Source organism: Meiothermus sp. CFH 77666 (genome assembly GCF_017497985.1).
Lineage (GTDB): Bacteria > Deinococcota > Deinococci > Deinococcales > Thermaceae > Meiothermus.
Genome location: NZ_JAGDFV010000009.1, coordinates 1 through 56,431, shown reverse-complemented (window position 1 = coordinate 56,431; position 56,431 = coordinate 1). Strand labels below are relative to the sequence as shown.

52 protein-coding genes (1 of these 52 cut by a window edge) are annotated in these 56,431 nt (G+C 62.7%); 32 read left to right on the top strand and 20 right to left on the bottom strand.

What is annotated here, in order from left to right; translation table 11 throughout:
* From hemC to J3L12_RS06595, 11 genes are all read right to left on the bottom strand, one after another.
* A protein-coding gene (hemC, locus tag J3L12_RS06645) for a hydroxymethylbilane synthase (RefSeq protein WP_208014265.1) crosses the window boundary here: on the bottom strand, window positions 1-193 show its start. The gene continues 710 nt to the left of window position 1, outside the view; 193 of the gene's 903 nt are visible here — the first part of the coding sequence; it begins with the start codon at window positions 191-193; its stop codon lies beyond the left edge, outside the window.
* On the bottom strand, window positions 186-1,352 hold the full coding sequence (locus tag J3L12_RS06640) for a glutamyl-tRNA reductase (protein WP_208014264.1): 1,167 nt from the start codon (window positions 1,350-1,352) through the stop codon (window positions 186-188). The genes hemC and J3L12_RS06640 overlap by 8 nt, the downstream gene beginning before the upstream one ends.
* A 321-nt stretch (window positions 1,353-1,673) precedes the next feature.
* Window positions 1,674-2,459, bottom strand: a complete 786-nt coding sequence (locus J3L12_RS06635; RefSeq protein WP_208014263.1) for a uroporphyrinogen-III synthase — start codon at window positions 2,457-2,459, stop codon at window positions 1,674-1,676.
* 62 nt (window positions 2,460-2,521) lie between these two features.
* A complete protein-coding gene (gene nirD / locus J3L12_RS06630) occupies window positions 2,522-2,869 on the bottom strand; it encodes a nitrite reductase small subunit NirD (protein WP_208014262.1) in 348 nt (115 codons plus the stop codon).
* Window positions 2,862-5,360 carry a nitrite reductase large subunit NirB gene (nirB, locus tag J3L12_RS06625; protein ID WP_208014261.1) on the bottom strand — a complete coding sequence of 833 codons (2,499 nt, stop codon included), beginning with the start codon at window positions 5,358-5,360 and terminating at the stop codon, window positions 2,862-2,864. The genes nirD and nirB overlap by 8 nt, the downstream gene beginning before the upstream one ends.
* Before the next feature lie 12 nt (window positions 5,361-5,372).
* Window positions 5,373-6,188, bottom strand: a complete 816-nt coding sequence (locus J3L12_RS06620; protein WP_208014260.1) for an ABC transporter ATP-binding protein — start codon at window positions 6,186-6,188, stop codon at window positions 5,373-5,375.
* Window positions 6,189-6,198: 10 nt separating this feature from the next.
* Window positions 6,199-7,011, bottom strand: a complete 813-nt coding sequence (gene ntrB, locus J3L12_RS06615) for a nitrate ABC transporter permease (protein WP_208014259.1) — start codon at window positions 7,009-7,011, stop codon at window positions 6,199-6,201.
* Between the two features lie 11 nt (window positions 7,012-7,022).
* Window positions 7,023-8,183, bottom strand: coding sequence for a CmpA/NrtA family ABC transporter substrate-binding protein (locus tag J3L12_RS06610; protein WP_208014258.1), 1,161 nt, complete (start codon window positions 8,181-8,183; stop codon window positions 7,023-7,025).
* 31 nt (window positions 8,184-8,214) lie between these two features.
* Window positions 8,215-8,991, bottom strand: a complete 777-nt coding sequence (cobA, locus tag J3L12_RS06605; protein ID WP_208014257.1) for a uroporphyrinogen-III C-methyltransferase — start codon at window positions 8,989-8,991, stop codon at window positions 8,215-8,217.
* Complete coding sequence (locus tag J3L12_RS06600; RefSeq protein ID WP_208014322.1) at window positions 8,988-9,620, bottom strand: bifunctional precorrin-2 dehydrogenase/sirohydrochlorin ferrochelatase; 633 nt, start codon at window positions 9,618-9,620, stop codon at window positions 8,988-8,990. The genes cobA and J3L12_RS06600 overlap by 4 nt, the downstream gene beginning before the upstream one ends.
* 87 nt (window positions 9,621-9,707) lie before the next feature.
* Window positions 9,708-11,744 carry a molybdopterin oxidoreductase family protein gene (locus J3L12_RS06595; protein ID WP_208014256.1) on the bottom strand — a complete coding sequence of 679 codons (2,037 nt, stop codon included), beginning with the start codon at window positions 11,742-11,744 and terminating at the stop codon, window positions 9,708-9,710.
* Window positions 11,745-12,262: 518 nt separating this feature from the next.
* Between J3L12_RS06595 and hemL the strand changes: the two genes are divergently transcribed.
* The 17 genes from hemL to xdhC all read left to right on the top strand — a co-directional run bounded on the left by hemL (window position 12,263) and on the right by xdhC (window position 29,360).
* Complete coding sequence (gene hemL / locus J3L12_RS06590; protein ID WP_208014255.1) at window positions 12,263-13,567, top strand: glutamate-1-semialdehyde 2,1-aminomutase; 1,305 nt, start codon at window positions 12,263-12,265, stop codon at window positions 13,565-13,567.
* 240 nt (window positions 13,568-13,807) lie between these two features.
* Window positions 13,808-14,782, top strand: coding sequence for an ABC transporter substrate-binding protein (locus J3L12_RS06585; RefSeq protein WP_243455009.1), 975 nt, complete (start codon window positions 13,808-13,810; stop codon window positions 14,780-14,782).
* 70 nt (window positions 14,783-14,852) lie between these two features.
* Window positions 14,853-15,656: an ABC transporter ATP-binding protein gene (locus tag J3L12_RS06580; RefSeq protein WP_208014253.1), complete on the top strand. Its 804-nt coding sequence runs from the start codon at window positions 14,853-14,855 to the stop codon at window positions 15,654-15,656.
* Window positions 15,653-16,417, top strand: coding sequence for an ABC transporter permease (locus J3L12_RS06575; RefSeq protein WP_208014252.1), 765 nt, complete (start codon window positions 15,653-15,655; stop codon window positions 16,415-16,417). Before J3L12_RS06580 ends, J3L12_RS06575 begins: the two co-directional genes overlap by 4 nt.
* A 229-nt stretch (window positions 16,418-16,646) precedes the next feature.
* Complete coding sequence (gene uraD, locus J3L12_RS06570; RefSeq protein WP_208014251.1) at window positions 16,647-17,144, top strand: 2-oxo-4-hydroxy-4-carboxy-5-ureidoimidazoline decarboxylase; 498 nt, start codon at window positions 16,647-16,649, stop codon at window positions 17,142-17,144.
* An 18-nt stretch (window positions 17,145-17,162) separates the two neighbouring features.
* Window positions 17,163-18,479: a urate hydroxylase PuuD gene (locus J3L12_RS06565; protein ID WP_208014250.1), complete on the top strand. Its 1,317-nt coding sequence runs from the start codon at window positions 17,163-17,165 to the stop codon at window positions 18,477-18,479.
* Between the two features lie 9 nt (window positions 18,480-18,488).
* The gene (gene uraH / locus J3L12_RS06560; RefSeq protein ID WP_208014249.1) at window positions 18,489-18,845 is read left to right on the top strand and encodes a hydroxyisourate hydrolase; all 357 of its coding nucleotides are present in this window, start codon (window positions 18,489-18,491) and stop codon (window positions 18,843-18,845) included.
* Window positions 18,846-18,871: 26 nt separating this feature from the next.
* Window positions 18,872-20,104, top strand: coding sequence for an allantoate amidohydrolase (locus J3L12_RS06555; RefSeq protein WP_208014248.1), 1,233 nt, complete (start codon window positions 18,872-18,874; stop codon window positions 20,102-20,104).
* A gap of 48 nt (window positions 20,105-20,152) precedes the next feature.
* A complete protein-coding gene (locus J3L12_RS06550; protein ID WP_208014247.1) occupies window positions 20,153-21,496 on the top strand; it encodes an allantoinase in 1,344 nt (447 codons plus the stop codon).
* On the top strand, window positions 21,493-22,242 hold the full coding sequence (gene allE / locus J3L12_RS06545) for a (S)-ureidoglycine aminohydrolase (protein ID WP_208014246.1): 750 nt from the start codon (window positions 21,493-21,495) through the stop codon (window positions 22,240-22,242). Before J3L12_RS06550 ends, allE begins: the two co-directional genes overlap by 4 nt.
* A 110-nt stretch (window positions 22,243-22,352) precedes the next feature.
* Window positions 22,353-23,645, top strand: a complete 1,293-nt coding sequence (locus J3L12_RS06540; protein ID WP_208014245.1) for a M20 family metallo-hydrolase — start codon at window positions 22,353-22,355, stop codon at window positions 23,643-23,645.
* A 212-nt stretch (window positions 23,646-23,857) separates the two neighbouring features.
* Window positions 23,858-25,258 carry an FAD binding domain-containing protein gene (locus J3L12_RS06535; protein ID WP_208014244.1) on the top strand — a complete coding sequence of 467 codons (1,401 nt, stop codon included), beginning with the start codon at window positions 23,858-23,860 and terminating at the stop codon, window positions 25,256-25,258.
* Complete coding sequence (gene xdhB, locus J3L12_RS06530; RefSeq protein WP_208014243.1) at window positions 25,255-27,624, top strand: xanthine dehydrogenase molybdopterin binding subunit; 2,370 nt, start codon at window positions 25,255-25,257, stop codon at window positions 27,622-27,624. The genes J3L12_RS06535 and xdhB overlap by 4 nt, the downstream gene beginning before the upstream one ends.
* A 31-nt stretch (window positions 27,625-27,655) precedes the next feature.
* A complete protein-coding gene (locus J3L12_RS06525; protein ID WP_208014242.1) occupies window positions 27,656-27,880 on the top strand; it encodes a type II toxin-antitoxin system prevent-host-death family antitoxin in 225 nt (74 codons plus the stop codon).
* Window positions 27,877-28,263 (top strand): type II toxin-antitoxin system VapC family toxin, encoded by a 387-nt coding sequence (locus tag J3L12_RS06520; protein WP_243455008.1) that lies wholly within the window; start codon window positions 27,877-27,879, stop codon window positions 28,261-28,263. The genes J3L12_RS06525 and J3L12_RS06520 overlap by 4 nt, the downstream gene beginning before the upstream one ends.
* 4 nt (window positions 28,264-28,267) lie before the next feature.
* The gene (locus J3L12_RS06515) at window positions 28,268-28,492 is read left to right on the top strand and encodes a hypothetical protein (RefSeq protein WP_208014241.1); all 225 of its coding nucleotides are present in this window, start codon (window positions 28,268-28,270) and stop codon (window positions 28,490-28,492) included.
* A 10-nt stretch (window positions 28,493-28,502) separates the two neighbouring features.
* Window positions 28,503-29,360 (top strand): xanthine dehydrogenase accessory protein XdhC, encoded by an 858-nt coding sequence (gene xdhC / locus J3L12_RS06510; protein WP_208014240.1) that lies wholly within the window; start codon window positions 28,503-28,505, stop codon window positions 29,358-29,360.
* Between the two features lie 176 nt (window positions 29,361-29,536).
* Here the strand turns inward: xdhC and J3L12_RS06505 are convergent, their stop codons facing one another.
* From J3L12_RS06505 to J3L12_RS06480, 7 genes are all read right to left on the bottom strand, one after another.
* Complete coding sequence (locus J3L12_RS06505; protein ID WP_208014239.1) at window positions 29,537-30,223, bottom strand: hypothetical protein; 687 nt, start codon at window positions 30,221-30,223, stop codon at window positions 29,537-29,539.
* 128 nt (window positions 30,224-30,351) lie between these two features.
* Complete coding sequence (locus J3L12_RS06500; RefSeq protein WP_208014238.1) at window positions 30,352-30,927, bottom strand: hypothetical protein; 576 nt, start codon at window positions 30,925-30,927, stop codon at window positions 30,352-30,354.
* A 9-nt stretch (window positions 30,928-30,936) separates the two neighbouring features.
* The gene (locus J3L12_RS06495; RefSeq protein WP_208014237.1) at window positions 30,937-31,389 is read right to left on the bottom strand and encodes a hypothetical protein; all 453 of its coding nucleotides are present in this window, start codon (window positions 31,387-31,389) and stop codon (window positions 30,937-30,939) included.
* Window positions 31,390-31,402: 13 nt separating this feature from the next.
* Window positions 31,403-32,125 (bottom strand): hypothetical protein, encoded by a 723-nt coding sequence (locus J3L12_RS06490; RefSeq protein ID WP_208014236.1) that lies wholly within the window; start codon window positions 32,123-32,125, stop codon window positions 31,403-31,405.
* An 8-nt stretch (window positions 32,126-32,133) separates the two neighbouring features.
* Window positions 32,134-32,265, bottom strand: coding sequence for a hypothetical protein (locus tag J3L12_RS16920; protein ID WP_279381103.1), 132 nt, complete (start codon window positions 32,263-32,265; stop codon window positions 32,134-32,136).
* Window positions 32,266-32,288: 23 nt separating this feature from the next.
* Window positions 32,289-32,483, bottom strand: coding sequence for a hypothetical protein (locus tag J3L12_RS06485; RefSeq protein ID WP_208014235.1), 195 nt, complete (start codon window positions 32,481-32,483; stop codon window positions 32,289-32,291).
* 28 nt (window positions 32,484-32,511) lie between these two features.
* The gene (locus J3L12_RS06480; protein ID WP_208014234.1) at window positions 32,512-35,520 is read right to left on the bottom strand and encodes a BTAD domain-containing putative transcriptional regulator; all 3,009 of its coding nucleotides are present in this window, start codon (window positions 35,518-35,520) and stop codon (window positions 32,512-32,514) included.
* Window positions 35,521-35,959: 439 nt separating this feature from the next.
* On the opposite strand from J3L12_RS06480, the gene J3L12_RS06475 reads away from it, so the two are divergent.
* The 7 genes from J3L12_RS06475 to J3L12_RS06445 all read left to right on the top strand — a co-directional run bounded on the left by J3L12_RS06475 (window position 35,960) and on the right by J3L12_RS06445 (window position 44,618).
* Complete coding sequence (locus tag J3L12_RS06475) at window positions 35,960-37,459, top strand: ABC transporter ATP-binding protein (protein WP_208014233.1); 1,500 nt, start codon at window positions 35,960-35,962, stop codon at window positions 37,457-37,459.
* Window positions 37,456-38,511, top strand: coding sequence for an ABC transporter permease (locus tag J3L12_RS06470; protein WP_208014232.1), 1,056 nt, complete (start codon window positions 37,456-37,458; stop codon window positions 38,509-38,511). The genes J3L12_RS06475 and J3L12_RS06470 overlap by 4 nt, the downstream gene beginning before the upstream one ends.
* 27 nt (window positions 38,512-38,538) lie before the next feature.
* Window positions 38,539-39,402: an ABC transporter permease gene (locus J3L12_RS06465; protein ID WP_208014320.1), complete on the top strand. Its 864-nt coding sequence runs from the start codon at window positions 38,539-38,541 to the stop codon at window positions 39,400-39,402.
* 61 nt (window positions 39,403-39,463) lie between these two features.
* Window positions 39,464-40,612 (top strand): BMP family ABC transporter substrate-binding protein, encoded by a 1,149-nt coding sequence (locus J3L12_RS06460; RefSeq protein ID WP_208014231.1) that lies wholly within the window; start codon window positions 39,464-39,466, stop codon window positions 40,610-40,612.
* Window positions 40,613-40,766: 154 nt separating this feature from the next.
* A complete protein-coding gene (gene ade / locus J3L12_RS06455) occupies window positions 40,767-42,512 on the top strand; it encodes an adenine deaminase (RefSeq protein ID WP_208014230.1) in 1,746 nt (581 codons plus the stop codon).
* A 215-nt stretch (window positions 42,513-42,727) separates the two neighbouring features.
* Window positions 42,728-44,020: a guanine deaminase gene (gene guaD, locus J3L12_RS06450; RefSeq protein WP_208014229.1), complete on the top strand. Its 1,293-nt coding sequence runs from the start codon at window positions 42,728-42,730 to the stop codon at window positions 44,018-44,020.
* Between the two features lie 16 nt (window positions 44,021-44,036).
* Window positions 44,037-44,618: an NUDIX domain-containing protein gene (locus J3L12_RS06445; protein ID WP_208014228.1), complete on the top strand. Its 582-nt coding sequence runs from the start codon at window positions 44,037-44,039 to the stop codon at window positions 44,616-44,618.
* Here J3L12_RS06445 and J3L12_RS06440 read toward each other — a convergent pair.
* Window positions 44,562-45,209, bottom strand: a complete 648-nt coding sequence (locus tag J3L12_RS06440; protein WP_208014227.1) for a riboflavin synthase — start codon at window positions 45,207-45,209, stop codon at window positions 44,562-44,564. The two genes, J3L12_RS06445 and J3L12_RS06440, sit on opposite strands and share 57 nt — an antisense overlap.
* A 166-nt stretch (window positions 45,210-45,375) precedes the next feature.
* On the opposite strand from J3L12_RS06440, the gene J3L12_RS06435 reads away from it, so the two are divergent.
* The 8 genes from J3L12_RS06435 to J3L12_RS06400 all read left to right on the top strand — a co-directional run bounded on the left by J3L12_RS06435 (window position 45,376) and on the right by J3L12_RS06400 (window position 55,298).
* The gene (locus J3L12_RS06435) at window positions 45,376-47,667 is read left to right on the top strand and encodes a 3-hydroxyacyl-CoA dehydrogenase/enoyl-CoA hydratase family protein (protein ID WP_208014226.1); all 2,292 of its coding nucleotides are present in this window, start codon (window positions 45,376-45,378) and stop codon (window positions 47,665-47,667) included.
* Window positions 47,668-47,700: 33 nt separating this feature from the next.
* The gene (locus J3L12_RS06430) at window positions 47,701-48,189 is read left to right on the top strand and encodes a DUF4442 domain-containing protein (RefSeq protein ID WP_208014225.1); all 489 of its coding nucleotides are present in this window, start codon (window positions 47,701-47,703) and stop codon (window positions 48,187-48,189) included.
* On the top strand, window positions 48,189-49,361 hold the full coding sequence (locus J3L12_RS06425) for a thiolase family protein (protein ID WP_208014224.1): 1,173 nt from the start codon (window positions 48,189-48,191) through the stop codon (window positions 49,359-49,361). The genes J3L12_RS06430 and J3L12_RS06425 overlap by 1 nt, the downstream gene beginning before the upstream one ends.
* A 60-nt stretch (window positions 49,362-49,421) precedes the next feature.
* Complete coding sequence (locus J3L12_RS06420) at window positions 49,422-49,991, top strand: hypothetical protein (RefSeq protein ID WP_243455007.1); 570 nt, start codon at window positions 49,422-49,424, stop codon at window positions 49,989-49,991.
* 281 nt (window positions 49,992-50,272) lie between these two features.
* Window positions 50,273-52,018: an acyl-CoA dehydrogenase family protein gene (locus J3L12_RS06415; protein ID WP_208014223.1), complete on the top strand. Its 1,746-nt coding sequence runs from the start codon at window positions 50,273-50,275 to the stop codon at window positions 52,016-52,018.
* 72 nt (window positions 52,019-52,090) lie between these two features.
* Complete coding sequence (locus tag J3L12_RS06410) at window positions 52,091-53,284, top strand: acyl-CoA dehydrogenase family protein (RefSeq protein ID WP_208014222.1); 1,194 nt, start codon at window positions 52,091-52,093, stop codon at window positions 53,282-53,284.
* 18 nt (window positions 53,285-53,302) lie between these two features.
* Complete coding sequence (locus J3L12_RS06405) at window positions 53,303-54,349, top strand: phosphotransferase family protein (RefSeq protein ID WP_208014221.1); 1,047 nt, start codon at window positions 53,303-53,305, stop codon at window positions 54,347-54,349.
* Window positions 54,350-54,368: 19 nt separating this feature from the next.
* Entirely contained in the window at window positions 54,369-55,298 is a 930-nt protein-coding gene (locus J3L12_RS06400; RefSeq protein ID WP_208014220.1) for an arginase family protein, read from the top strand.
* Here J3L12_RS06400 and J3L12_RS06395 read toward each other — a convergent pair.
* Window positions 55,293-56,288 carry an integron integrase gene (locus tag J3L12_RS06395; RefSeq protein ID WP_208014219.1) on the bottom strand — a complete coding sequence of 332 codons (996 nt, stop codon included), beginning with the start codon at window positions 56,286-56,288 and terminating at the stop codon, window positions 55,293-55,295. The two genes, J3L12_RS06400 and J3L12_RS06395, sit on opposite strands and share 6 nt — an antisense overlap.
* Window positions 56,289-56,431 lie beyond the last annotated feature (143 nt).

Genomic DNA, 56,431 nt, shown 5'->3' with positions numbered 1-56,431 from the left:
CAGCCTCCTGCACCGCCTTGGTGAAGAAGCCCTGGCCTTGCATCTGGGCGAAGGGGCGCTGCTCGCGGTCGCCTTGGGTCTCTACCACCACCAGCTCCGCCACAGCGCCTAGAGCCTCCAGACCAGCCCTTACCCAGCCGGTTTGCTCCAGGGCCAGCCGGCTGCCGCGGGTGGCGAGCCGCACCCTAGTCACGCTCCACCTCCAGAAGCCCGGCCTCCTGCAAGAAAGCCAGGGCGGCCTCGACGCCGTGCTGCCGAAGCAGGCCGCGCAGGCCCTTGGCAGGTAGGTGGGCGAAGCGGTGGGCCAGCCGCTCTAAGAGTTCTGGCTCTACGCGTTCACCCACCAATTCCCTTAGGGTCAGGCGGTAAAGCTCCCGCATCCGGGCGATAGCCGGGCCGATGCTTCGCTCGGCCCACTCCGCCACCACCCCCTCGACCTCCTGCAACACGATCGCCTCCGCGCGGGCCAGATCGGCCTGCAGACGTGCGCGGCGTTCGTTGCCCAGCCGCTCCAGGTAGTCCAGATCAAGAAGTCTCGCCTTGCCGACCGCTTCCGGCACGACGTTTGGCGGCAGGCCCAGATCGACCACTGCTCTGAGCCTGGGCTGCTGCCGAAAGAAGGAAAAGCCGAACAGACCAGCCACCGGCGTGGCCGCGACCAGCGCGTCCAGCGAGGGGGGGCGTTCTAAAAAGACCTCCAACCCCATGGCCCTCGCCCCCAGGGCTTCCGCCAGCGCTTGGGCTTTCCCCAGGCTTCGGTTGACCAGCCAGAGCTCTACGCCCTCCAAAGCGGCCAGGCTTCGGGCCGCCAGGGTACCCATCTTCCCCACGCCCACCACCGCTACCCGGGCAGGCCGGGGCAGGAGGTCTTCCAGAACCGGGCGAGCCAGGCTGAAGAGCGAGGTTCGCGCCGGGGCCAGGGCCACCTCCCGGCGTACCCTTTTGCCGATCCTCAGGGCTTGCTGAAAGGCAAAGGCGGTGATGGGGCCTACCGTGCCGGCTTCCCGGGCGGCCTCGAAGGCCTGCCGCACCTGCTGCATGATCTGGCCCTCGCCGGGGTTGACCGAGTCCAGCGAGGCCGCCACCCGGGCGAGGTGTTCTAAGGCGGCCTCGCCGGCGAAGGCGTAGCCGCGGGGCAGGTGAGGGGGGATCAGGCGGGCCCGAAGGGGCTCGAGGCTTGCCCCCTCGGCCAGCGCCAGGATCAGCTCGCTGCGGTTGCAGGTCAGCAGCGTCACACGTTCCTCCACCTCGGGAGGAAGGTGAGGATGGCTTTGCAGCCAGGCGTTCCAAGCCCGCAAGGCGGCGCTGCCCCCCCGTCGTTGCGAGACCCCGATGAGCGTCAATCGCTCCATATGCAAATGATTATCAACTGCACAAGACTTATAAAAGTGTCACAAAACTGTCACTCGAATAGATGGTTCCGTGAAATACCCTTGAACCCTAGCGCTTCCGGAGTACAAACCCTGTAAAACTTCGGCGCTGCCCAAGCACCTTGTCGTGGGCCTCAAAAGAGCGCCTGACTTGTTGCTTTAGGCAGACTTCCTCAGTTCAGGCGAATCTCAGAAATGGGCCTGAGGGGTTTGCAGTTTGATGCAAGGGAGAAGAGGGTGACAAACTGCGTCCCAGATAATGTTTCTGCCAACTTCACCCGAAGGTTATTTGCTGAAATATGCCTACTTTTGCTGCGCTATAAACTGGGCAAACTCTGTGACCAAAGCCCCCATGCGCTCAACGCGGGGATAGAAGCAACGAATGCCCGCTTTTTGCAGGGGAATTGCGGTGATGTGCCCGATGGCGAGGGCCCAGACCCGCTCAAAGGCGGCTTTTACCCGGCAGAGCTGACCGCTCTTTTGCGCATGATCCAGCAGGTACTCTACCTGGGGCTGGCTGGTGAACACCAGGGCGTCGAGCGCCCCTTCCAGAATCTCGCGGATGAGGGTGTCCAGGGCAGCCTCACTGGCCGGGATGTGCCGATAGGGCATTAATTCCTCCACCCAGGCGCCTTGTTCCCTCAAAAAGCGCACCAGCCGAGGGGCTGGCTGGCCGTAGAGCTGCACGAAGACCCTCGAGCCGGCTAGCGGATGCCCCTTGAGGGCTTCTATGAGTCCTTCTACGGTGCCGTCTTCGTCCCAGGCCACAGCCTGTAAGCCCTGCTGAAGCAAGGCTCGGCTGGACTTGTAGCCGCGTTGAGCCAGCTTGCTTTGCCTGAGCTGAGCGTAGACGCTTTCCCATAGCCCCAGGGCTTCGGCCTGGCGATGAAGTTCTTCGACTCCTGCTCCGGTGGTGAAGATGACCCAGTCGGCCCCCCCACAAGCGAATTTTTCGAGCTGAGCCCGCAGGGTCTCGGGCGAAGCCAGTACGGTTTCTACGGTGGGCCGGTGGAGGGCATGGGCCCCCTGCTTTTCCAGGATCAGGGCCAAGTCGGCCGCCCGGCGTGGGCCGCACAAGGCAACGCGCATCCCTTCCAAGGGTCTGGCGCTGGCTTTCGGATTGGACGCTGTGGATTCTACCGCGAACCGGTTCATCTTTCTCTACCCAGCAAGCCCACCCACACTTCTCCCCGTTCGCATCGAACGGCATAGGTGGGGATGCATACCTGCGCATCGTCTAGGCATTCCCCGGTTTCTAAATCGAAGCGGTGTTTGAGCAGAGGAGAAGCCACGTACCGCCGCTCGCCCCGGTTGCCCAGGATACCCCGGCTGAGGACGTTGGCCCTGGTAAAGGGATCGTAGTTGGATAGGGCGTAAAGTTTCCCCTCCAGACGAAAGACGGCCACCTGCCTGCCCTCTACTTTGGCGCACACGCCGGTGCCCTCGAGGATCTCCTCCAGGCGACAGATGTGCCTCCAGCAGCGGTTGGCCTTAGTCATGGGCACCCCCCTGGTTCATGGGCAAGGCCGTTAGTCGCTCAAAGTCGTAGGCCGGGCGGTACTGGCCCCTCACCTCCACCCGTACGATGTTTTCGTCGGGCTCCTCAGAGTTGACGAAGTGGCGGAATCGCTTGAGCTTTTCCGGGTCTTGCAGGGTGGTGGCCCACTCGTCTTGGTAGCTGGCTATGATCTGTGCCATCTGGGCCTCGAGTTCACCGCCGATGCCCAACTTGTCCTCCACGATGACCTGTCTTAGGTACTCGATTCCTCCCTCCAGCTTTTCCAGCCAGACGCTGGTGCGCTGCAGTCGGTCGGCGGTACGGATGTAGAACATGAGGAAGCGATCGATGTAACGCACAAGGGTTTCCTCATCCAGATCCGCAGCTAGAAGATCAGCATGGCGGGGTTTCATCCCGCCGTTGCCGCAGACATACAGGTTCCAGCCCCGCTCGGTGGCAATGATGCCAAAGTCCTTGGACTGCGCCTCGGCGCACTCGCGAACGCAGCCCGAGACCGCGGCTTTGATTTTGTGAGGGGCCCGCAAACCCTTGTAGCGGTTCTCCAACCGGATGGCCAGGCCCACCGAGTCCTGAACGCCGTAGCGGCACCAGGTGTCGCCCACGCAGCTTTTGACGGTGCGCAGGGCCTTACCGTAAGCATGCCCCGACTCAAAACCTGCGGCCACCAGCTCGGCCCAGATTTGCGGAAGCTGGTGCAGATGAGCGCCGAAGAGGTCGATGCGCTGTCCACCGGTGATCTTGGTGTACAGGCCGTACTTTTTGGCTACCGAGGCGATGGCCATAAGCTTGTCCGGGGTAATCTCCCCACCGGGAATACGGGGCACCACTGAGTAGGTTCCGTCGCGCTGGAGGTTGGCCAGAAAGCGGTCGTTGGTGTCCTGTAGGGGCAGGAGCTCGTCCTTGAGAATGTATTCGTTGTGGAGCGAGGCCAGGATCGAGGCCACCGCCGGCTTGCAGACCTCGCACCCCAGTCCCCGGCCGTGCCCCTGTAAAAGCTCTTCGAAGGTGCGGTAGCCCATCACCCGCACAATGTCGAAGAGTTCGGCCCGGCTATAGGGAAAGTGTTCGCAAATGTGGTGGCATACGGCCTCGCCCAGAGCTTTTAGCTCCTGCTGCAGGATCTCGGTGAGCAGCGGTACACAACCACCACAGCCGGTTCCGGCCTGGGTGGCTTGCTTGAGAGCCGCGAGGTCGCGTGCACCCGCCCGAACCGCCTCACAGATCTGCTGCCGGGCTACCCCGGTGCAGTTACACACCTGGGCTTTGGCGGGCAGCGGGGCGGAGCCCGCGCTAGAGGGAAGCAAAAGGCTTTCGGGCTGCTCGAGGCGCTCCCCCAGGAGGCCATGCAGGGTGGGGTAGGCTGCGGTATCGCCCACCAGGATACCTCCCAGAAGCCGCCCCTCCTCAGAGAACACCAACTTTTTATAAAGACCTCGAGCGAAGTCGGTGTAAAGCACTTCGGTTGCGCCAGGGCTTTCAGCTTGGGCATCGCCGAAGCTGGCTACCTCTGCGCCCAAGAGCTTTAACCGGGTAGAGGTATCGGCCCCGCTAAAGCGGCTTTCTTTACCTAGAAGTCTCTCGGCCAGCACGCGGGCCATCTGGTAGCCTGGCCCCACCAGGCCGTAGGTGCGGCCCCGGTGTGCGGCGCATTCCCCGATAGCGTAGATATAAGGGTCGGAAGTGCGGCAATAATCGTCAATAACCACCCCGCCCCGCTCCCCTATGCTCAGGCCTGCTTGACGGGCCAGCTCGTCGCGGGGCCGGACGCCCGCTGCAAAAACCACCAGGTCGGTCTCGAGTACGCCACCATCGGCAAATTCCAGGGCCACCACCCGCCCCTTCTGCCCCTGGATTCTCTTTGAGGTCTTGCCCAGGTGTATCTCAATGCCCAGAGCTTTCACATAACGAAACAGGTGTTTGCCCCCCAGTTCGTCCACCTGCTGCGGCAGGAGCCGGGGGGCCAGCTCCACCACGTGGGTTTTGAGCCCGAGGGCCTGTAAGGCTCCGGCGGCCTCGAGGCCCAGGAGGCCCCCGCCCAGCACCACCCCTGTGCGGGCCTTACCGGCGTAAGCCTCAAGGCGGGCCAGGTCGTCTAAAGTACGGTAGACAAAGCAACCTTCCAGCTCCCGACCCTCGATGGGGGGCACAAAGGGATAAGACCCCGTAGCTAGCACCAGCAGGTCGTATTCGACCTCGCAGCCCGAAGCAACCACCACCCGCCTTGTGCGGTCAATGGCCTGGGCTCGAGCGTGGATCACCCTTACCCCCCAGGCTCGGTAGGTTTCGGGGTCGGCCAGGCCCAGATTCGGACGCGGGCTCTGGAAGTATCGGCTCAGATGTACCCGGTCGTAGGCTAGGTGCGGCTCCTCGCAAAAGGTTGTGATTGTGAAGTCATGGGGCTGGCTGCATAGGGTCTCAATGAACTTGTGCCCTACCATGCCGTTGCCAATTATCACCAGGCGCTTCGTCATGGCTTACCTCCGCTAGGCAGCCTCTCTGTGGCCGTATTTCTCGGTCAGAAGGTAAAGCAGGTGCTCCTTTACTTCCACGTAGCGTGGGTCTTCCAGCACCCTTTTACGCTCGCGGGGTCTGGGTAAGGGCACCGCCACCACCTCTCCCACCGTGGCTCGAGGGCCGTTGGTCATAACCACCACCCGGTCGGAAAGGTAAATGGCCTCGTCAATGTCGTGGGTGACCAGCAGGATGGTCTTGGGCTCCTCGCCCCACAGCGCCCGCAGCAGCTCGTCCTCCGAAGTGGCGTTCCAGATAGACAGGAGCTGATCCTGCAAAGCGGCTCGGGTTAGGGCATCCAGAGCGCCAAAGGGCTCGTCTAAGAGCAGTATCTTAGGATTGATAGCCAAGGCGCGGGCAATGGCGGTGCGCTGCTTCATTCCTCCTGAAATCTGACCGGGGCGTTTGTGGCGGTGTTCCCACAGCCTGACCATCCGCAAAAACTTCTCGCACAGGCGCGCTTTTTCTTCTGGGGTCAAGTCAAGGTGCACTGCATCGATAGCCTGGTAGACGTTTTGATAGACCGAAAGCCAGGGCAGAAGGGAGTAGTTCTGGAAAACCACCCCCCGGTCGGGGCCGGGGCCCTCGATGAGGCGGCCTTCCAGCACAATCTGGCCCGAGCTGGGAGGGATTAGCCCGGCCACCAAAGAGAGCACGGTGGACTTGCCGCAGCCTGAGTGTCCAATCAGCGAGACCACCTCACCCTGGGCCACCCGCAGGTTAAAGTCTTCCACGGCTACGTAGTTTCCGAAGCGTTTCCCGATCTCCGTTAGTTGCAGGTAACCCATACCTTCTCCTCTACGCCTGTGCTTTGCGGTGAAGATAGCTTAGGGCTCCGTCGATGGCCCAGCCCACCAGGCCGATGAGCAGAATGGCCGCCATCACCCGCTCCAGATCCAGGGCGTTGTAGCTATCCCAGATGAAGAAGCCCACGCCCGTGCCTCCCGAGAGCATCTCCGCAGCCACAATCACCATCCAGGCGATGCCCAGCCCAAGGCGAAAGCCGGTGAGGATGTAAGGCAGAGCGTACGGCCAGAGCACCCGGGTCAGGTACTTCCAGGGCGAGAAGCGAAAGACACGGGCTACGTTCTTGTAGTCCTCCGGTACTGAGGCCACGCCTACGGCGGTGTTGATCAGGGTGGGCCAGAGGGAGCAGATGGCGATGACGAAGACGGCGGCTTTGTCTGAGGCCGCCAGGGCTGCCAACCCCACCGGAAACCAGGCTAGGGGTGAGACCGGACGCAAAAGCTGTACCACCGGGTTGATCGCTTTATACAGGGCCTCAGACGCTCCGATCAAAAATCCAATCGGCAGGGCGATGGCTATCCCAATCAGGAAACCGAGCCCCACCCGGTACAGCGAGGTGGCCAGTTGGATGGCGATGCCCTTGTCGTTGGGGCCGTTGTCGTAAAAGGGGTCGCGCACCATTTCCCAAAGGGTGTTCAGGGTGGTCAGGGCATCGGGTACCTTGGGGGCTACGGTATGGCTTAGGACGTGCCACAGAAGGCCAAAGGCCAGGAAGCCTAGCGTCGTGCTGAGCAGGCTCGTAGCCCAGTGCGGCAGCCGGTAACCCCGATCCGCCGAGGGTTTGGCAACAGTAATCCGTTCCATTCAAGCCTCCCTTAGAGTTCGCGCATCCTGTACCGAGCCAGGCTGGCCTCCGGGTTTTTGGGATCGAAGGTCACCCCATCAATAAACCCGGTTAGGGGTGTCATGTCGTCGTTGGGAACAGAAATCTTGAGGTCTCGAGCTACCTCGAGGTAGAAGTCTTGCTGCACCAAAGCCTCGGCTATCTTCTCGTAGTCGGGCGCTTCCTTAATAAAGCCCCAGCGGCGATACTGGGCCACGAACCAGATGACGTAGGCCTTGCGGGGGAAGTTGGTCTGCCCGCCGCGGTGGAAGAGCATCATGTCGTCGGTATAGTTCTTACGCCCAAGGCCCCCGCCCAGCTCGTATACCCCCTGCAAGCGGGCGTCGATCACCTCGGAAGGGGCGTTTACGTAGGGGCGTTGCGCGATTACCTTGGCCGCTTCGCGACGGGCCGCGGGCTGATCCAGCAGCTTGCAGGCTTCCAGCACCGCTTTGGCCAAGGCTTTGGCCTCGCCTCTGCGGCGGAAAAAGTCGGGATTGAAGACCAGGGCTTTTTCGGGGTGATGCTTCCAGATGTCCTGCGTGGCTGCCGTGGTAAAACCAATGCCTTGCCTTACCGCTACCCCGTTCCAAGGCTCGCCCACGCAGTAGCCGTCCATGTTTCCTACGCTCATATTGGCCACCATCTGGGGTGGAGGAATGGTGATGATCTTGACGTCCTTTACCGGGTTGACTCCACAGGCTCCCAGCCAGTAGCGCAGCCACATGTCGTGGGTACCGCCGGGGAAGGTCATGGCAAAGGTAAGCGGCCTGCCTTCGGCCTTCTTGGCCAGGATGGCCTTCCCGGCTCCCTCGAGATCCCTGAAGCCCACCTTTCCGCCGAAATCCTGCTGCGATAAGGTGATGCCCTGGCCGTTATTATTGAGAATCATTCCGATGGGTAGCGCCCGCCCGGCGGGGCCGCCGACGCCCAGGTAGACCGAGATGGGCAGGCCAAAAAGGCAGTGTGCGGCGGCAATTTCCCCGTTTAGAAGGTGGTCGCGGGTGGTAGCCCAGGAAGCCTCCTTGGTCACCTCGACCTCGAGGTCATACTTTTTGTAAAGCCCCCACTCCCCGGCCATGATCACCGGAGCGGCATCGGTTAGGGAGATGAAGCCCACCTTGAGCTTGCCGCCTTGGGCTCGACCCCGCATCAAGCTGGTGAGAGCCAAAGCTGTAGCAGACTTAAGCAACTTCCGACGGTTGATTGTGTGCAAGAGTACCTCCTTTCAGAGCAGTGCTCCAAGCAAAGGGCCTTTGGCGCCAGCGCACTACCTCTCCCACCACCCAGACGGCTGGGGCTTCGACCTGAACCTCACCCTGGGCTACCTGGGCCAAGGTGGCCTCCACCACGCGCTCCTCAGGGGTGGTGCTCCGCTCGATGAAGGCCACCGGTTCTTCAGGTGGCCGCCCCAGGGCCATGAGCTGCGCAGCAATCTGGCGCCGGCGGCTCACCCCCATCAGCACCACCAGGGTCTCCGCACCGGCGTAGTGGGTCAGGCGGGGGGCCTGTTCTCCCGAGCCTTGCCCGCTCACCACCGCAAAGCCCCCGGCTATCCCCCGCAAGGTGAGGGGAATCCCGGCCAGGCTGGGCGCCGCGATCGCTGAGGAGATCCCAGGAACGACCTCCAGCGCCACCCCCTGTTCGGCCAAGAAGCGCCACTCCTCACCCCCCCGTCCGAACACCATGGGGTCGCCTCCCTTGAGCCGCACCACCCGCCGGCCGGCCCGGGCATAGGCCAGCATCAGGGTAAAAATCTCCTCCTGTACCGTCTCTTGCTGGCCCACCTCCTTGCCCACATAGATCCGCAGGGCCCGGGGGTTGACCATCCGCAGCACCCCCTCGCCCACCAACCGGTCGTAAAGCACCACCTCGGCCTCGGCCAGCACCCGGGCCGCCCTGAGGGTTAGAAGCTCGGGGTCTCCCGGGCCCGCCCCTACCAGGTAGACCTTGCCGCTCATACCACCTCCAGTTGGGGTTCGGCCTCTTCCAGGGCCCGCCGCAAGAGTTCGCGGGCCTGCTCGAGCCTGCCCAGCCGGATCAGACTGAGCGCATCGGCGTCTACCAGGCGGTACCAGGCCGCTTTGCGTGCCTCAAAGTGCTCGGGGTAGGCGGCTGCCACCACGGGCCGAAACTCTCGCAGAATGCGCAAGTATTCGGCGTACTCCGGGCCGTACTCCTTGGCCAGCCGAGCCTTGATACGCACCCCCAAAGCGGGAGCTGACCCGCTGGTGGAGACCGCGATGATCAGGTCGCCCTGTCGGTGCACCGCTGGCAGGATGAAGTCGCAGTAAGCGGGGTCGTCTACCGCATTGAGCCACACCCCCTGTTGCCGGGCTTCCGTTGCGACCTGAGCGTTCAGAGACCTATTCACAGGGTGGGAGATAGCCAGCATGAAGCCCTCGAGGTCGCCGGGCTGGTAACCTCGTCGCAGGTGGATGAGGCCCGCCGGTAGAGGGTAGAGGTCTGGATGGTTTTCCGGAGAAATCAGCGTTACCTGAGCCTCTGCCGCCAGGAGCGCGCGCACCTTGGTTTCCGTTTCAAATCCCCCGCCTATGAACACCACTCGCTTGCCCCGCAAATCGAGCATCACCGGGTAGTAGGCCCTGGAACGCTTTGGACACGCGCTGGGCTGGGTGCAAGAGCAGGAAGGGTAAGAGCAGGTTTTCTCCATAGGTTACTCCGCAGGTGCTAGCTTTACGGCAGCAAACTTGAACTCGGGCATCCGGCAGGCGGGGTCGAGGGCTGGATTGGTCAGCCGGTTGACGGCCGAAGGGCCCTCCCAGTGAAAGGGCACAAAAATCGTGTCGGGGCGTATTTTCAGGCTGGTGCGCACAGTGTACCTGGCCTTTCCCCGACGGCTTTGCACCTCGCAAGGCCGGCCCTCTGCCAGCCCGAGCCGTGTAGCAGTCTCCGGATGGACTTCTATGTAGGGATCAGGGCATTTCTTGGAAAGCCGCGAAATGCGTCGGGTCAGGTTGCCGGTTAGGTAGTGGTAAAGCACCCGTCCAGTGGTGAGGATCAGCGGAAACTCCCTGTCGGGCGCTTCAGCCGCAGGGCTATAGGGGGTCGGGAAGAAACGGGCCTTACCGTCTGGGTGGGCAAAGCCCTGGGTGAAGGGCTGAGGGGTACCAGGGTGATCGGGATGTGGACAGGGCCAGAAAAGGGTCTCACCAGCCGCCAGACGTTCATAGGTGATGCCAAAGTAATCGGCCTTTGCCCCTCGAGTGGCCTGGCGTAGCTCGTTGTAGACGTCCTCTATGCGGGCATAGCGGAAGTAGGCCTCGGCCCCCAGACGGTGGGCTAGTTCTATCAAAATATCCCAGTCTCGCCGGGCGCCTTGAGGCGGATCTTGCAAGGCTCGGCGCAGCACCACCCGGCCCTCCAGGTTGGTGGTGGTGCCTTCTTCCTCAAACCAAAGGCTCCCCGGCAAAACCACCTGGGCCAGGGCGGCGGTTTCGGACAGGAAAGGATCGATCACCACCAAATGCTCAGCTTGGGCCAGTGCCGTTCTCACCCGGTCGGCCTGTGGCGACGAGGCCGCAGGGTTGCTTCCCAGAACCAACAGCCCCCGAATTTCGCCCTGCGCGATGGATTCCAGAATCTCAAAGGCGCTTTTTCCTTTGCCTGGCAGCACTCCGGGCAGAACCCCCCAGACCCTGGCAACCGCAGCCCGGTCATCGGCGTTCTCAATCGAACGATAGCCCGGGAGTTGGTCGTTTTTCTGACCCACCTCACGCCCACCCTGGCCGTTGGCCTGTCCGGTTAGAGTTCCGAAAGACCCTCCCAGGGCGAGGGCCAGGTTGATGTAGGCCAGAGTGGTGCGCACCCCCCGCACATTCTGGTCGGCCCCGCGTCCAGTGAGGATGAGGGGGTTTTGCGCTTGAGATAGCAGCGCTACGGCTTGCTCGAGGGCGTCTTCTTGCAGATCGCATACCCCCGCAGCCCAGGAGAGGGTAGAGCCTTCCACAGCCTTTAGCGCCTCCTCAAAGCCATGGGTGTGCGCCTCAATGAAGGCTTTGTTCTTGGGCACCTGTCTAAACAGAGCGTTGGCCAGGGCCAGATCGGTGCCGGGCCTGAGAGGCAGGTGTAGGTCGGCCAGGTTTGCGCTGAGGGTATGGCGCGGATCGATCACCATGAAGCGGGTTCCGGCTCGCTTGGCTGCCATAAGATAGGGCATCAGCATAGGCAAGCACTCTGCGGGGTTGGAACCGGCCAGCACAATCAGGTCGTGATGGGCCAGATCGGCTAGTGATCGGTTCAGCCCTCGATCCAGGCCAAAAGCCAGGTTTTGCGCTGTGGCCGCAGCGGACATACAATAGCGACCGTTGTAGTCCACATGTGGCGTTTTTAGGGCTAAACGAGCAAATTTGCCCAACAGGTAGGCCTTCTCGTTGGTGAGGGAACCGCTCCCGTACACCGCCAGGGCGGACGAACCCCGTGTGCGGGCTATGCGTAAAAACCCCTCGGCGGTCACATCCAAGGCTTCTTCCCAGGTGCAAGGGGTTAGTCTTCCCCCCTTGCGCACCAAAGGTGCGGTGAGCCGCGCCGGGTGCCGCATCAGGGCCCCACTGCTCAAGCCCAAGACGCACAGCTTGGCGTTGTTAATGGGGTGAGGAAGAGGAATTGCTTGACCATCCTCGCCAACCTGCATCCCACACTGCACCGCACAAAAAGGGCAATGGGTGACGATACGCGTTATTTCTGCAAGCATTTAGGGAATGGGTGAGAGGGGCCTGCGCTGCCTCTCACTAAGCAGAAGTATAGCAAGACTGAAACAGATGTCAAGAATAATATGGGCAAATGGCAAAAAAATTGTGAACAAAATGCAAAAAAACAACTAAAATCTGCAAATAGCAAATTTGAATTTGAGCATCTGTAAAAAATCACTTTAACGTTTTGTAGAACCTTCTATATATATATTTGGCACGCCATCTAGTGTTGTAGACAAGATGTAGCCGCCCAAGAAAACGCGAATGCGACTTGGCCCAGACGCATGTTACGCATCCAAGCCTGAGCCGAGCCCGGCCCACGGGTGCTTGAGTTTCGAGTTTCCCGGCGGCCACGTTCTGTTCAGGGCGAAAGATTTCTAATCCCGGATGGCTCGGTTTTTTGTAGAAGGGCGCTCTATATCTGGCTGCCTTTCAGGAACTCCAGCAGATCAAGGTGTCAAGGTGCCCGGTCACATGGGGTGAGTTGCTAAGAAAAGACCGAGAGTGCTAAGGTCTGGGCATGCGCGAAACCCCACGCTCTGCTCAACTCTTTGCCCGCGCCCAGCGGGTCATCCCCGGAGGGGTCAACTCTCCAGTGCGGGCCTTCAAGGCCGTAGGGGGCACCCCCCGCTTCATTGCCCGGGCGCAGGGAGCCTATCTCTGGGATGCCGACGGCAACGAGCTCCTCGACTATGTGGGTTCCTGGGGGCCCATGATTCTGGGCCACAACCACCCCCAGGTGTTGGCGGCCATCCGGGAAGCCCTGGAGGAAGGTCTGAGTTACGGAGCCCCTACTGAACGAGAGATTGAGCTGGCCGAGCTGGTCTTGCGGGCCTATCCGGTTGCGGCCCAGGTTCGCTTTGTCAGCAGCGGCACCGAGGCCACCATGAGCGCCCTGCGTCTGGCCCGAGGCTACACCGGGCGAGACTTGATCGTCAAATTCCGCGGCAACTACCACGGCCACGCCGATAGCCTGCTGGTGCAGGCAGGCTCGGGGCTTCTGACCGGGGCCGGGGGTACGGCCAGGAGCGCCCCCTCGAGCGCCGGGGTGCCTCAGGCTTTTGCTGAACTGACCCTGGTGGCCGACTACAACGACCCCGAAGGCCTCCAGGCCCTATTTGCCAGGCACGGCGAACAAATAGCGGCGGTGATTTTCGAGCCGGTGGTGGGCAACGCGGGGGTGCTGGCCCCCACACCGGCCTTCCTGGAGGCCCTGCACCGGCTCACCCAGCAGTACGGGGCGCTGCTCGTTGCCGACGAGGTGATGACCGGCTTCCGCCTGGCCCAGGGAGGTGCGGTAGAGCTCTTGGGGCTGAAGCCCGACCTCATCTGCTGGGGCAAGATTATCGGTGGGGGTTTGCCGGTAGGGGCCTATGGGGGTCGGGCCGAAGTCATGCAGCATGTGGCCCCGCTGGGCCCGGTGTACCAGGCCGGAACCTTGAGTGGCAACCCGGTGGCCATGGCAGCGGGAATAGCAACCCTGAAGATACTCTTTGAAGCGCCCCCCTACGCACACCTCGAGCACTACGGTCAGGCTTTGCAAGCAGGGCTCGAGCAGATCTTCGCGCGAGCGGGCCTCCCCACCACCATCAACCGTGTTGGCTCCATGATTACGGCGTTTTTTCGAGAAGGGCCGGTTTCGACCTACGCCCAGGCGGTGGCTTCAGATACCCAGCGCTTCAAACAGTTCTTTCACGGCCTGCTGCAACGAGGGGTGTACTGGCCGCCCAGCCAGTTCGAGGCTGCGTTTTTCTCGGCGGCCCACAGCCAGGCCGACCTCGAGCGCACCCTGGAGGTCGTAGAGCAGGCGGTGCGGGAGCTATGAACCGCTCACTTTTGCAACGTGTGCTTACAAAACGCGCCAAACGTGCTTATATCTACTAACACTTTGTATTGATTTTGGCTTATAGCTGCTTTGGGCGGGAAAAACTGCCCAGTAACTTCACGGGTTGCCGTTGACACCCGGTAAGGCCCGTTCATATACTCTGCCCAGGTGTTTCCGCACCGGAGGAGGTTTGGTATGTGGTCTCGAGGTGTCCTCATTCTTTTATGGATCTTCCTTGGAATGGCTCTAGCGCAACAGCGCACCAACGTGCGCTTCACCCTCGACTTTGCCTTCCAGGGCCCCACGGCTGCTTTTTTGCTGGCCCAGGACAAGGGCTACTACACTGCGGAGGGCCTGAATGTCAGCATTGACCGGGGCTTTGGCTCGGCAGACGCTATCAGCAAGATTGCCGCGGGCAACTACGACATGGGTTTTGCCGACTTCAACTCGCTCATCGAGTTCAATACCCGTAACCCCAACAACCAGCTCCTGGCGGTCTTCATGGTCTACAACACCACCCCGGCGGCGGTGTTTGCCATCAAGGGCAAGGGCATTGCCCGGCCTGCGGATCTGGTGGGCAAAACCCTGGCTGCCCCGGCGGGGGATGCGGGCCGCAGGCTGTTCCCGGTGTTTGCCGAGGCGGTGGGGATAGACGCCAGCAAGGTCAACTTTATTAACGTGGATGTGCCCCTGCGGGAGCCCACCCTGGCCCGTGGTCAGGCCGATGGCATTACCGGGTTTTACTTCACCTCCTTCCTGAACCTGCGCAACGTAGGGGTGAAGCCAGAGGACATGGTCATCTTCAAGTACGGCGACTACACCCAGGATCTCTATGGCAACGCGGTGGTGGTGCGGCGCGACTTCGCCCAGGCCAACCCGCAGGCGGTCTCGGCATTTTTGCGGGCTCTGGTCAAGGGCTTCAAGGACGTGATTGCCAACCCCGACGAGGGCATTGCTGCGGTTAAGCGGCGGGATGGGCTCATCAACGAAGCCCTGGAACGCGAGCGTCTGTTGCTGGCCCTCAACTCCCACGTGCTGACCGCCGACAGCCGGGCCTTCGGGCTGGGTTCGGTGCGGCGGGAGCGGGTCGAACGCAACATTCGCGCGGTAGCCAAGGCCTTCGAGCTACCCACTACCTTGAAGGTGGAGCAGGTCTGGAGCGAGCGGTTCCTTCCGCCCATTGCCGACCGGCGGGTGACCGGCCCGGCGCGATAATAGTTGCTACAAAACAGTAGCCTTTGACCGCCCGCCCCCGGCAGGCTAAACTCTAGGCCAAGGTACAAACATGTCCTTCATTGAGCTCAGCAATGTTAGCCTGCGCTACGACAACGGCTACCTGGCGGTAGAGGGGGTGAACCTTTCCATCGCCCAGGGCGAGTTTGTGGCTTTTGTAGGGCCTTCGGGCTGTGGAAAATCCACCCTGTTACGGGTCATTTCCGGCCTGCGTCTGCCCAGCGAGGGAAGCGCGACGGTGCATGGGAAGGCGGTAAAGGGGCCCATCGCCAGCATCGGGATGGCCTTCCAGAACCCCACCCTGATGCCCTGGCGCACCATCCTGCAAAATATATTGCTGCCCCTCGAGGTCTCGCCGGCGCACAAGCAGCAGTACCGCCAGAACCCCAGGCCCTATGTCGAAGCCGCCCGCGAGCTGATGGCCTCGGTGGGGCTCTCGGGCTTCGAGAATGCCCATGTTTGGGAGCTATCAGGGGGTATGCAGCAGCGGGCCAGTTTGTGCCGCGCCCTCATCCACCAGCCCGAAATCCTGATGCTCGATGAGCCCTTCTCGGCCCTGGATGCCTTTACCCGTGAGGAGCTGTGGCAGGCCATGCAGGTGCTGTACATGAGCCGCAAGCCCACCGTGATTCTGGTGACCCACGACCTGCGTGAGGCCGTCTACCTGTCCGATACCATCTACACCATGAGCACCCGGCCCGGCAAAATCGCCTACTCACGCAAGGTGGAGTTTGCCCGCCCCAGGGCCCTCGAGCTCACCTACGAAGACGACTTTGCCCACATCGTCAAGGAGCTGCGTGAGCAGATCGGCGGGATGCGTACCCAGATCAGCGGTCTGCGGGGGGTGGGGGCGTGAACGCGCGTACCCGGGATACCCTCATTGCAGTGGCGGCAACGGTGGGGCTTTTTGTGGTGTGGGAGCTGGCGGTGCGGCTTTTCAAAATCCCCCCTTTTGTGCTGCCGGCCCCTTCGCAGGCCATCCAGTCGCTGCTGCCGGTCTGGGGGGTGGTGATGGGCCATGCCTGGCAGACCCTCTGGACAACCCTGGCCGGTTTTGGGATTGCGGTGGTGGCGGGGGTGCTTTTGGGTGCTGCGGTGGGCACCTCCAAGCCCCTGAACCTGGCGCTTTACCCCATTCTGGTGGGCTTCAATAGCGTACCCAAGGCCGCTTTGGTGCCGGTGCTGGTGCTGTGGTTTGGCATCGGGACGGTGCCGGCCATCCTGACCGCTTTTCTGATCTCGTTTTTCCCCATTGTGGTCAATGTGGCGACGGGGCTGGCGGCGGTTCCCCCGGAGCTGCGCGAGGTGCTGCGGGTGCTGGGCTCGAGCCGCCTCGAGGCCTTCACCCGGGTCTCCATTCCCTTCTCCATGCCCTACTTTTTTGCCTCGCTCAAGGTGGCCATCACGCTGGCCTTCGTGGGGGCGGTCATCTCGGAAATTGCCGCTTCGCAGAAGGGCATCGGCTACATGATGACCTCGGCCAGCTCGCAGTTCAATGTGCCGCTGGTGTTTGGCGGCCTGCTGGTGATTGCCGTGATGGGCATTGTGCTGTACGCAGTTTTTGCCATTCTGGAACGTCGCCTGGTGGGCTGGGCCTACCGCAGCCAGCATGCGTGAACGGGGCCGAAAGCTCAAATCACAGGTAGCCGATAGCCGGAGACCCTCAGGCACCAGACCCTTCGACCCTCGACACCTGAAGGAATTTTATGGTGATTCGGACAAGCACCCTACAGGCCAGCCATATTGATCCACATACCCCTCCTAGAGCCTTTGGCTTTAAGCTTTCGGCAATGGGTGTTGCAGGGTGTACGGGCTCATCAAAGTGAAGTGTTCAGGTGAGGTTGGTATGACCCTAGCCGAAATCAACCAGCTTTCCCGTGAAGCCTTTGTGGAAGCGGTGGGCTGGGTGTTCGAGCACTCGCCCTGGATTGCCGCGCAGGCCTGGGAGAGCCGTCCCTGGCAGAGCCTGGATGAGCTGCACAGGGCCATGGTGCGCTGTGTGGAAGCAGCGCCGCAGGAGGCCCAGCTTGCGCTGATCCGGGCCCACCCCGACCTCGGCAGCCGGGCCCGCATGGCCGAAGCCTCCGTGCAGGAACAGAAGGGGGCCGGTCTCGACAGCCTGAGTGCCGCAGAATACGACCATATTCAGCGCTTGAACCAGCAGTACACCCGGCAGTTTGGCTTTCCCTTCATTCTGGCGGTGCGCGGCAAGGACAAGCTCGACGTGTTTGCAGCAATGGAGGCGCGGCTTCATAACCGCCCCGAGGAAGAGCTGCAAACGGCCCTGGCCGAAATCTACAAAATTGCCCGTTTTCGGCTTGCCGATTTGCTTGGTCAGGGCTAGACTCAATCCAAACTGACCATGAATATCCTCGACCACGACCGCTTGCGAATCATCAAATGGCCCTGGCTGCTGGCGCTTCTGCTGGTTCTGGTGCTAGGCCTCTACCTGACCCTGGCCAACGGCTGGCAGGCCCACGCCCGAGAATGGCTCAACCTGGTGGTGCGCTGGCTCCACATCATCTACGGTATCGCCTGGATTGGGGCTAGTTTTTACTTCATCTTTCTGGAAAATGCCCTCGAGCGCCAGGGGGTGCGGGCCGAGCTTTCGGGCAACATCTGGACCATTCACGGGGGCGGCATCTACTACCTGGAAAAGTACAAGACCGCGCCCGCACAGTTGCCCAAATACCTGCACTGGTTCAAATGGGACGCCTACTTAACCTGGGTCACGGGCTTCTTGCTCCTGATCATTGTTTACTATGCCGACCCTCGCGCCATCCTGCTGCCCCCCGGCAGCACCCTGCCGGACGGGGCCGCCATTGCGCTGGCGGTGGGGAGTTTGCTGGCGGCCTGGCTGATCTACCTGGCCCTCTCGAGTACCCAGTTACTCTACCGCCCGGCGCTCTTCTTGCTAGTGGGGGGGGTGCTGGTGGCCGGGGCCGCGTACGGGCTGGGGCAGGTGTTTAGCGGGCGCGGCACCTTCATGCACATTGGGGCCATGCTGGGCACTATCATGGCGGCCAATGTTTTTTTCGTAATTATCCCCTCGCAAAAGAAGCTGGTGCGGGCCGCACAAAACGGCGAGACCCTGGATCCAGAGTTTGTCAACTGGGTGCAGTTTCGCTCACGTCACAACAATTACCTCACCCTGCCGGTGCTCTTTACCATGATTGCCCACCACTTCCCCATGACCTACAGCGGGGGGGCTCAGTGGCTGATACTGATTCTGCTTTTTGTGGCCGGGGTGGCGGTGCGGCACTTCATCAACATCACCGAGAAAGAGCACCACAAGACCCTGCTGGAAGGAGGGGCCATGCCCTACCTGCTGGTGCTGGCGGCGGCCCTGCTGTTGGGAGCTTTTTACCTGACCGCGCCGCGCTCCAGCGCCGAAGCTCTAGCCCATCCGCCGGTGGCCTTCGCCGAGGTGCAGGCCATCATCCAAACGCACTGCCAGATGTGCCACGCGGCCCGGCCCACCCAGCCAGGCTTCGCCTCGGCGCCGGGGGGGGTGATGCTGGACACCCCCGAGCAGATTGTGGGCTATGCCCAGAAAATCAAACAGGTCTCGGTGGACACCCAGTACATGCCCCTGGTGGTGCCGGGGGTTCCGCCCATGACCGCCGAGCAGCGGGCCAAGCTGGGGGCCTGGGTGGCCCAGGGGGCTAAAGGGCCTTAGGATAGCTGTATGGCCCGACTCTCGACCCACGTCCTCGACACCGCGCACGGCAGGCCAGCGGCGGGGCTCGACCTCGAGCTCTACCGCCTGGGCCCAGCAGGCGAGCGCACCTTCGTCACCGCCGCCAGCACTAATGCCGATGGCCGAACCGATGCCCCTCTGCTCTCGGGCGAAACCCTTCCGGTGGGCCTTTACGAGCTGGTTTTCCATGTGGCGGCCTACTTCAAGGCCCAGGGGGTGACCCTTCCCGACCCCCCCTTTCTGGATGAAGTGGTAATCCGCTTCGGTATTGCCGATGCCAAAGGCCACTACCATGTGCCCCTGCTGCTTTCGCCGTATGGCTACAGCACCTACCGCGGGAGTTGAGCCCGGCCAGGGGTACAATCCTCCCGATGAACCCTCGCCAACTCGCCCACGAAGCCATCGAACGCTGCCGGCAGCTTGCGTGCTACACGGAGGAAGCGGGCCGTCTGACCCGAACGTTTTTATCGCCGCCCATGCGGGAGGTACACCAGGCCCTGGCAGGCTGGATGCTCGAGCTGGGCATGACGGTGCGAATAGACGCTGTGGGGAACCTGATCGGGCACTACCCCGGCCAGACCCCGGACGCCCCGCTCTTTCTGATGGGCTCGCACGTGGACACGGTGCGCGACGCGGGCCCCTACGATGGCCCGCTAGGGGTCATGCTGGCCCTGGCCCTGGTGAAGGGCCTGGAGGGTCAGCGGCTACCTTTTGCCCTCGAGGTGATCGCCTTTTCTGAAGAAGAGGGGGTGCGTTACGGGGTGCCCTTTCTGGGAAGCAAGGCGGTGGCGGGCCGGTTTGAGGCCGGTTTTTTGAAGCTCCAGGATGCCGAGGGGCAGACCGTGGAAGCGGCCATCCGGGCATTTGGCCTTGAGCCCACCCAGATTCCCCAGGCCGCCTACAACCCGGCCCAGGTGAAAGGGTATCTGGAGTTTCACATCGAGCAGGGGCCGGTGCTGGAAGCCCAGGGGTATCCGCTGGGCATTGTGGAGGCCATTGTGGGCCAGAGTCGGCTCGAGGTGGCCTTTCGCGGCCAGGCCGGCCATGCCGGTACTACCCCCATGCCCCTGCGCCGCGACGCCCTGGCCGGGGCCGCCGAGTGGATGACCCTGGTGGAACGCGAAGCCCGTGCAGAGCCCGGCCTGGTGGCCACAGTGGGCATGATTGCCGCCCTGCCAGGAGCCGCCAACGTGATTCCGGGGGAGGTGCAGATGAGCCTGGACGTGCGCCACGCCTACGACGAGGTGCGCAGCCTGGCGGTGGCCAACCTCATCACCCGGGCCCAGCAGGTTGCACAGCGCCGGGGCCTCGAGCTTTTCTACCAGACCCGCTACGAACAGCCCGCCGTGCCCTGCGACCCCCCCCTGAACGAACGCCTGGCGCAGGCGCTGGAAGCCGAGGGCTACCCGGTGCATCATCTGGTCTCGGGCGCGGGGCACGATGCCATGATTATGGCCTCGCTGTGCCCCTCCACCATGCTTTTCCTGCGCAGCCCGGGGGGCCTTTCGCACCATCCCGAGGAGTCGGTCTGGCCGGAGGATGTGGAGGCTGCGGTGCGGGTGGGGCTGGCCTTTTTGCGTAAAATGGCTGATGGCCCATTTTGATCAGGCAGGTGAACCCCAGGCCTCAAACCCTGGATTGACGGAGTGAGCATGTTGGATCTGATTGTGCGCGGTGGAAACCTGGTGACCCCAGCGGGCCTTCAGCAAGCCGACCTGGGGGTGCTGGACGGACAGGTTGTGCAGGTGAGCCCGGAGATTGCCGAGCCTGCCCGGCAGGAAGTATCGGCCCAGGGCCGGTATGTCTTTCCCGGCCTGGTGGATGTGCATGTGCACTTCAACGAGCCAGGGCAGGCCCACTGGGAAGGCATCGAGACCGGTAGCGCCGCTTTCGCGGTGGGGGGCGGCACGCTCTTTTTCGACATGCCTCTCAACTCGCTGCCCTGCACCTTAGATAGCGCCGCCTTCGACCAGAAGCTTTCGGCCATGCGGGCCAGTTCATACACCGACTTTGCCCTCTGGGGGGGCCTCACCCCCCGCAACCTGGAGCGCCTGCCCGAGCTGGCCGAACGGGGGGTGATCGGCTTCAAGGCTTTCATGTGCAACTCGGGCCTGCCGGAGTTCCCGGCTTGCGACGACGGCACGCTTTACGAGGGGATGCGCACGGCGGCCCGGCTAGGCCTGCCGGTAGCGGTACACGCCGAGTCGGAGTCGCTGACCGCTTACCTCACCCCCAAAATGCGGGCCAGGGGCCAGACCTGGCGCGAGTATGTGGCCTCGCGTCCGGTGTTTACCGAGCTCGAGGCCATCGGGCGGGCCCTTGTGCTGGCCCAGGAAACCGGCTGCAAGCTGCACATTGTGCACATCAGCTCGGGGGCCGGGGTGGCGCTGGCCGCCGAGGCCAGGGCCCGGGGGGTGGACGTGAGCCTCGAGACCTGCCCGCACTACCTGGCCTTTACCGAGGACGACCTGGAGCGCCTGGGGGCGGTGGGGAAGTGCGCCCCGCCGCTACGGAGCAAGCCCGAGCAAGACCGGCTCTGGGCCGAGCTGCAAAAGGGCGTGGTGGACATTGTCGGCTCTGACCACTCCCCCAGCCCGCCCGAGATGAAACAGGGCGCAGACTTTTTCGCCCTGTGGGGTGGGATTGCCGGGGTACAGTCCACGCTGGCGGTCATGCTCGAGGAGGGTTTCTATCGGCGGGGGTTGCCTCTGGAGCGGATAGCCGCGCTGCTGGCTCACCAGCCCGCCGAACGCTTTGGCCTGCCCCATAAGGGACGGCTTGCGGTGGGTGCGGATGCCGATTTTGTGTTGGTCAACCCCCTGGAAAGCCATACCCTCACCCCTTCCGACCTGCGCTACCGGCACCCGCTCTCGCCCTACCTGGGCCAGACCTTCCGGGGGCGCGTGGAGAGCACCTGGCTCCGGGGCGAGCCAGTGTATCTGAACGGTACAATAGCCAGACCAAGCGAGGTTCGCTTACAGACGAGGAAACCATGAGCCTGACCGGATTTACCCGTACCCGCGTAACCCCCGACCATGCCCTGCTGACCCCCGATACCTTTGTTCGCGCCCCCCTGCCGGGCTGGATCAACACGGCCTGCATCGTGCACATTGCCCCTGAGCTGGGGGCCCGTTTCAAGATGTACACGGTAGAAATGCAGCCGGGGGGCACCGGGGAAATGACCCTGCTGGACATCCAGCGCTTTGCCTACGTGCTGGAGGGCGAGCTAACCCTCGAGGTCGGGGGCGCCAGGCACCCACTCCGGCCCCATCACTACGCCTACCTGCCGGCCAACACGCCTCACCGCTTCCTGGCACAATCGCCCAGCCGAATGGTGATTTTCGACAAACCCTACCAGGCCCTGGCGGGGGCCGAGGTGCCGGGGCTGGTGCTGGGCCACGAGCCGGATATCCCCAGCAGCCCCCTGATGGGCGATGAAGCGCTCCAGGTTCGGCTGTTGTTGCCCGATAATTTTTCCTTCGATATGGCCGTCAACACCATGACCTTCGCCCCCGGAGCGCACCTGTCTTTGGTGGAAACCCACGTGATGGAGCACGGCCTACTGTTCTTGCAGGGCGGGGGGGTGTACCGCCTGAGCGACGCCTGGTACACCGTACAGGCCGGGGACGTAATCTGGATGGCTTCGTACTGCCCGCAGTGGTTTGGTGCGCTGGGCAAAACCCCCAGCAAGTACCTTATCTACAAGGACGTGAACCGGCATTCGCTCGAGCTCTTGTTCTGAGGCGGCAGGAGCGCTGGCGCTCGGAAACCGCCTTCCCTGAGGCTTTTTTGCAGAGCGTGTAGCGTGCGGCATAAACTATCGTTGCGTTTGGCGTTTTTCGGGAGCAACCCATGATTGTAAGACCGCTGGTAGATAAAGAACGAATTATCCGCGAACTGGACACACTGGCGGGGTTTTCCGATACCCCCAAGCCAGCCATTACCCGCATTCTTTTCACCAAGCCCGACCTCGAGGCCAGGGCTTACCTCAAGAGCCTGTGTGAAGAGGCCGGCCTTAGTGTGCGGGAAGACGGCCTCGGCAACATTTTTGCTCGCTGGGAGGGCTCTGCGCCCGAGCTGCCTGCGGTGGGCACGGGTTCGCATTTCGACGCCATCCCCTACGCCGGCATGTACGACGGCACGGTGGGGGTACTGGGAGGCCTGGAAGCCATCCGCGCCTTGCAGCGCAGTGGTTTCAAGCCTCAACGCTCCATCGAGCTTCTGATTTTCACTGCCGAAGAGCCCACCCGCTTCGGCATTGGCTGCCTGGGAAGCCGGGCGCTGGCCGGGGTCCTGAACCCCGACTCGCTGCGCCTGCTCAAAGACGCCGAGGGGCGCACCCTGGAGGAGGTGCGCTGGGAGGCCGGTTATATGGGCCGGCTCGAGGAGGTGCAGCTCCCGGAGGGCTACTACTCGGCTTTTGTGGAGCTGCACATCGAGCAGGGGCCCGTACTCGAGCAAGAACAGGTACCCTTAGGTATTGTCACGGCCATTGCGGCCCCCGCTTCATTACGGGTGGGGCTCGAGGGGGTGGGCGGTCATGCCGGGGCCATGCTGATGCCGGATCGCCACGATGCCCTTTGCGCCGCCGCCGAGATTATTCTGGGAGTGGAAGCCTTCGCCAGGAATAGCGGCAGCATCAACACGGTAGCCACCACCGGCTTCTGCGAGGTCTATCCCAATGCGGTCAACAGCGTACCCAGCCGGGTCAAGCTCGAGATAGACGTGCGCGATGTGGAGCAATCCCGCCGCGATCAGGTGATTCGCAACATCATTCAGGGGGTCGAACAGGTCTGCACCCGCCGGGAAATCAAGTACAGTGTGGAGATCATCAACATAGACCCTCCCGCCAAGTCGGGCTCGGAAGTGCTGAGAGCGCTGGTAGCCGCCTGTGGCGATGCGGGGGTGAAATTCAAACTGATGGTCAGCCGGGCCTACCACGACTCTTTGTTCATGGCCCGCATTGCGCCCACCGCCATGCTCTTTATCCCCTGCCGGGAGGGGGTCAGCCACCGCCCCGACGAGTACGCCTCGCCCGAGGACATCGCCCGGGGTACCTACGTACTGGCGCTCACCCTGGCCAAGCTTTCGCTGGCCGAGGATAAGGGCATTGCCAAAGAAGACCCGTTGACGCTGGGCGACTGAGTGGTTCGGACGGGCAGCCATTTGCGGTCAGCGAAAAACGTGTCTTCCTTCAGTTGGGCTCGTGTGCTGCTGTTTGACGACAAAACCGAATCTGGTAGCAGTTCAACCCTCAACATTGGCCTTTTTGGGCCAGGACGCAACACCACACTTCTGCTCTGCACGTGGGTTGTACAATAAACGATCATAGGTAAGTGAAGTCCGGGAGGGCTTGGGTGGGTGAAATCGGCTTTTGGTTGAATGGTCAGAAGGTGCAGGTTGCAGGGGTAGACCCGCATACCACCGTGCTCTCCTGGCTGCGCCAACAGGGCCTGACGGGCAGCAAGGAGGGCTGCGCCGAGGGGGAGTGTGGGGCCTGTGCGGTGTTGCTTGTGCGGCCCGATGGCTCGGGTTCCCGCCTCGAGGCCGTCAACGGCTGCCTGCTGTTGCTTGCGAGCCTGGCGGGTCAGGAGGTCTGGACGGTGGAGGGGCTGGCCCAGGGGCAGGCGCTCCACCCGGTACAGGAAGCTATGCTTCAGGGAGGTTCGCAGTGTGGCTACTGCACGCCGGGGTTTGTGGTGAGCATGGCGGCGGAGTATTACCGAAAGGGTCGGGAGCAGTTCGACCTCGAGGCCCTCTCGGGCAACCTCTGCCGCTGCACCGGCTACCGACCCATCAAAGACGCCGCGTATTCCCTGGGGCAACCCGCTCCGCACGACCCCCTGGCCCAGCGGCTCACTCAGCCTGCGCGAGCGGTGGAATCGCTGGAGTACAGCCCTAAAGCCCCCCAACCGCAACGCTTTTACCGCCCCGTCTCACTTAACGAACTTTTCCAGATTCAAGCACAGCACCCCTCCGCCAAGCTGGTTGCTGGCGGCACCGACTGGGTGGTGGAGGTCAACCAGCGGTTTGCGCGGGCCCCGGTGCAGATAGACCTGAGCCACCTCCCCGAGCTACAGACCCTCTCCTGGACGGACGAATATGTCGAGATAGGCGCAGGGGTCACCCTGTCCGAGGCCGAGCGCTGGCTACAGGGGCGCATCCCACTGCTGGCCGAGTGGTTTCCGCTATTTGCCTCGAGGCTGATTCGCAACCGCGCGACGTTTGGAGGCAACCTGGGCACGGCCTCGCCCATCGGCGACTCGCCGCCGGTGTTGCTGGCCCTGGGGGCCTCGCTGGTGCTGGTGAGTGCAGGAGGTGAGCGGGTGGTGGAGCTGGAACACTTCTTTACCGGGTACCGGCAGACGGCGTTGCAGCCGGGGGAGCTGATCAAGGCCGTGCGGATTCCCCTGCCACTCTTGCCCGAGTCGTGCTTTTACAAAGTTTGCAAGCGCCCCATGGACGACATCTCGACCGTGGCCATGGGGATTGCCCTGCGGCGCACGAGTACGGGCGTCGTGGAGGCCATCCGGATTGGCCTGGGGGGTGTGGCGGCCACGCCGGTACGGGCCTACCAGACCGAGGCGGTTTTGCTGGGCCAGCGCTGGGACGAGTCCAGCCTCCGCAAGGCCGCCCAGGTTCTCAAAGCGGAGTTCAAGCCGATTGACGACCACCGGGGCAGCGCCGCTTACCGGACGGCCATGCTGGGCAGCCTGCTCTGGAAGTTCTACACCGAGACCCAGGAGGTGCCCGTATGAAGGTGGTGGGCAGGGCCATTCCCCACGAGTCGGCCCGCGAGCACGTGACGGGGCGGGCCCTCTACACCGACGACCTGCTGCCGCGCTACCCCCAGGCCCTCCACGCCTGGCCGGTGCAGGCCCCCCATGCCCACGCCCGCATCGTGCGGCTGGATACCGCGCCTGCGCTGGCAGTTCCGGGAGTGGTGCGGGTGCTCACCGCCTCGGACGTGCCGGGCCTCAACGACTCGGGCCTCAAGGGCGATGAGCCTATCTTCCCTAGTGAAGTGATGTTTTATGGCCAGGCGGTCTGTTGGGTGCTGGCCGAAACCGAGGAGGCCGCCCGGCTGGGGGCCGCTCAGGTGATGGTGGACTACGAGCCGCTGCCCGCCATTCTGAGCATAAAGGAAGCTATTGCCCAGGGGAGTTTTCAGGGCGCTACGCTGCACGCCAGGCGCGGCGATGTGGAACGCGGACTGCGGGAATCGGCAAGGGTGCTGGAGGGCGAGCTCGAGCTCGGCGGGCAGGAGCACTTCTACCTCGAGACCCAGGCCTCTTTGGCCGTGCTCGACGAGACCGAGCACCTGCTGGTGCATGCCTCCACCCAGCACCCCTCCGAGACCCAGGAGATCGTGGCGCAGGTGCTGGGCCTGCCGCGCAATCAGGTGACGGTGCAGTGCGTGCGCATGGGCGGGGGCTTTGGCGGCAAGGAAGTGCAGGCCAACCCCTACGCGGCAGTGGCCGCCCTGGGGGCCTACCTGACCCGCCGCCCGGTGCGGGTGCGGCTCAACCGGCTTCAGGACATCACCCTCACCGGCAAGCGCCACCCCTTTTATGCCCGCTGGAAGGTGGGCTTTTCCGAGGACGGCCTACTCCATGCCCTCCAGATGGAACTCTATTCCGATGGCGGCTGGTCGCAGGATCTGAGCGAGCCGGTGCTGGCCCGGGCGGTCTGCCACGCCGACAACGCCTATTACATCCCCCACATGGACGTGAAGGGCCGGGTCTGCAAGACCCACAAGACCTCCCAGACGGCCTTCCGGGGCTTTGGCGGGCCGCAGGGCATGGTTTTTATCGAAGAGGTAATAGACCGGGTTGCCCGCAGCCTGGGCCTGCCGCCGGAGGTGGTGCGGGAGCGGAACTTTTATGGAGTAAAGCCCGTGGGTGGTGGCGTGTGGCCTGTGGGAAAAAACCAACAACAGGCCACCGGCCACGAGCCTCGAGCCGAAACCCACTACGGCCAGGTGGTGAAGGACGTGGAGCGCATCCGGCTCATCTGGGACGAGCTCAAAGCCAGCGCCGACTTCGAGCGACGGCGCCTCGAGGTCGCCCGCTTCAACGACCAGAACCCCCACCGCAAGCGGGGGCTGGCCATCACCCCGGTCAAGTTTGGCATCTCCTTCAACCTGACCGCCTTCAACCAGGCCGGAGCCCTCGTGCTGGTCTACCAGGATGGCTCCGTGCAGGTTAACCACGGCGGTACCGAGATGGGCCAGGGCCTGCACACCAAGATGATGCAGGTAGCTGCCCAGACCCTGGGGGTGCCGCTGGAGTTCATCCGCCTGATGCCCACCCGCACCGACAAGGTGCCCAACACCTCGGCTACGGCGGCCTCCACCGGGGCCGACCTGAACGGCGGGGCCGTGCGCGATGCCTGCGAGAAAATCAAAGCCCGGCTGGCCGGGGTGGCGGCCCAGAAGTTGGGCGTTCACCCTGCCGATGTGGTGTTCGAGGACGGCCAGGTCTGGAGCATCTGGAAGCCCGAGGAGCGGCTCAGCTTCACCGAGGTGGTGCGAGCCGCCTACGCCCAGCGGGTGCAGCTATTCGCCGATGGTTTCTACCGCACGCCGGGGCTTCACTGGGACAAAACCCGCATGTGGGGCAAACCCTTCCACTATTTCGCCTTTGGGGCGGCGGTGAGCGAGGTAGAGGTGGACGGCTTTACCGGGCAGTACCGTCTGCGCCGCGTGGACATTCTGCATGACGTGGGCGACTCGCTCTCCCCGCTGGTGGATCTGGGCCAGGTGGAGGGGGGCTTTATCCAGGGCATGGGCTGGCTCACCCTGGAAGACCTGCGCTGGGACGCTAAAGGCCAGGTGGCCACCCGCTCGGCCAGCACCTACAAGCTGCCCAGCTTCTCCGAGCTGCCCGAGGTGTTCAACGTGCAGCTTTTGCCCAGGGCCACCGAGCCGGGAGTGGTGTACGGCTCGAAAGCGGTAGGGGAGCCCCCTTTGATGCTGGCCATCTCGGTGCGGGAGGCCCTGCGAGATGCAGTGGCCGCTTTCGGAAGGGGAGGCATTGTGGAACTGGCCTCGCCTGCCACGCCCGAGGCGGTTTACTGGGCCATCGAGAAAGTGCGGGAGCGGGCCCTGGTTTCGGGGGATTGATACACTTAGTTTACTGGACTAAACTAAGCCAATGGCCAAGATAGTCAACGTGCACGAAGCCAAAACCCACCTCTCGAGCCTGCTCGAGCGGGTGCGTGCGGGTGAGGAGATTATCCTGGCCAAAAATGGCCAGCCCTACGCCCGGCTGATGCCGTTGGAGAAGCCCAAAAAGCGTCGGCTGGGGTTCATGAAGGGGACGGTGGACGAGCGCTTCTTTGAGGCGCTGCCGGAGGAAGAACTGAGGGCCTGGGAATGAGGGTTTTGCTGGATACCCATGCGTTCTTGTGGGCGGTGCTCGAGCCCGAGAAACTCTCTCGAAAGGCCCGCAAACTTCTGCAAGACCCCGAGACTGAAATCGTGCTCAGCAGTGTGAGCGCTCTGGAAATCGCCACCAAGTACCGACTTGGCCGCCTTTCCCAGGCTCAGTCGGTGGTGCAAGGTTACGAGAAGGCTGTAAATGGTCTGCAGGCTGTAGAGCTGGGGGTGAGCCGCGCCCATGCCATGAAAGCGGGCCTCTGGGAGATGGCCCATCGGGATCCCTTTGACCGTTTGCTGGCCGCCCAGGCCCACCTCGAGGACTTACCCCTGCTAACCAACGACCGGGCTTTAGCCCAGTTTCCCATTCAGACCCTTTGGTAAGACCATGAAAACCCTCTTCCTGCTACTGGCCCTGGGCGCAGCCCTTTTGGGGCTATCGTTTTTATTCCAGGGGGGCTACTGGCGGCAGGGCATCCCCTGGCTCAACCGGCGCCTGGGCATGGAAGAACCCCGCTCGCCCCTCTGGGTGCGGAACCTCGAGCGCCTCTTGATGGGCCTTTTCTTGCTCGGGATGGCCGGTTTTTTCCTCTGGTTTGCCTTACAGCTTTAGGGGATTTGGCATGCAGTGGTTTGAGCATCTTGCCCGCCTGACCGAGCAAAAAGTGCCGCTGGTGCTGGTCACGCTGCTCTCGGTGCGAGGCCACGCGCCCCGCGAGGCCGGAGCCAAGATGCTGGTCACGGCAGGGGGTTCTTACGGAACCATCGGCGGGGGCAACCTCGAGGCCACCGCCATTGCCCTGGCGCGAAAGCTGCTAGGGGGCGGGGGCCCAACCCCGCAAATCCACACCCTGCGCCTCACCGAGAACGCGCCTGCCGAACACGGGGTGCAGTGTTGCGGGGGTGAGGTGCAGGTCTTGCTCGAGGTGGTAACCCCAGCCCGTCCTGCGGTTGCCATCTTTGGGGTGGGGCACGTGGGGCTGGCCCTGGCGAAAGTGCTCTCTATCCTGCCCGTTGAACTCTGGCTGGTGGACTCGAGGGCCGAAATGGTGGCCGAGGAGCGCCTGAACCCCCTCTACCAGAATCAGGCCCGCCTGCGGGTGTTTCATGCCCCCATCCTGGACAGCATCGTGAACGACCTGCCTGCGGGGGCACACCTGGTGGTCATGACCCACGACCACGCCGAGGATCTGTTCGTGCTCGAGGCCGCCCTGCGCCGGGGCGACCTGGGCTTTATCGGCCTGATTGGTTCGGTGGTCAAATGGCGCAACTTTCAGCACAAGCTCTTGCAGCAGGGTTTGTCTCAGGCCGACCTGGCCCGCGTTACCTGCCCTGTTGGCCTGCCCCTTACCAGGAGCAAGGCCCCGGAGGCCATTGCCATTGCCACCGCAGGCCAGTTGTTGCCCATGTTGCTTGAGGCCAGGGGAGAGGCCCAGAGCCCATCGCCGAACGCTACAGCCGCGCCGAAAGCCGACCAGTGATACCAGTTTTGTCTGAACCCGTCGCCTGTTATGGGGATGAAGTAGGGGACAGGGGACAGGCGTTTGAAAACCACAACCTACTTTCTGTCGCCTACGCCTATTTTTTGCGTCGCTGAAAGTTAGTCATGTGCCTGAAGTTGGTAGGCCCGGATGGCTCGAATTTTGTGAAGAACGCCCTACTTGGAGCAGTCCAGCTTGAAGCGGAGGCTCGGGTTGGGGGAGCTGAAGGCCAGGTTGTACTTCTGCTTGATGCTTGTGGTGTCCATCTCGATCAGGAGCTTGGTCGGGGCGTCGGTGCGGTTGCTGGTGAACTTGAGCCTGGTGGTGACGCCAGAACCTTGAGGAATGGCGGCGTTGTAGATTTTGGCCTCGTAGGACTCGCGGGCCAGGGCGTTCCCCTCCATGCGTTGCGTGGAGCCGTCGGCAAAAGCCAGGGTGAGGCTGCTGGGGTCTTTGAAGCCGGCGTTCCAGGCCTCGAGGGTTCGGTTGGTGGCGTTGCGAACTTCAAAGTCTACCGCCCAACCTTTGAGCCCGCTTTCATCAAAAGGCTCAACCCTGGTGGCCCGGGCCCGCCAGATGCCGTTGTTGAGCCACTCGTTCAGGCAGCCCTCGAGGCTAGCCCGCTGGTCGGCCCCGCCTGCAGGCGAACCGCTCAGGCTCACGGTATTGCCCGAGACCGAAGCCGTAACGCCCAGGGCCCGCAGGGCGCTCAGCGGCACGTAGGTCTGCCCTCCCACCACAATGGCCTTACTGCTCTGGGCCTGTCCGTTGACCACCAGATTGAGCTGCCGCTGCACCGCCTGGGCCAGCACCACGCCCAGCGCACCCACCACTACCCAGGCTAAAATTCTGTGATTATTCATAGTTGCTCCTTGCAGTGTCCATGGCCTATAGTCGATGGTCTATGGTCGGTCGTCAATAGCCTGAACCCCAAACTATCAGCAGAAAACCATCGGCGATTGACTATGAGCCATTGACTATTGACATTTGTTTACGGGTTTTGCACCGTCCCCATGCCGGTTACGAAGGTGGCAGTGAGGGTACTTCTGGCAACCTGGCCCTGGGTGGCGCTATTTTCCTCCACCAGCAAATAGAAGGTCTTGGGGCCCGCACTGTCCACCGGGAATACCCGCTCGCTGCTGACAATCTGGATATAAGTCCAGTTGGGCAAACCTCCGGGTAGCGAGATGCGCTTGTCCTGGTCTGGGCGGATGACATCGGGTTCGTTGGCCAAAGCCACCGTGAAGAGGGCGTTGCCTCCGGTGTACACGATATTGAGTTGGAGGCTGGCGCTGACCCTTACATATCCGGGCCCCGGCACGTTGATGGTCACGCTGCGGCTCAAGGAGTTGGGGAAGTCGGGAATGTCGGTGGTATTCGATTCCACGGTCTGAGCCACGCCGGGCAGGGCGTTGTTCAGGGCGCTGAAGTTGGCATTGACCTCGGCAGCGCGGATGGGACTCCCTGCGGTGAAGGTGTGTGGCAGCGTAACTCCGGCCAGGGCCCACAGGCCCAGGGTAGACAGACCAAACCCCAGCGCCAGAAAAAAGAGGTTTTTATTAGGCATACCAGTACCTCACAAACGCACGTTGACCCCACCCCGCACGCCAAAACCGGCACTGGGGCCGTTGAAGGTGAACACCCCTTCCAGGAAGGTGTAGACGTTGCCGGTAGGAAGCTCGAGGCCCGCCGCCAGGGCGAAGATGGGGCCGGTTAGACTGCCGCTCGAGAACAGGAACCCCACGCTGGGGCCCGCATAGATTTGCAGCGGATCCAGGTTAAGGCTCGCCAGCGGCCCCGCGCTGAGGGTGGCGGTAAAGCTGCTGCTCAGGGCGGCATCGGCCACCGCCCGCAGATGTACGGAAATCGGGGCGGCCTGTACCAGATTGCGAACCGTGAACTGAACGTTGCCCTGCGCCGAGGAGCCCCCACTCCCGGCGTTGAAGCTCAGCCCGCCCCCCACGCTAAACTGCTGAGCCCAGGCACACGAAAGCAGGAGCAAGAACCCGAGTATCCAGGCGTTTTTCATGCCTTCCCCTCCATCAGAGCTGCTTGATGACCAGCACGTTGAATTTGGCCCCGGCAGGCATGTTGCTCCCGTCGGCCCGGAAAATGCGCCAGCGGCCCGCGCCGCTATCGTAGGAAACCCCGATGGGCGAATTGACAACGGGGTCGGTATCGTTGCTGACGGGGGTCACGGTCAGAATGGCATTAGGGTCGCCGTTGATCATGGGGTTGTCCAGGGTGGTGCGGCTGGCGTTGATGTTGGCAGCGGTCGCGGTGTGTACGAAGGCCGGTTTTGTGCCTGTAACCCGAATGGGGCCATTAATCTGCAGGGCAATTCCTGCAGGGGCAACGGCAGAAAGGGCCACGCCGCCGATGGCCCTGCCCTCTACCCCCAAGCCCCCACCGTTCGAGGAGCCAACTACTCCCCATCCGCTGTCGGCTACCACACCCCAGACACCCACATTCAAGCCTCCCGCTCCCTCTCCCCGAAGGGCGGTGCCGCCAGCGGCCTCGTTGCGGATCGTGAAGCCCGCAGTGCTGGCATTGCTGCCGGTCAGGTTAGCTCCAAAGCTAAGTGAGGGTCGGCCCTCGAGGGCCACTATGGCATTCCGCAGGATGGTGAAGTTGTCGTTGACCTCGCCAGCCTTGATAGGCGTGCCCGCACTGAAGCTGGTGAGCGACCCCACGCTCAGGGCCCAGATGCCCGAGGCCACGATGCCAGCACCCAACACGAAAAAGAAAAGGTTTTTCCCGCGCATAAACCCTCCTACTGCCAGTTGGCCTGATCCCACCGGCTGTTGTCCCAGATGCCTGCGTTGCCGCCGCCCCCACCTCCGCAGGCCACCAGGGTGGCGAGCACCAGGGCCAGAAGGGCGAGCCGTCCAAGGGTTTGTTTCATGGGTTGCTCCCTTGGTGATGGCGTTAGCGAATCCCAAAAACCCGCCCGCCTGAGTCCCGGCAGAGCTGCTCCAGGTACTGCAATAGCTCCAGTGGGCTGTTGAAAACCTGTTCTTCCCTTGTCTCGGGGTCGAGCAAAACCGCCCGCCAGGGCTGCTGGGGCGCAGAAGGCTCGAGGTGCAGTACCAGGTCGAGGGGTTTTGGGGGCTTCGGTTCCATCACCGAGCCGAGGGTAGCAAGGGCTGCGTCACGCTACCGTCATTGCCAGTCGGGCCCGGAGGGCCTGCTCGCTGACGCTGCGGAAACGCACGGTGCCGCCGTGCAGGGTGAGGGCTTGCTCGAGGTCGGCCCTGGCCTTGGCCTGCTCGTCCAAAGCCAACCAGGCCCCGCTGCGGCTGTAGAGGGCATTTATCTGGTTAACCCGATGTTTCCCCGCAGCCTCGAGAGCCAGTTTGGCCTGACGAAGGGCGGCTTTGGGGTTGTGCAGGGCTAGCTCGAGCTCGGCGTAAAGCTGCTTCACCTCGGAGGCAGCCCACTGAAGGTTTTCTGAGAGCTCCTGGGCCCGTTCCAAATCCAGCGTGGCCCCGGCAGTCTGGCCCAAGCCCAGCCAGGCCTCGGCTCGCACCAATAGGGCTACCAGCTCCTGGCGTTGCACCCCACCCTGCCTGGCTTTCTGGAGGATGTCTTCTGTCTCGCAAATGGCGTCGGCGTAGCGTCCCTGGCTCAGGTGTACCCGTGCCCGCACGATCCCAATTCGTTCTTGCAGCAGCCAGAAGCTCGAGGGCGCCGGGCTATGCTGCCGCATAAGGCACTCGGCTTGCCCGATCCAGTCCAGGGCCTCGGCAGGCCGTTCCTGGAGCATCAGGGTCAGGCTGTGGCAAAGCCGGGCCTCGATCTGGTGGTAGGGGGTGAGGCCTTGCGCCAGCTTCAGCGCGTCTAGCCCGTACTGATGGGCCTCTTCCAGCAGCCCCAGGTCGCGCTGGTAGTGGGTGACAAAGACTAGAGGGTAGAAGGCTTCAAAAGCAGAGACCTCGAGGGCAAACTCGTAGGCCCTGCGACTGGCCTCCATTGCACCGACCAGGTCTTGCTGGTCGTCGAGCACCATCCCACGGTAGAACCACACAAGGGAGTGTTGGAGGGGGGTCTGGGCCTCGTGCTGCATGACCCCGAGCAGCTCGAGCTGCTGTTTCAGGTTGGCAATCCCGACCTGGCGGCAGAGATAGAAGCGTGCGGCCAGCGCCTCAAAACGCTGGGGGTGCTCGGGTGGCATGGCTTCCAGAGCCAGCCGATAGTAAGCATCGGCTTCGCGGAAAGCCCGCACGCTATGCGCCTGCTGGGCGGCCTTGAGCCACCACTGGATGGCCTGTTCGGGCTGTCCTGCGGCCTGAAAGTAGCCTGCCACCTTGGCCGGATGTTCGGCCTGCTTGGTGTAGTGCTGGGCCAGGTGAGCCGAGATGAGTCGCTTGCGGTCGGGCTTGAGGGCCTCGGCAATGGCGCGGGCAATCAGGTCGTGGCTAAAACGGTAGCCTTGGGGAACTGCCTCGATTAAGCGGGCTTGACTGGCTCGCTCGAGCGCCTCGGAAACCTCCCAGGCCGAGAGCGCAGTGGCCTCGGCCAGGGTTTTCGAGTCGAAGGTGGCCTCGGTAATCAGAGCTGCTACCTCCAGGCTGCGCCGCACCGCCGCGCCCTGGCGCTCGAGGCGACCCAGAATGGTCTGGCGGACGCTGGCAGCAATGCGTAGCTCGGTGTAGTCGTGGGTGGACTCGTCGTAGGGGGTCTCCCACACACCTCCCTCCCCCAGGCGCAACTCACCGGACTCGAAGAGGCTCTGCAGGGTCTGTAGCACAAAGAGCGGGTTGCCCGAGGTGGCCCGGTAGACCCGCTGTGGAAACAGCCGCGCTGGCCGCCCCGAGAGGTGCGCGATAAGTTCGGCCACCTCGAGCTCGCTCAGAGGTTCTAGCTCGAGCCAGGCTGCCCTCCGGCAGTTCTGCCAGTCTTGATAGCGACGGGCTACTTCCGGCCCCACCTCGTCGGGGCGCACCGTGACCACCAACCGAGCCGACGCGCTGCGTTGCTCCAGCCCCACCGCCAGCGCCCGGAGGCTCCAGGGGTCGCTGTAGTGCTCGTCCTCGCTGAGAAAAACCGTGCTGCCATGGGCCTCTATCATCAATTCCACCAGCCCCGAGAAGAACCGCACCTGGGTACTTTCGTCGAGTGGCGGCGGAGGGGTGTCCCACAACTCGGGCACCAGCCGGGAAGCCTCGAGGCGTATCCAGCTTTTCGGCTGCAGGTCGGGCTTGGTGCTCAGGGCCTGGCGCACCCACCGGGTCATGGAAGCATAGGGGGTCGGCCCGTCGCCGGGTTGTCCCGAGAGGGTAATGTAGAGTCCCTTATCGGCCAGCAATTCTTTTGCCAGACGGCTCTTGCCCACCCCTGCTGGGCCGGCGATGAGCAGGATGTATTGGCTCTGCCAGGCCGCCTCGAGCTGCTCGAGGGCTGCTGCTCGCCCTACCAGCGGTGGGTTGAAGGTTGGGCTGCTGGGGGCTTGAGGCCACACCCGAGGGGTCGTCTTGCGCTGGCGGATTTGCTCGGCCAGGGCCTGGGTTTCGGGTAGTGGTTCCAGGGCCAACTCCCGCTGCAACACTTGACAAAGCAGCTTGTACTGATTGAGTGCCCCCTCGGTCTGCCCAAGCGCCGCGTAGAGCCGCATGGCCTCGCGGTGGAAATGTTCCTGGAGCTCGTCGTGGCGAATCAGCTCGAGGTAGAGCTCCAGGGCAAGCTGGACTTTCCCGTCGGCCTCGAGCTGTTTAGCCTGACCCTCAAGGGCCATCGCCCAAAGCCGCTCCAGCCGCTCGCGCCAGCGTTGGAGCCAGTCGCTGTAGGTCTCTTCCTCCAGCTCCAGGCCTTGCAAAAACTCGCCTTTGTAGGTTGCCAGCGCCTCGGGCCAGTGTTGCACCTCGACCTGTTCCCGAAAGCGCTGTACGTCCAGCTCAAACTGCACCAGCTCGAGCTGCTCGCGTCCGGCCAGGATGTAGGCCCCCAATGGGCTGTTACTCAGCCGGTACAGCGTCTGCCGCAGATTGTGCTGTCCTCTGCTCTCTTCACAGCTTCCCCACAGCAGCTCAACCAACCGGTTCCGGGGCTGGCGGCCCTCGAGGGCCAGGAAGGCCAGCAATGCAACCGCTTTGCGGGGCAGATTCAGCTCCTGACCCTCGCAGCGCAATTGGGGAGAACCCAGTAGCTCTACTTGCAGCATGGTGTGAGGCTTTCCAGATTCAGATGGGAAACAGGCTCCTGCCGTTTACTGCATTCAATTTAGCTAGAGGATAGCAAAGGGCCGGGTTATTTGGGGTTAAGGTAACCTTTAACCCTCCGGCTGGCCTATATGTCCTTCCGAACGCAGCGCAGCGAAGTGAGGCATCTGATGCGCTTCAGTCCCCTGCATTCGCGACCCCTGAGAGCGGTTCCCACGAATAGTCGGTGCGGCGGTTTTTGCCGTACCGACTACAATACGACGCACCGTGTGCGTCGTATTGGTGGGAAACGTGAAGAGCAGTACCCGATTCCTCGTCGCACTGCGTGCGCCTTGGAATGACGGTGAAATTTGAAGTATCCCGACGACTTTGTTGCCAGACCAATTAGAACGCATCTGAGCCCTCCTGTGACGCGCGGGCTTTGCGATATGATTTCTCGCAATGGGCGAGCCCCTTTTGCGACTCCAAAACATCACCAAGCGCTTCCCAGGGGTAGTGGCCAACGATGGGGTGAGTCTCGAGGTCTACCCCGGCGAGGTACTGGCCTTGCTGGGCGAGAATGGGGCGGGTAAGTCTACGCTCATTTCCATACTGTACGGCCTCTACCGCCCGGATGAGGGCGAAATCTTCCTGGAAGGCCGTCCGGTCAAGATTCACTCACCAGTGGATGCCCTCAAACTTGGCATCGGGTTGGTGCCCCAGCACCCTACGCTGGTGGGCCGTCATACGGTGGCCGAGAACCTGGCCTTAGGCATCGGAACCCCCTTGCTGCCGGCCCGGCGCATCGTGCCCCTGATCGAACGCATTGCCCAGGGATATGGCCTCTCCATTGACCCCCAGGCCCACGTCCACCAGCTTTCGCCGGGCGAGAAGCAGCGGGTCGAGATTGTGCGGGCTTTGCTGCGGGGAGCCAAGGTGCTCATCCTGGACGAGCCTACCAGCGTCCTCACCCCGCAGGAGGCCGAGGCCTTGTTCCGGGTGATGCGCGAGCTGAAGGCGGCGGGCAAGTCGCTCATCTTCATCTCGCATAAACTCGAGGAGGTGCTGGCGATTGCCGACCGCTGTGTGGTCTTGCGCCGGGGGCAGGTGGTGGGCAGCATGCCCACCCCTGAGGCCAGCAAAACCATGCTGGCCCAGATGATGGTAGGGCGCAGCGTGAGCTTTGAACGCAAGCGCGCCAATCCGCAGATGGGTGAGGTTTTGCTGCGTGTAGAGGACTTGCAGGTTCGGTCGGGCCGCAATCTCCCTGCTTTGCGGGGGGTTAGCTTTGAGCTATGCGTGGGGGAAATTCTGGGGATTGCAGGGGTAGCCGGCAACGGCCAGAGCGAGCTGGTGGAGGTACTGGCCGGTTTGCGCAAAATGGAGGGCGGGATGGTGCGGCTGGCCGGGCAGCCCCTGGTTGCCAACCCGGCCCGGTTGTTTGCCAAGGGGGTGGCTCACATTCCTGAAGACCGTATCCACATGGGCACCGTTCCCAGCATGAGCGTGGCCGAGAACCTGGCTTTGCGTTCTTTTTGCCGGCCCCCCTTTGCCCGTGGCCTGTTGCTCAACCCCTCTGCTTTTGCCGCCCATGCCCAGGCAAAAATCCGTGAGTATGCCGTGGCTACCCCCGGCCTACACACCCCCTCACGCCTGCTTTCGGGCGGCAACATCCAGAAGGTCATTCTGGCCCGCGAGCTCTCCGGGCAGCCCCGCCTGATACTGGCGGTGCACCCGACCTATGGCCTCGACATCGGGGCAACCGAGCAGGTGCACCGGGTGCTGCTCGAGAAAACCTACCAGGGGGCGGGGGTGCTTCTGGTCTCGGAAGACCTGGAAGAGCTGCTCTCGCTATCCGACCGGATTGCGGTGCTCTACCAGGGGAGGCTGCAGGGCCCCTACCCGGTAGGTCAAATCTCCCGTGAACAGGTGGGGCTTTTGATGACCGGAGGTGAGGCGTGAGGCTCGAGCCCCTCGCCAACCCTTCGCGTTCCCGGGTGCTGGGGGTCACGCTGGCTGCTTTGGGGGTGGCTTTTGTACTGGTGGGTGGGCTCTTTGCGGCCTATGGACTCAACCCGCTCGAGGCCTACCGCGCCATGCTCTCGGGTACCCTGCTAGACGCCAAGGGCTGGCAGGAAATTTTGCGCCGCAGCATTCCCTTGCTGCTCATTGGGGTGGGCCTGACCCTGGCCTTTCGCACGCAGTACTTCAACATCGGAGCCGAAGGCCAACTGCTCCTGGGTGCAGTCTGGGCGGCTGGGGTGGCGCTGTTTATGCCCCTTCCACCCTGGCTCAGCCTGCCGGGCATGGCGCTGGCAGGGGCTCTCGGCGGAGCCCTGTGGTGCCTGGTAGCAGCCTGGCTCAAAAGCCGCCTGAGCGTCAATGAAATCCTCACTACCCTGATGCTCAACTATGTTGCACAGTCACTGGTCATTTTTTTGATTAATGGCCCCTGGAAGGGCAGGGACGCCCGTGGCTACATCTACTCAGACCGCTTCGCCGAATACCAGCAGCTGGCAGTGCTCCCCGGCACCAACGTCCACTGGCCCACCCTGCTGCTGGGGGTGCTGCTGGCGCTGGGCCTGCAATGGCTGCTCACCCGCACCACCCTGGGCTTCCGGATGCGGGTGGTGGGGGAGAACCCGGAGGCAGCCCGTTACCTGGGCATCTCGGGAGTTCGGGTGGTGCTTTGGGTAGCCCTCATCACCGGAGGGTTGGCTGGGCTGGCCGGGGTCGGCGAGATTGCCGGAATTCACCACCGCCTGATAGAGCCGGGTCAGCTCTCCTCCGGCTATGGCTTTACCGCCATCATTGTGGCCTGGTTGGCCAGGGGCAACCCGGCGCTGGTGCTTCTGACCGCTCCCTTGATGGGCCTGATTCTGGCAGGGGGCGACCTGCTCAAGGTGAGCCTCAACATGCCTTTCCGCATTGTGGACGTGTTCAGCGGGGTGATGCTTTTGTGCCTGATTGGCTCGGAAATTTTCCTGAGGAATCGCCTCCGTTGGGGCCGCTAGAGGAAAGCAGGTGAAAATGTGGAAGAAATCCTGAACGCCCTCGCTCGAGCCCTCTCCTTTGGTACGCCCTTGCTTTTGGCCTGCCTGGGAGCCATTCTGAACGAACGCGCCGGGGTAGTGAACCTGGGGGTGGAGGGGATGATGGCTCTGGGAGCCCTGGCCGGTTTTGCGGTGGCTTTTGGCAGTGGGGTAGGGGATGGCAACCTCTGGCTGGCTGTACTGGCAGCCCTGGGGGCGGGTACTCTGGCTGCCTTCCTACACGCTTTTGTTACCATTACCTTGCAGGCCAACCAGTTTGTCTCAGGGCTGGCGCTGACCATGCTGGGCCTGGGCTCGGCGGGCTTGCTCGGTAAGCGCTTTGAGGGGCAGCCCCTGTTCAACCAGCCCCCCGAGTGGCCCTTTACCCTGGGAGCGATTGGGCTGGCGGTGCTGCTGGGGCTGGTTTTTTACGCAACCAAACTGGGCCTCTCGCTCCGCTCGGTGGGCGAAAACCCCGCCGCTGCCGACCTGCTGGGCATCAACGTATCGGCCGTGCGATATGGGGCAGTGGCCGTTGGGGGTGCGCTGGCGGGGCTGGCGGGGGCCTACCTCTCGCTGGTTTACCGCCCCTCCTGGACCGATGGCATGACTGCCGGGCTGGGTTGGATTGCGGTCGCGCTGGTGATTTTCGTGGGCTGGAGCCCACTGAGGGCCATCTTTGGAGCGGTCTTTTTTGGCCTTTTGTACTACCTTCAGTTTAGGCTCCAGGGGCAAAGCCCCATTCCCTCGGAGGTGTTTGCGAGCCTGCCCTACCTTCTGGTTATACTTGTGCTGGCTTTGTCAGGGCTGCGTGGGCAGCAAGGCAACGCCCCTGAAGCGCTGGGCAGACCCTATCGGCGGGGCGAACGCTAACATGGCGACACGAGCCCAAAGCTTCACAAGGGCATGTGGGGCCGGGCAGTAGGAGGGTTGCATGAGAAAGACTTGGTTGCTAGGTATCCTGATGTTGCTGGGGCTAGGCTTCGCGCAGGCTCAGCAGGCTAACCTTAAGGCTTGTTTCATCTATGTGGGCCCGATAGGCGATGTGGGCTGGACCTTCGCCCACGACGAAGCCCGTCGGGCTGCGGAGAAGGCCATTCCCGGCCTCACCACGCAGTACGTGGAATCGGTCAAGCCCGCCGACACCATGGCTACCATAGACCGGCTGGTCTCGGGCGGCTGTAACGTGATTTTTACCACCTCCTTCGACTTCATGGATCAGACCCTCGAGGCCGCTAAGAAATACCCCGAGGTCATCTTCGCCCATGCCTCGGGCTTCAAGCGGGCCCCCAACATGCTCACCTACATGGCCGATTTCTATCAGATTTACTACCTGAACGGCCTGATGGCGGGCGCCCTGACCAAGAGCGGCAAGGTCGGCTACGTGGCGGCCTTCCCCATTCCCGAGCTCAAGCGCCATATCTCGGCCTTTGCCCTGGGGGTGCGGGCGGTGAACCCGCGCGCAACCGTCAACGTGAAATGGATCAACGCCTGGTTTGACCCCGTCAAGGCCCGCGAGGCTGCCGAAGCCCTGATGGCCGAAGGCAACGACATCCTGGCCTTTACCGAAGATACCGCCACCGTGATTCAGACCGCCGCCCGGCGTAAGGTGCCCAGCTTCAGCCACTACAACTCGATGTACAAGTACGCGCCGGATTATGTGGTCTCGGGCCAACTCGTAGACTGGAGCGTCATCTACATTGACATCCTGAAAAAAGTGCAGAACGGCACCTACACCTCCAAGAACCTTCAGAACGTGGACTACTGGTGGCTGGCCCGTGAAAAAGCTGTGATGCTGGGCGCGCAGGTAGGCATGCCCATCAACCCCAAGTTTGAGGCGGCCCTGAAGCGGGCCACCATGACCGTGAACGGCAAGCGGGTCAGTGTGTATGACCGGGTGATGGAGCTCTACAAAGACATCCAGAGCGCCAGCCCTAAGTGGGATCCCTTCACCGGCCCCATTCGCGACCGCAACGGGGTGCTGCGCGTACCCGCGGGGCGCAAGATGACCGTCAAGGAACTCAACGAGATGCAGTGGGTGGCTCCTGGCGTGGTGGGTCAGGTAGCGGACGAGCCGAAGTAGGCTTGCCTGGCAACCAGGGGGCGGGTTGACTGGCCCCCTGGTTTTTTAATCACCCCACGAATGCCCAAAGCCCAAGGCCGAAAGCTGAATAGGGGCCTGTCTGTGCAACCCCAGCTTGCGATGGCAGAGGGCTGCCCGTTAGGATGCACAGAACATGAGCATCACCCTTGCCGACCTCCAGTACGCAGTGGACGCCGCAATGGGCCGCCGTCCGGGCAGTGTGCTTTTGAAGAATGTGCGGCTGGCCGATGTGTTTAGCCTCGAGCTAAAGCCCACCCACATCCTGCTGGCCGGGCCCCTGGTGGCGGCGGTGGGCCCGGCGTATGCTGAGGCCGAGGCCCTGGAGGTGCTCGATTTAGAGGGCCGGGTGGTGGCTCCGGGCCTGATTGATGGGCACGTGCACCTCGAGAGCTCCCTGGTCTCGCCCGCCGAGTACGCCCGTGGTGTGGTGCCCCGCGGCGTGACCGGGGTGGTAACCGACCCCCACGAGATTGGCAACGTGGCGGGGGTGGCGGGTATCGAGTGGCTGATGGAGGCCAGCGAGGGACTGCCGCTGGAGGTCTGGATTACGGTGCCGTCCTCGGTGCCTTCCACGCGCCTGGAAACCAGCGGGGCTACGCTGGGCCTGGCCGAGATCGAGCACCTCCTGGCCCACCCCCGGGTGGTGGGGGTGGCCGAACTGATGAGCTTTCCGGCCATTCTGGCCGCCGATGTGGACGAACTGAGCAAGGTGCTGCTGGCCGAGCGCTTTCGCAAGTCGCCCGAGGGCCACGCCCCCACCCTGACCGGGCGGCCTTTGCAGGGCTACCTGGCCACCGGCATTGCCTCCGACCACGAGAGCACCACCTTAGAAGAGGGGCGGGCCAAGCTCGAGGCAGGCTGCTTTTTGATGGTGCGCGAAGGCTCGACCACCCGCAACCTCGAGGCCCTGCACCCGCTCATCAAACCGCAGTACGCCGACCGCATCGGCCTGGTGACCGACGATCGCCTGCCCTCCGACCTGCTGCTCGAGGGCGGGGTGGACTTCCTGGTGCGCAAGGCCATTGCCCTGGGGGCCGACCCCATCTACGCCATCCGGGCCGGAAGCTGGAATGTGGCCCGCCATTATCGCCTTACACGCCGGGGCGCCGTTGCGCCAGGCTTTCAGGCCGACCTGGTCATCCTGGATGACCTGGAGACCTTTGCCGCAAGCCGGGTGTATCAGCGGGGCCGCCTGGTGGCCGAGCAGGGGCAGCTCAGGGTGGAACTGCCCCAAACCAGGGTCGGGGCAGCGGTTTCTCAAACGGTCAAACTACCCCAGCTACGGCCAGCGGATTTGCGGATTCCGGCTTTTTCTGGCATGGCTCGAGTGGTACGGGCCATCCCGCATCAGGTGCTGACTGCCGAGGCGCACCTCGAGCCTACCATCCGAGACGGCGAGGTGGTGGCCGACCCCGAGCGCGACCTGGCCAAGCTCATCTGCCTCGAGCGCCATGGAAAAAACGGTCAGATTGGCAAAGGTCTGGTAACAGCCTTCGGCCTGAAAAAGGGCGCGCTGGCCTGCACGGTGGGCCACGACCACCACAACCTGATGGCCGTGGGGGTTTCGGATGCCGATATTTTGACCGCTGCCAGAAGGCTCGAGGCCCTGGGTGGGGGGATGATTGCGGTGGCCGATGGCGAGGTACTGGCCGAGCTGGCCTTGCCCATTGCGGGCCTGATTACCGACGAGCCCCTGGAGCAGGTCAACGCCAGGCTACAGGCCCTCGAGACCGCCGCCCGGCAACTGGGCGTCACCCTGCCCGACCCTTACATGGCGCTCTCGTTTCTGGGCCTGGCCGTGATTCCCGAACTTCGCCTGACCGACTATGGGCTGGTGGATGTCCACAAGGGGGCTTTGGTGCCGCTGGCGGTGGAGTAAATGCTGAAAGCCAAAAGCTAAAGGCCGAAAGCAATAAGCCGAGGGCCAATACGCTGCTCTACCAACGGCCTGGGGCGCAGGGGTGGTTATACCAAATCTGCTCAGAGGTGACCCAAAAGCGATATACAAGTCCCTCGGACGCGCCCCCTGGCGCGGCAAGTGAGGGGCGCGTTTAGCGCCGCTCACGCGCAGAGTTGGTATTAGAATAGTGCGGCATGACCTTTATTTTGCGTGGCCTGGTGGTTCACACCCCCCAAAACCCCTTCCGCGAGACTGATGCCCTGCAAGCCTTTTCCGATGGAGGGCTGGCGATTGCCGGAGGCCGGATTGCGGCGGTGGGCCATTTTGCCGAGGTGTCCCGGCAGTTTCCTGATGCACCGGTGCAGGACTGCCGCGAGGGGGTTTTGCTGCCGGGGCTGGTGGATACCCATGTGCACTACCCGCAAACCCGCGTGATTGGGGCCATGGGCTACACCCTGCTCGACTGGCTGGAAAAGCGCACCCTGCCCTTAGAAGCCCGGCTTTCCGACAACAAACTGGCCCGCGAGCTGGCCCGGGAGTTCGTCAAGCTGCTCCTGCGCAACGGTACCACCACGGCCTTGGTGTTTGGCTCGCACTTCCAGGGGGCCACCGCCAACCTTTTCGGAGCCGCCGAGGATGTGAGGCTTCGCATTATTGCAGGGCAGGTGTGCTCGGATCGGCTGCTGAGGCCCGAACTGCACACCACCCCCGAGCAGAGCTACGCCGAGCAAAAGATGCTGATCCAGCGCTTTCACGGGCGCGGCAAACTGCGCTATGCGGTCACGCCGCGCTTTGCCCTTTCGGCCTCCGAGGGGTTGCTCGAGGTCTGCCAGACCCTTCTGCAAGAGCACCCCGACCTGCACTTCACCACCCACATCAACGAGAACACCGAGGAAATTCGCACCGTGGCGGCGCTTTTCCCCTGGAGCGAAAACTACCTCCAGACCTACGACCGGTTTGGCCTGGTGAGGGAGCGCTCGGTGTTTGCCCACAACGTACACCCCACCGAGCCCGAGCTGCTGCGGCTGGCCGAGGCACGGGCCGCCGTGGCCCACTGCCCCAGTTCCAATGCTTTCATCGGCAGCGGCATCTTTCCCATGCGACAGCATTTGCGCCATGGGGTTCGCTTTGGGCTGGGTTCGGACGTGGGGGGCGGTACCGGGTTCAGCCTTTTGAAGGAGGGCCTTACGGCCTACATTGCCCAGCGCTACGCCCAGGACGGTGTGAACCTGACCCCCGCCCACCTGCTCTACCTGGCCACCCAGGCGGGTGCCGAAATTCTGGGCCTGGGCCAGGAAGTTGGGAGTTTCGCGCCGGGCAAGGCTGCCGATGTGGTCTGGGTCAAACCCGAAGAAAGGAGCACCCTGGAAATTCACTTCCGCCATCTGGACTCCGTGGAAGAGCTACTGGGCTCGCTCTTCACCCTGCACGGCGAGGCCGGGGTCGAAAAGGTCTGGCTCGATGGCCGGGAAGCGCCCCTGGACTGATGTTATGTTGGGCCGCATGGAACAGGTCTATGTGCTGCCTACCTCAGTCTTTCCGCCCGCATGTGATGCCTTGATTCCCCTCGAGCCCGAACTGCTTATAAGCATCGAACAGAAGGGCTTCTTCATGGAACGCGCCCAGGCCGAAGAAGACCCCACCCACAGGCAGATCATCCCCTACGCCCTGGTAGCGTACCAGGGCCGCTACTTTCTGATGCGGCGCACCAGGGGCGGCGGCGAGGCCCGTTTGCATGACCTCTACACCCTTGGGGTGGGCGGCCATATCAACCCCCAAGACCTCACCCACCCCAGCGCCAACCCCGTACTGGATGGCCTGCGCCGTGAGCTGCTGGAAGAGGCAGGGGTGCTGCACTACACCGCCGAGCCGGTGGGCCTGATTGTGATGTCCGATACGCCGGTGAGCCGGGTACACGCCGGGGTGGTGTTTGTGGTGGAGGCCCAGGACGAGCCCAGGGTGCAGGAGGTGGAGAAGCTCGAGGGCCGCCTGGTAGAGTTTTCCGAGCTGCACTCGGTGCGGGACTGCCTAGAGGGTTGGTCCCGCCTTTTGCTCGACTGGCTCGAGGCGAACCAGCCGCTCTAGGTACTTGGCCAGGATGTCGGCCTCGAGGTTGACCAGGCGCCCGGGCTGCCAGTTCCCGAGGGTGGTCACCGCCAGGGTGTGGGGGATGAGCCAGAGGCTGAAGTGGGTGGAGGGCAGCTCGGGGCGGCTTCCGGCCGGGCCCCCCACGTCCACCACCGTAAGGCTCACCCCGTCCACCGCTACGCTGCCCTTGGGAACCAGGTAGCGGGCCAGGGAAGGCGGGGCCTCCAGCCAGACCACGTACCGCCCATCCTCCGGCTCTACCCGGAGCACCCACCCTACCCCGTCCACATGGCCGGTCACCAGGTGCCCGCCCAGCCGGCTATTGGCCGCCAAGGCCCGTTCCAGGTTGACCCAAGCCCCCTCCTGCCAATAGGGGGTGGTTTTGGCCAGGGTCTCCTGCGAGAGCTGAACCGAGAAGCCTGTTTTGTCGAAGGCCACCACGGTCAGACAGACCCCGCTCACCGCAATGCTCTCCCCGAGACCCAGGTCGTCCCACATTCGCTGGGGGACGATGTAGAGTTCTCGATTTCCTCCTTGAGTCTTGGCCTGGCTTATCTGCCCGCTCTGCTCCACAATGCCCGTAAACACTGTTCCAGCTTAGCAGTTGCCGCCGTGTTTTGGTTGGAGTGGGGCACAGTGCTAGACGCCTCGGGTGGTTGCGTTATAAACTTTGACTCGGTATAAAAATAGCCAGGTGAAAAACCTTGCAACCAGAGAAACTTTCTTCGCAGATAGTTTGCGTCTGGAGGGAACAATGCGAATCAAGAAGATCGGTGTAGTGGGTTCGGGCACGATGGGTGGCGCGATAGCGGCACTGGCAGCCTCCGCAGGGGTGCCGGTGGTCATGCTGGATATACCGGGCCAGGAGGACAAACTCGAGCTGGTCAAAAAGGGCCTGGAACGCCAGCTCAAAAGCAAGCCCGCGAGCTTCATGGACAAGAGTCGGGCGGCCCTCATCGAGCTGGGCACCACCGATGAACTGGAAAAACTGAAAGACTGCGACTGGATCGTGGAGGTCATCATCGAGAAGCCCGAGCCCAAGCAGGCCCTGTTTGCGCGGCTCGAGGCCCTGGGTACCAAGGCCATCGTGAGCTCCAATACCTCCGGCATTCCCATGAAAACCCTTCTGGAGGGCCGGGGAGAGGCCTTCCGCAAGCGCTTCCTGGGCACACACTTTTTTGCCCCGGTGCGCTACCTGCACCTTTTAGAGCTGATTCCCACCCCCGACACCGACCCCGCCGTGCTGGAGGCCATGCGCCAGTTTGGCGAGCGCATCCTGGGTAAGGGCACCGTCCTCTGCAAGGACGCACCCGGCTTCATCGCCAACCGGCTGGGGGTGTTCGGCATGACCCAGGCCATGCGCCTGATGATGTCGGAGGGCCTCACCATTGACGAAGTAGATGCCCTCACCGGCCCGCTGGTAGGCCGCCCCAAGAGCGCCACCTTCCGCACCGGCGATATCTCCGGCCTGGATGTGCTGAAGCTGGTCTCCACCGAGCTGGCTCATACCACCGGCGAAGACTTCGCCATGCCCGAGTGGGTGGAAAACCTGATTGCCCAGAACAACTTGGGCGACAAGACCGGCGCAGGCTTCTACAAGAAGGTAGGGAAGGACATCTTCACCTACGACTACCAGACCGGTGAGTACAAGCCCCAGCAAAAGCTGCGCCTGGACGAGATTGGAGCCATCAAGGATCTGCCCCTGAACGAGCGGCTCCAGAAGGTGGGCGAGCTTCCCGGCAAGTATGGCGCCTTTGCCCGCAAGCTGTTCTTGATTAACGCGCACTACGCCCTCGAGAAGGCCCCGGAGATCGCATACGACATTGTCTCGGTAGACCGGGCCCTGGAGTGGGGGTTTGCCTGGGAGCAGGGGCCTTTCAAGAACATGGACGCGGTGGGCCTGGAGTATCTGCGCCGGGGCTTTGCCGAGCTGGGCCTGAGCGAGCCGGAGCTTCTCAAGAAGGCCCAGGGTAGTTTTTATAAGGACGGCACCTACCTGGGCTTCGACGGCCAGTACCACCCCATCCCGCCCGAGGAAGGGGTTATCCGGCTGGCGCAGGTCAAAAGCGCAGGCCGGACGCTGCTGGAGGGCAAGGAGTACGCCCTGCTCGACCTGGGCGATGGGGTGGCCCTCTTCGAGAACCGCGCCAAGATGGGCACCTGGGGCGAGGGCTCCATCGGTGGACTGCACAAGGCCCTGGACTGGGTGGAGGCCCAGGGCTACGCCGGGCTGGTGATTGGGCACGAAGACCCCCGCACCTTCAGCGCCGGGGCCAACCTGGCCCTGGTCTTGATGGCGGCCCAGGAAGGGGCCTGGGACGAGTTGGAAATGGCCACCCGCCGCTTCCAGCAGACCTCCATGCGTCTGCGCCGGGCCCCTTTCCCGGTGGTGGCCGCGCCTTTTGGCCTCACCCTGGGCGGTGGGGCCGAGTTCAGCCTGCACAGCAGCGCCATTCAGGCCCATGCCGAGCTGTACATGGGCCTGGTCGAGACCGGCGTGGGGTTGCTGCCCGGTGGAGGGGGCACCAAAGAGATGCTCTTCCGCTTCACCCACGAGCTTTCCGCCTATGGCTCGGACATAGACCTGTTTGAAGGGGTCAAACGGGCCTTCCAGATGATCATGCTGGCCCAGACCTCCACCAGCGCCCTCGAGGCCCGCAATATGGGCTTTTTGCGCCAAAGTGACGGCATCAGCATGAACCGCGACCGGCTGATTGCCGATGCCAAGCGGCGAGTGCTCTTCATGGCCCCCGACTTCGTGCCCCAGCCCCCCATGAAAATTCGGGCCCTGGGGGCCGAGGGTCTGGGCAACCTGCGCTATGCCCTCTGGCAGTTCCAGGAGGCCAAGCAGGCCAGTGAGCACGATGTGCTGATTGGCAACCACGTGGCCTACGTGCTCTGCGGCGGCGACGGGCCTGCCCGCGAGGTGACCGAGCAGGACATTCTGGATCTGGAGCGCGAGGGCTTCCTGAAGCTTTTGGGCACCAAGAAAACCCAGGAGCGCATCGCCCATACGCTGAAGACCGGAAAGCCCCTGCGGAACTAGCTTCTAAAGAGTGAGTTGCTTGTGGAGTTTGAAATGACATTGCCTTTTTCAAGGTCCAAGCCCGAGTCCTGGCACAGTCGGCTGTGGCGGTGGGGCTTCAACCTTTTCCCAGCGTACAAGGGTACTGGGGGGCGGGTCATTTATATTGCCCCGGACTGGAGAGAGGTGCACGTGGCGCTGCCGCTTAACTGGCGTACCCGCAACTACGTGGGCACCTTATTTGGAGGCAGTATGTACGGGGCGATAGACCCCATCTACATGCTCATGCTCATCAAAAACCTGGGGAAAGGTTATGTGGTCTGGGATAAAGCCGCCACCATTCGCTTTCGCAGGCCTGGAAGAACCACCCTGTTTGCCCGCTTTGTGCTTACCGATGAGGAGCTTGGGGTTATTCGCCGTCTGGCGCATGAGAACACTTCTACTGAACGCGTGTACCCCGTGGAGCTCGTGGATGCTTCGGGGGTGGTACATGCCAGTTTTGAGAAAACCCTCTACATCAGAAAAACGGATAAGGAGTCGTGATGAAAGAAGCCGTAATCGTTAGTGCAGTTCGCAGCGCGGTGGGGCGCGGCAAAAGCGATGGTTCTTTGGCCTCGGTGCACCCGATTGACCTTTCGGCCACGGTAATGAAGGCGGCAGTTGAAAAGGTGGGATTGGACCCGGCCCACCTCGAGGACATCCAGTGGGGCTGCGCCATGCCCGAAGCCAGCCAGGGCCTTAATGTGGCCCGGCTTTCGATGTTGCGGGCTGGGTTTCCGGTGGAGGTCTCGGCGGCAACCATCAACCGCTTTTGCTCCTCCGGGCTTCAGAGCGTGGCCTATGCCGCCCAGGCCATCATGTCGGGCATGAACGAGGTTGTTCTGGCCGGCGGCGTAGAGATGATGAGCCAGGTGCCCATGTCGGGCTACCATACCCAGCTCCACCCCGAGCTGACCGAGGCTTACATCGGCATGGGCTTTACCGCCGAGCGGGTGGCCGAGCGCTGGGGGGTCAGCCGCGCCGATCAGGACGCCTGGGCCCTGCGCAGCCACCAGAAGGCGCTGGAGGCCCAGGCCAGGGGCGCTTTTGACGAACAGATTGTGCCAGTTCCGGTTAAGAAGGTCTCCTGGAAAGGTGCAAAAAAGCAGCTCGAGGAGTTCCTGTTCGCCAAAGACGAACTGCCCAGGGCCGACACCAGCTTAGAACGCCTGGCCAAGCTCAAACCCGCCTTCAAGGAAGGGGGTACGGTCACGGCAGGCAACGCTTCTCCCTACTCCGACGGCGCTGCCGCGCTGCTGGTGATGAGCGCCGAGAAAGCCCAGGCGCTGGGTCTGAAGCCGCTGGCCCGCTTTATCTCCTTTGCCACGGGCGGGGTTGACCCGGACATCATGGGTGTGGGGCCCATCAAGGCGGTGCCCAAGGCTCTGGCCAAAGCCGGCATCGGCCTGGATGATCTCAAGCTCATCGAGTTCAACGAAGCCTTTGCTGCGCAGGTGTTGGCGGTGATGGGGGAGCTCCAGATGAACCCCGAGAAGGTCAACGTCAACGGAGGGGCCATTGCGCTGGGGCACCCCCTGGGTGCGACGGGCGCCAAGCTCACCACCCAGCTCATCCACGAACTCGCAAAGCGCGGGGGCGGGTTGGGGATGGTGACCATGTGCATTGGCGGCGGGATGGGCGCGGCGGGGGTTTTTGAGGTATATCCATCCGCTTGAGCTTCACCAGTTCGCTTCTTGGCAAATTCGGCTTTCAGACTGTGGTGCTAGGCTAAAGACATGCGACGGGGGCTGTTGGCCTTTCTGATGGTGTGGCTGGCGGCTTGTGTACCTACCTACCTGGGTAGCGTACCCTACTACCCCTACAGTCTGGAAGATTTCCCGGTTTTCACCAGTCCGGCAGGAGCGCCGCTCTTTGGCCGGCAGCGCTACGAGGAGCGTCGCTGGACAGCCATTGCACGGGGGCCTGCCTGGACCTTTGGGTTCTTTATTACCCTCGAGTTTGGCCTGCCGTCCCGGCCTACCTCACCGTTCCCGAACCCGGTGGAGAGCTGTCGTTTTGCCAGCGAGGACGAAAAACCTGCCGATGTTCGCGTTGTGCTGCTGGAGGCGCCCCCAGGGTTTGGGGTGGGTCTGGAAAGGGCCAGCCACAAGCTCTGGTGCGGTCGGCGCGAGCGAGACGCCCGGGGCTTTGAGGTGTTGCACTACACCACCTGGCTCGAGGTCGTTTACCGCTTTGAAATGCCCCCGGTGTCCCCAGGCACGTATCCGCTCCGCTGGCAGCTCTGGGAGGGTGACCGGCTGATTGCTGAGGAAGACCGGCGCTTTACCCTAACCGCGGGTCGCTAGAGCGAATCACATATTTTGAGCCGTCTAATACCAACTCTACGATGAGGTGACACACAAAGCGTCTTGAATCCAGGGCCAAAAGCAAAGCTGCTCAACCCTGGTTGGGTCGGCTGCAAGCTGGGGACAATCTTTCGACTCATTCCCCCATCCTGCTTTAGAAGTCACCTAGAATGAGATCTGGTATCACTTTGTGTTTGGGGTGATTGACGGTTCCCGAACTTGCAGCTAAACTTTATACTCAGTATAAGTTTGTAATAGGTCAAAAAAGCCGGGAGGTTAGTGTGATTGCAGACAAGAAACTTTCCACCAAAGGCGGCGGCTGGTTGCTGGAAAAGCCCGAGCAGATTTTCACCCCGGAAGACTTCGACGACACCACCCGCATGATTCAGGAGACGGTGCGGCAGTTTGTCGAGAAAGAGTACCGGCCTGTAGCGGAGGCCATGGAACATGGCGAACTCGAGCACAACATCCCCCTGCTCAAAAAGTGCGGTGAGCTGGGCTTGCTGGGGGTCGAGGTCTCGGAAGAGTACGGCGGCCTGGATCTGCCCAAAACGGTCAGTACGGTGATTGCCGAAGCCCTCGCGGGCACGGGTGGGTTCAGTGTGTCCTATGGCGTCCAGACCAGCATTGGCCTCCTGCCGCTGGTTTACTGGGGCACCAAGGCCCAGAAAGACAAATACCTGGCCAAAATGGTCTCGGGGGAGCTGATTGCCGCTTACTGCCTTACCGAGCCGCAGTCCGGCTCCGATGCCATGGGGGCCAAGACCCGCGCCGAGCTTTCCGAAGATGGCAAGCATTACATCCTGAACGGCACCAAGATGTGGATTTCCAACGCGGGCTTTGCCCACCTCTTCACCGTCTTTGCTAAGACCAAAGAGGGCCTCACTGCCTTCCTGGTCGAGCAAGGCACCCCCGGCCTGCGGCTGGGCGGCGAAGAAAAGAAGATGGGCATCAAGGCCTCCAGCACCCGTCAGGTCTTCCTGGAAGACGTGAAGGTGCCGGTGGAGAACGTGTTGGGCGAGCTGGGCAAGGGGCACAAAATTGCCTTCAACGTGCTCAATGTGGGGCGTTACAAGCTGGGCGCGGGGGCCATTGGAGGCTCCAAGGGGGCGCTGGCCCTTTCGGCCCGGTACGCCAAAGAGCGCGTGGCCTTCGGGCAGCCCATTGCAAACTTCGGCTTAATCCAGCAAAAGCTGGCCGAGATGGCCGCCCGCATTTTTGCCGGCGAGAGTGCGGTTTACCGGACCATGGGTATGATTGACGAGGCCCTCTCGAGTCTCGACAAAGCCAACGCCGCCGAAGCGGTGCTGGCGGGCATCGAGGAGTACGCCATCGAGGCCAGCATCATCAAGGTGCTGGGCTCGGAGGTGCTGGACTACGTGGTAGACGAGGGGGTACAGATTCACGGCGGCTATGGTTACTCAGCCGAGTACGAAATCGAGCGGGCCTACCGCGACAGCCGCATCAACCGCATCTTCGAGGGCACCAACGAGATTAACCGCCTCCTGATTCCGGGCATGTTGCTGCGCCGGGCCACGAAGGGCGAGCTGCCGCTCTTCGATGCTGCCATGAAGCTGCAAAAGGAGCTTCTGGAGCCCTCCTTTGACGAGCCTGAGGACATAGAGATGGCCCAGCTCGAGGGCCTCAAAAAGCTGGCCCTGGCGGTTCTGGGCCTGGCCGCCCTCAAGTACGGCAAGAAGATAGAAGAAGAGCAGGAAGTGCTGGCCGTGGCCGCCGACATCCTGATTGACATCTTCGCCGCCGAGAGCGCCCTGCTCAGGGCCCGCAAGCTGGGGGAGAAGGTCTACGCCGAGATGGCCCAGCTATACCTGTACCAGGCCCTCGACCGCGCCCAGGCGGCGGCGCTCTCCATCCTGCCGCGTCTGGCCGAGGGCGATGATATGCGCCTGATGGCCTCGGCGGCCCGCCGCCTGACCAAGCACGACCCCACCGACCTGGTGGAGCTGCGCCGCCGGATTGCAGCCAGGGTGCTCGAGGCCGATGGCTATCCGCAGCCCAAAGCTTAAACTAGAACGAAAATCATGGGGCGCACTGAGTGCGCCCTTTTTTCTGTGGACAAGCTGTTACACTTAACCCAAATGACCTCACAGACTGCAGATCTTGTCAGGGAAGTTCGGGCTTTTGTGGAGCAGGAAATCCTGCCCCTGGAGTCCACGTTCCTGAAGCACGGCTTCAGGGCGGTTTTGCCCGGTCTTCAAAAGGTTCGGCAGAAGGTCAAGGCCCAGGGCTGGTGGCTGCCCCCGCTGCACGCTCCAGAGGGCATGGGATTGAGCCTTTCCGCCTTCGCCTGCCTCAGCGAAGAGCTGGGCCGTAGCCCCCTGGGCCACTACGCCTTCAACACCCAGGCCCCCGATATTGGCAACATGGAAGTCTTGCACAAGCACGGCACCCCCGAGCAAAAAGAGCGCTTTCTGAAGCCCCTTGCGGCAGGCGAAATCCGCAGCTCCTTTGGCATGACCGAGCCCGAATACCCTGGCTCCAACCCGGTCTGGATGAACACCACCGCAGTGCTGGAGGGGGACGAGTGGGTCATCAATGGGCATAAGTGGTACACCACCGGCTTCGAGGGCTCGGCGTTTTGCATCGTGATGTGCGTGACCGACCCCGAACACCCCAACCCCTACGCCAGGGCCAGCCAGATTATCGTGCCAACCGACACCCCTGGCCTCGAGCACGTACGCAAAATTTCCGTGATGGGTGAAACCGGCGAGGACTGGATGAGCCACTCGGAGATTCGGCTGCACCAGGTGCGGGTACCGAAGGCAAACCTGCTAGGTGAGCGCGGCAGGGGCTTTGCCATTGCCCAGGAACGGCTGGGGCCGGGGCGCATCCACCACTGCATGCGCTGGATTGGTATTGCCCAGCGCAGCTTTGAGATGATGTGCCAGTACGCGGCCCGCCGCGAGCTTTCTCCCGGCAAGCTGCTGGGCTCGCGCCAGGCCATTCAGCACCTGATTGCCGAGGCCAAAGCCGAAATCCACGCCGCCCGGCTGATGGTGCTGGACGCTGCCGAGAAGGTGGAACAGCAGGGGGCGGAGGGGGCTCGAGTGGAAATCTCGGTGATCAAGTACTTTGTGGCGGGGGTGCTACAGCGGGTGCTGGATCGGGCCATTCAGGTGCACGGCGGCCTGGGCATGTCCGACGACCTGCCGCTCTCGTTCTTCTACCGCCACGAACGGGCCGCCCGCATCTACGATGGGGCCGACGAGGTACACAAAACCGTAGTGGCCCGGGCTGCGCTGAAGGAATACGGCCTCGAGGTTTCGCTGTAAAAATTGCAGAGGCGCACCATGACCGACCAACCCACCGCCACCCGACCTGGCGAAGAACTGGATCTTTCCCGCCTGCAAGCGTATTTGCTGGAGCACTTCCCCAACGCCAGGGGGAACCTCGAGGTCTTGCAGTTTCCCCGGGGTTTCTCCAACCTCACCTACCTGCTAAGGCTGGGCGAGCAAGAGCTGGTGCTGCGCCGCCCGCCCTTTGGGGCCAACATCAAGACCGCTCACGACATGGGCCGCGAGTACCGGATTTTGTCGGCCCTCTGGCCGGTGTACCCCAGGGTTCCCCGGCCCCTGCTCTACTGCGCCGACGAAAGCGTGCTGGGAGCACCGTTTTACCTGATGGAACGCCTCCACGGGGTGATCCTGCGCACCGAGCCTCCGCCGGGCATGACCCCTGCGCTGATGCGAGGGGTTTGCGAAGCGGCGCTGGAGGCCCTGGTCGAGCTGCACAGCCTGGATTATCGGCAAGCCGGTCTGGCCGACCTGGGCAAGCCCGAGGGCTACGCAGAGCGGCAGGTGCGGGGCTGGACGGAGCGCTACCAGAAAGCCCGCACCGAAGACATTCCCGGCATGGAGCGGGCCATGGATTGGCTGGCCGCGAACCTCCCCGCCGAATCCGGCGCGGCGCTGATCCACAACGATTTCAAGTACGACAACCTGATCCTCGATCCCACCAACATTACCCGGGTGTTGGCCGTACTGGACTGGGAAATGGCCACCCTGGGTGACCCCCTGATGGACCTGGGCACCACCCTGGGCTACTGGGCCGAGGAGGACGACCCCCCCGGCCTCAAACGCTTTGGCCTGACCCACCTGCCGGGCAACCTCCGCCGGGCCGAACTTGTCGAGGCCTACGCCGCTCGCACAGGCCGGGATGTTTCCAATATGCTTTTCTACTACGTTTTTGGACGCTTTAAGGTGGGCGTTATCATGCAGCAAATTTATGCGCGTTACCTCAAAGGCCAGACCCAGGATGCCCGCTTTGCTGCCTTGATCGGGCTGATTCGGGAAACCGGCGGCATGATTGACAAAGCCATTGACACAGGTGAGCTTTGAAGCGGCATAGACTATGCCCATGCGTGCAAGTGAGCTGCCTTTCACCGGCCCCGCTACCTTTTTCAAAGCCCCCCACCTTTCCCTTTCCGAGCCCTGGCAGGCCGACGTGGGCTTCCTGGGCATCCCCTACGACTTTGCGGTGGGCTACCGGCCCGGTGCCCGTTTCGCCCCCGGGGCGCTGCGGGAAGCCTCGGGCCGCTTTGCGCCGGGGCCGGAGGGCTACTTCGACCTCGAGACTGAAACCTACCGTTTCCGGGGTGCAACGCTGGTAGATGCTGGCGATGTGGACCCCGCCCAACTGGAATACCAGGAGTCCTTCCGCCGCATAACCGAGGCCGCTTTGCAGCTACGCAAACGGGTTCGGCTGCCGGTGTTTGTGGGGGGCGATCACTCGATCACCTACCCCATCCTGCGGGCCTATGCCGACCTCGAGGAGCTTTATGTGGTGCAGCTCGACGCCCACCTCGACTACTCCGACAGCCGCAACGCCACCCGCTTTGCCAACTCCTCGCCCTTCCGGCGGGCGGTGGAAGATGTGCCGGGCCTCAAGCACATCACGGTGGTCGGCCTGCGGGGTCTGCGCACCAACCCCGAAGCCTATTACGCTGCCAGGGCCAGGGGGCACACGCTCCTGGGTGCCCGGCGTGTGCGGGAGAACCTGCCCTGGGTGCTCGAGCAGTTACCCAAAGGCAAAAAGGTCTACCTGAGCTTCGATGCCGATGTGCTCGACCCCTCGATTCTGCCCGGCACCAGCAGCCCGGAGGTGGAGGGGCTCTCCTATAGTGAGGCAATGGCGGTGGTGCGGCGGGTGCTACAGCAAAACGAGCTGGTAGGCTTCGACCTGGTGGAGCTGGCGCCCAACCTGGACAGTAGCGGCCTCTCGACGCTGGTGGGGGCGCGGCTGCTGGCCGAGGTACTCGCAGTGGGGGGGCCTGAGATGACTCTATGAATCGAGTGGGCTACGAACGCCCCTGCCACCACGATTCAAGACGTGAGTGTAAATCATGGTGGTCTTGACATCCTTGTGGCCCAATAGCTCCTGTACCGTGCGGATGTCGTAGCCCGATTCCAGCAGATGGGTAGCGAAGCTGTGGCGCAGGGTATGAACGCTGGCGTGCTTATGAATGCCTGCTGCGCGTAGGGCTTTCTTCATGGCGCGTTGCACAGTGTGCTCGAGCAGATGATGCCGTCCTACCCGTCCCGTGCGGGGGTCTTTTGAACGATGAGCCGCAGGAAATACATACTGCCAGCCCCACTCTTTGGCTGCGTTGGGGTATTTACGGGCCAGTGCGTAGGGCAACTCGACCTCACCAAAGCCCTCCCCCAGGTCTTCCTGGTGCAGGCGCTGGGCATACTGGAGCTGTTGGTGGAGCGCCGCAACCAGCTTGCGTGGGAGCATGGTTTGCCGATCCTTCTCGCCCTTGCCGTCTCGAACCGTAATTTCCAGCCGCTCGAAATCCAGATCCTTCACCCGCAGGCTCAGGCATTCGGACAAGCGCATTCCGGTTCCATACAAGAGGCTCAAAATCAGATGGTGGACGCCCGAGGCACGGGATAAAATCGCCTCTACTTCGTTGCGGGTGAGTACGACCGGAACCCGCCGAGAACGCCTGGCCCTTTCAATGTTCTCGATGTCGGGCAGGTTAACCTTCAGCACATGACGGTAAAGGAAGAGCAGCGCCGAGAGGGCTACGTTTTGAGTGGAGGCCGCCACGTTGCCCTCGGTGGCCAGATGGGACAGGTAAGCCCGGATTTCTTCGGCGCCCATCTCTTTTGGATGGCGCTTCCCGTGAAAGCGAATGAAGTCTAATATGTAGTACATGTACGAGGTTTCGGTGCGACGGCTCATGTGCTTGAGGCGAAGTACATTTCGAACCTCATTGAGAAAGGGGGAGGTTTTGGGCGAGTACCGTTTTGGGCTATGGGAAACGTCCGACATGTCGAATAACATCCTAATAATCACTGGTGCTAGTCACAAAACGATGTCAGCTATACACAGGTCTGGGGAAGCAGCGATGAGGTTCAGGGCGATGATGAGGTAAGCCCACCAAGCGGTAAAGCCAAGTTCAGTACGGTGATGGC

Excerpts from the sequence above, each read along its gene's own strand:
- J3L12_RS06640 (WP_208014264.1), bottom strand. The coding sequence starts at position 1,352 with ATGGAGCGATTGACGCTCATCGGGGTCTCGCAACGACGGGGGGGCAGC.
- J3L12_RS06635 (WP_208014263.1), bottom strand. The coding sequence starts at position 2,459 with ATGCGCGTTGCCTTGTGCGGCCCACGCCGGGCGGCCGACTTGGCCCTG.
- nirD (WP_208014262.1), bottom strand. The coding sequence starts at position 2,869 with ATGACTAAGGCCAACCGCTGCTGGAGGCACATCTGTCGCCTGGAGGAG.
- nirB (WP_208014261.1), bottom strand. The coding sequence starts at position 5,360 with ATGACGAAGCGCCTGGTGATAATTGGCAACGGCATGGTAGGGCACAAG.
- J3L12_RS06620 (WP_208014260.1), bottom strand. The coding sequence starts at position 6,188 with ATGGGTTACCTGCAACTAACGGAGATCGGGAAACGCTTCGGAAACTAC.
- ntrB (WP_208014259.1), bottom strand. The coding sequence starts at position 7,011 with ATGGAACGGATTACTGTTGCCAAACCCTCGGCGGATCGGGGTTACCGG.
- J3L12_RS06610 (WP_208014258.1), bottom strand. The coding sequence starts at position 8,183 with ATGCGGGGTCGAGCCCAAGGCGGCAAGCTCAAGGTGGGCTTCATCTCC.
- cobA (WP_208014257.1), bottom strand. The coding sequence starts at position 8,991 with ATGAGCGGCAAGGTCTACCTGGTAGGGGCGGGCCCGGGAGACCCCGAG.
- J3L12_RS06600 (WP_208014322.1), bottom strand. The coding sequence starts at position 9,620 with ATGCTCGATTTGCGGGGCAAGCGAGTGGTGTTCATAGGCGGGGGATTT.
- J3L12_RS06595 (WP_208014256.1), bottom strand. The coding sequence starts at position 11,744 with ATGCTTGCAGAAATAACGCGTATCGTCACCCATTGCCCTTTTTGTGCG.
- hemL (WP_208014255.1), top strand. The coding sequence starts at position 12,263 with ATGCGCGAAACCCCACGCTCTGCTCAACTCTTTGCCCGCGCCCAGCGG.
- J3L12_RS06585 (WP_243455009.1), top strand. The coding sequence starts at position 13,808 with ATGGCTCTAGCGCAACAGCGCACCAACGTGCGCTTCACCCTCGACTTT.
- J3L12_RS06580 (WP_208014253.1), top strand. The coding sequence starts at position 14,853 with ATGTCCTTCATTGAGCTCAGCAATGTTAGCCTGCGCTACGACAACGGC.
- uraD (WP_208014251.1), top strand. The coding sequence starts at position 16,647 with ATGACCCTAGCCGAAATCAACCAGCTTTCCCGTGAAGCCTTTGTGGAA.
- J3L12_RS06565 (WP_208014250.1), top strand. The coding sequence starts at position 17,163 with ATGAATATCCTCGACCACGACCGCTTGCGAATCATCAAATGGCCCTGG.
- uraH (WP_208014249.1), top strand. The coding sequence starts at position 18,489 with ATGGCCCGACTCTCGACCCACGTCCTCGACACCGCGCACGGCAGGCCA.
- J3L12_RS06555 (WP_208014248.1), top strand. The coding sequence starts at position 18,872 with ATGAACCCTCGCCAACTCGCCCACGAAGCCATCGAACGCTGCCGGCAG.
- J3L12_RS06550 (WP_208014247.1), top strand. The coding sequence starts at position 20,153 with ATGTTGGATCTGATTGTGCGCGGTGGAAACCTGGTGACCCCAGCGGGC.
- allE (WP_208014246.1), top strand. The coding sequence starts at position 21,493 with ATGAGCCTGACCGGATTTACCCGTACCCGCGTAACCCCCGACCATGCC.
- J3L12_RS06540 (WP_208014245.1), top strand. The coding sequence starts at position 22,353 with ATGATTGTAAGACCGCTGGTAGATAAAGAACGAATTATCCGCGAACTG.
- xdhB (WP_208014243.1), top strand. The coding sequence starts at position 25,255 with ATGAAGGTGGTGGGCAGGGCCATTCCCCACGAGTCGGCCCGCGAGCAC.
- J3L12_RS06525 (WP_208014242.1), top strand. The coding sequence starts at position 27,656 with ATGGCCAAGATAGTCAACGTGCACGAAGCCAAAACCCACCTCTCGAGC.
- J3L12_RS06520 (WP_243455008.1), top strand. The coding sequence starts at position 27,877 with ATGAGGGTTTTGCTGGATACCCATGCGTTCTTGTGGGCGGTGCTCGAG.
- J3L12_RS06515 (WP_208014241.1), top strand. The coding sequence starts at position 28,268 with ATGAAAACCCTCTTCCTGCTACTGGCCCTGGGCGCAGCCCTTTTGGGG.
- xdhC (WP_208014240.1), top strand. The coding sequence starts at position 28,503 with ATGCAGTGGTTTGAGCATCTTGCCCGCCTGACCGAGCAAAAAGTGCCG.
- J3L12_RS06505 (WP_208014239.1), bottom strand. The coding sequence starts at position 30,223 with ATGAATAATCACAGAATTTTAGCCTGGGTAGTGGTGGGTGCGCTGGGC.
- J3L12_RS06500 (WP_208014238.1), bottom strand. The coding sequence starts at position 30,927 with ATGCCTAATAAAAACCTCTTTTTTCTGGCGCTGGGGTTTGGTCTGTCT.
- J3L12_RS06495 (WP_208014237.1), bottom strand. The coding sequence starts at position 31,389 with ATGAAAAACGCCTGGATACTCGGGTTCTTGCTCCTGCTTTCGTGTGCC.
- J3L12_RS06490 (WP_208014236.1), bottom strand. The coding sequence starts at position 32,125 with ATGCGCGGGAAAAACCTTTTCTTTTTCGTGTTGGGTGCTGGCATCGTG.
- J3L12_RS16920 (WP_279381103.1), bottom strand. The coding sequence starts at position 32,265 with ATGAAACAAACCCTTGGACGGCTCGCCCTTCTGGCCCTGGTGCTCGCC.
- J3L12_RS06485 (WP_208014235.1), bottom strand. The coding sequence starts at position 32,483 with ATGGAACCGAAGCCCCCAAAACCCCTCGACCTGGTACTGCACCTCGAG.
- J3L12_RS06480 (WP_208014234.1), bottom strand. The coding sequence starts at position 35,520 with ATGCTGCAAGTAGAGCTACTGGGTTCTCCCCAATTGCGCTGCGAGGGT.
- J3L12_RS06475 (WP_208014233.1), top strand. The coding sequence starts at position 35,960 with ATGGGCGAGCCCCTTTTGCGACTCCAAAACATCACCAAGCGCTTCCCA.
- J3L12_RS06460 (WP_208014231.1), top strand. The coding sequence starts at position 39,464 with ATGAGAAAGACTTGGTTGCTAGGTATCCTGATGTTGCTGGGGCTAGGC.
- ade (WP_208014230.1), top strand. The coding sequence starts at position 40,767 with ATGAGCATCACCCTTGCCGACCTCCAGTACGCAGTGGACGCCGCAATG.
- guaD (WP_208014229.1), top strand. The coding sequence starts at position 42,728 with ATGACCTTTATTTTGCGTGGCCTGGTGGTTCACACCCCCCAAAACCCC.
- J3L12_RS06445 (WP_208014228.1), top strand. The coding sequence starts at position 44,037 with ATGGAACAGGTCTATGTGCTGCCTACCTCAGTCTTTCCGCCCGCATGT.
- J3L12_RS06435 (WP_208014226.1), top strand. The coding sequence starts at position 45,376 with ATGCGAATCAAGAAGATCGGTGTAGTGGGTTCGGGCACGATGGGTGGC.
- J3L12_RS06430 (WP_208014225.1), top strand. The coding sequence starts at position 47,701 with ATGACATTGCCTTTTTCAAGGTCCAAGCCCGAGTCCTGGCACAGTCGG.
- J3L12_RS06425 (WP_208014224.1), top strand. The coding sequence starts at position 48,189 with ATGAAAGAAGCCGTAATCGTTAGTGCAGTTCGCAGCGCGGTGGGGCGC.
- J3L12_RS06420 (WP_243455007.1), top strand. The coding sequence starts at position 49,422 with ATGCGACGGGGGCTGTTGGCCTTTCTGATGGTGTGGCTGGCGGCTTGT.
- J3L12_RS06410 (WP_208014222.1), top strand. The coding sequence starts at position 52,091 with ATGACCTCACAGACTGCAGATCTTGTCAGGGAAGTTCGGGCTTTTGTG.
- J3L12_RS06405 (WP_208014221.1), top strand. The coding sequence starts at position 53,303 with ATGACCGACCAACCCACCGCCACCCGACCTGGCGAAGAACTGGATCTT.
- J3L12_RS06400 (WP_208014220.1), top strand. The coding sequence starts at position 54,369 with ATGCGTGCAAGTGAGCTGCCTTTCACCGGCCCCGCTACCTTTTTCAAA.
- J3L12_RS06395 (WP_208014219.1), bottom strand. The coding sequence starts at position 56,288 with ATGTCGGACGTTTCCCATAGCCCAAAACGGTACTCGCCCAAAACCTCC.